The sequence below is a fragment of the Streptomyces sp. NPDC048484 genome, assembly GCF_040651415.1.
GTDB lineage: Bacteria > Actinomycetota > Actinomycetes > Streptomycetales > Streptomycetaceae > Streptomyces.
Genome location: NZ_JBEZJY010000019.1, coordinates 56,898 through 112,182 on the forward strand (window position 1 = coordinate 56,898; position 55,285 = coordinate 112,182).

Genomic DNA, 55,285 nt, shown 5'->3' on the forward strand with positions numbered 1-55,285 from the left:
TGCGGACCAGTGCCATTACTTCTCCTTCGACACCGAGGATGCCAGCGAGCCCGGCCCCGCTGTTTGCCTCAGTTTCCGTCTCATGCAGCACCGTTCACGGCCGTTCAGAGGCGGGACCGAAGGCGGTAGCCGCTCCCACACTGGCCGCACTCGGACGCTTCCTCAGCCTTGCCGTAGGACATGAGCAGGTACCCGATCGGGCCCGATGCCTCGTCGATGACCGGTGGCGAGGCCCACACGAGTTGGCGTGGTAGACCGTGGCGGTCTCTCCTCGTGCAGCGACGTACGCCAGACACGGCCCTGACGGCCTGAATCCTGAAAGGGCCGCACCCGTCCACCGAGCCCTACGTGCGGGAGTCGCGATCCCGTAGAGCACTGACGCCGCCGCCATCGTCGAAGTGATGAAAGGCATGAGCCTGGCGGCGTGCATCGCGGATGCCTCGCGTAGCCGCCGCTTCGATTCGCTGCGCTTCTGAACTGGAAGCCAGCCGGCGCCGATGGCGGCCCACCAGCACGAACACGGCGGCGGCCATGATGGACAAGACTGCTGTCGCAACCAGTACCAGGTAGACCATCGTTACCCCGTCTTCGCCTCAGACCGTTCCATACGGTCCGCACCTCAGCGCTGATCGCTGCAGGCTGCGCTGCTCAGGCAGAACCGTACTCAATGGGTGATCACAGGTGAACCGGCCCTTCCGGCACCAACAACTCGCAGAACCCTGCCGTCCTCCGGCAACTTCATGGGTATGGGGACAATCTTTGGCGTGAGTGGCGTGAGTGGCGTGAGTGGCGTGAGCGGCTGGCTGGAGCGCGAGATATTCGCTCAGCCTGATCAGGGTTATCCGGTGCCGGTGCCGGTGCCGGTGCCGGTGCCGGTGCCCGTGCCGGTCTTGTGCAGCATCTGGGCCAACAGGAGGGCGCCCCCGGCCGCTGCGCCTACCGCTCCCGCAGCCAGGAACCCGTGCGAGGAACGCCAGGACAGCACCGACCACCGCGACTGCGCGGAAAACAACGAGCCTGTGCTCAGCCACGACCCGGTCGAGATCAGAGACAGGGACGAACCGATAGAGCCGGCCGACAGGGCACTTCCGATCGAGCCGACCGACAGGGCCGAACCGATGGACCCCACGGACAGCACCGAACCCACCGAGCCGATCGACAACACGGAGTCCTGAGACCACAACGACAGCACCGAACCGGAAGAGGCGCGACGGACCGACCGTACGGACAGCTTTGTCATGAGGCCATCCTGCCCGCTGGTCGTCCTGCCTCGGAACGTTTCCGAAGGTTTCGGGTATCGCTGCTGGCCTCAGTGGGGCGATCGTCGTCGGCCAGACCCCACGGCGACACGATGGCGGCACGATGGCTCGGAGGGACGAAGGGAGGAGTAGAGCGCGGTCGTTCTGAAACTGTTCCATTCTGATCATGTGTGCCGCTAAAGTGGCGCAGCTGTCGTAGAGGGACGTGAGGTTTCCGTTCCGCGTCGGGGAGACGAACGGCAGCACTTCCAACACTCTTGTGGGGGCACATGAAGATTCACAGACGCCGCGTGCTCGCGGCACTGGGCACCGTTGTCGCCGTCGCCGCGGGCATGGTCACCGCCGCGCCCGGCGCGGTCGCGGCGGACCCCGTCACCTGGCAGGCCGCCGACGGCAAGCTGACGTTCGTCAACGGTGCACGCAACGTCATGCAGACGCAGGAACCCGGCAGCAGCACCTACACCGACTTCCTCGCCGACGCCCGTCAGCCGTCCTGGTCGCCCGACGGCAGCCGGGTCGCCTACGTGAAGAGCGGCCGGGTCGAGACCCGCCGCTACACCGGCTCCACCCTGGTGAAGATCCAGGAGCAGGGCTCCATGAGCAGCGTCGGCGACCCGACGTTCCTGCGGTCGGGCGAGACGGTCGTCTACTCCGGCGGCGGTCGCCTCCGTTACGCACTCTCGGACGGCTCCCGCTACGCCCAGCCGCTGTTCTCCACCGCGGAGGACGGCTGCGACCGCCAGCCCAGCGCGTCCGTCAACGGCCTGATCGCCTTCGTCCGCACCGGCGACACCTGCGGTTCGCCGACCGGGTCGGCCATCTGGCTCTGGGAGGACACCACCGGCGGCTTTACGAAGCTGACCGATGAAGGTGCCCACCCCGCGATCTCGCCCGACGGCACCCAGGTCGCCTTCGTGCGCGAGGTGGACGGCCAGAGCCGGCTCTTCGTCATCAACGTCGACGGCACAGGCGAGCGCCAACTCACCTCCACCGACGCCGCGTACACCCCGGCCTGGTCGCCCAGCGGCACCCGGATCGCCGTCACCAACGGCACCGACGAGGATGTGGCCATCCCGAGTGTCGTGGACGTCGCCACCGGTGACGTCACCAAGATGCCGCTGCCGCCGGGCACCTCCTCGGTCCTCGACATGGCCTGGCAGCCGCTTCGCAGTCAGAGCGTCGGCCGGGTCTGGGGCGCCGACGCGTACGCGACGAACGTGGCCGCGTCCCGGTGGACGTGGAACACGGCCGGCCAGATCCGGCCGGGCCTGATCGACGCGAAGACCGCCGTCGTCATCAGCAAGGACAGCCCGTCCTACGCCCTGACCGGGCAGACGCTCGCCGGCCAGAAGCAGGGCCCCCTGCTGATGACGTCGAAGACCTCGCTGTCGGCCGCCGTGCAGACCGAGTTGAAGCGCACGCTGAAGCCGGGTGCCAAGGTCTACCTGGTGGGCGGCACGGACATCCTGTCCAGCGCCGTGGCGAACAAGATCAGCTCGCTCGGCTTCACACCGAAGCGGCTGGCAGGCACCTCGCGCTACTCCACGTCCGTGGCGGTCGCCAAGGCCGTCACCAGCGCCCCGGAGTACGTGTTCGTCGCCACCGGCACCGACTACCACTCGGCGCTCGCGGCCTCCGCGGCGGCCGGAGCCCTCGGCGTCGGCGGAAAGGGCACGGTCGTCCTCAACGAGGGCAACAAGCTGACATCGTCGGTGAAGTCGTACCTCAACTCGCTCGACCCCGACCAGACCATGGTCGTCCCCGTCGGCGCCTCGGCGGAGTACGCGCTCACGCACACGTCCTTCTCCAACTGGCCCGGCACCTGGTCGTACTACCCGATCAGCGGCAGCGGCCATGACGGCACCTCCGCCGAGCTCGCCCGGTTCTGGTGGGGTTCCCCGTACCAGGTGGGTCTTGCCTGGACGGACAGCTGGCGCGGCGGTGTGTCCGCGAGCACCGGCATGCTCTACTACGGCCCGATCCTGTGGACCGACGAGATGACCCTGCCGGAGACGGACGCGACCTATCTGCGTCAGCAGGCGGCCGGGGTCAACTCCGTCATCGCCTTCGGCGGGACCGGATCGGTCTCCTCGGCCGAGCTGACCGCGGCGGGCTCCGCCATCAGCGCGGGCAGCTCGCTGGTTGAGTACCGCCCGTACTACAACGGTGCCGAACCGGCCCAGCGGTCCGCGCGCTCGGCGCCCGGCGAGACGAACGACACCGGCACGGCCGTCCCGAGGACCGAGACCCGGACCGGGTCTCTGGCCGGGCCCTCGACCGGGGCCCCGCAACCGGACCTGGACGCGGTGCGGACCACGAACCGCTAGCGGGCAAGCAAGCAACGCGGTTCACGAACGAATGAAGACGAACGAAAGGGTCCCGCACCTGAAGCGGGGCCCTTTCGCCGTCAAACGATTCGGCGTCAAACGATTCGCGGTCACACGTCACACGTCACACGTCGTGCGTCACGCGTCGGCGGCGTAGTCGACGCCCCCCATGCAGCGCGTCAGCCGCACTGATCAGCCGCACTGACAAGGGTTGCCGGACTGGCACCCGCAGCCGCAGCCCGAGCCGCAGCCGCAGGCGCCGAAGAGCGGCAGGGTCTTGATCTCGGCGGGCTGCTGCGTCTCGCGGTCCTGGGTCGGGTCGGGCGTGGTGGGGGGATCGGCCATGGGTTCCTCCTCGAAGGCTTGTGCCTACTCCCATTGCATTCCCAGAAGGTCGGGCGCATCAACGGCGCACAGAGGCTTTCAGTCCCCTACGCCCTGTCGACGCGCCCCCTCGCCCTCGCCCTCGCCCGCGGCCGACCGCCCGGCCACCTCTGCCAGGCCGCCGGAGGACTACGCCCCCTCCACCGGAGGCGTGCTCTGCAGTTCGTCTGCGTGTTCGCCCGTCACCAGGTACACCACCCGGTTCGCCACCGACACCGCGTGGTCCGCGAACCGCTCGTAGTAGCGGCCCAGCAGCGTCACGTCCACCGCCGTCTCGATGCCGTGCTTCCAGCGGTCGTCCAGGAGGTGCTGGAAGAGCGTGCGGTGGAGGAGGTCCATCTCGTCGTCGTCCTGCTCCAGCTGGAGGGCGAGGTCGACGTCCTTGGTGACGATGACCTCGGCCGCCTTCGCCATCAGCCGCTGCGCGAGCTGGCCCATCTCCAGGATCGTGGCGTGCAGATCCTGCGGAATCGCCCGCTCCGGGAAGCGGAGCCGCGCCAGCTTCGCCACGTGCTGGGCGAGGTCGCCGGAGCGCTCCAGGTCGGCGGACATACGGAGCGAGGTGACGACGATCCGCAGGTCCGTGGCCACGGGCTGCTGCCGGGCCAGCAGGGCTATCGCCTTCGCCTCCAGGTCGTGCTGGAGATCGTCGACCCTCTGGTCGGCCGCGATCACGCTCTCGGCCAGCTTCAGGTCGGAGTCGAGGATCGCCGTCGTGGCGCGACCGATCGCCGACCCGACGAGCCGGGCCATCTCGACCAGGCCCTCGCCGATCGAGTCAAGTTCCTCGTGGTACGCGTCCCGCATCAGGATGTCCCTTTCCTACGTCTTCTTCGGGGGGCTCACAGGGGCTCGTGAACCCCACGCTCCCACGGTCCGGCCCGAACGCGACGGTTTCCGTCCCCTCAAATGAACCACCACCGGCACCCAGGTGAACTCTGGGCGACGTCGCCTCTTCCCGCTGGTGGAAAGGCCCCCCGACCCGACCGTACGAAGTGAACCAGCATGGTCCCCAGGGTGAACTCTGGGCGACGAGTGTTCGAGTCCGGCCTCGTACCGCTGTGACCGGGGCGTACAGCGTGCCTAACCTGGAGCCATGGACGTGAACGCGGCGGTCGCCGCAGTGGCTGCGATCGCCGGTGTACTCACCGGTGTCATCGCCGTGCTGGCGTTCCGCTGGAGTGAGCGGGATCAGAAGCGCCCCACCCGCACCTCTCTGCACACGGACCCGGTCCTTCCACCGGGTGTCGACACGGTTCTTTCCGTGCTCCGCTCCTCCGCGGTCGTACTCGACGAGGCCGACGGCGTCGTCAAGGCCAGCTCGGCCGCGTACGCACTCGGCCTTGTGCGAGGCGGGAAACTGGCCGTCGAGCCGATGATCCAGATGGCCCGCGACACCCGCAGGGACGGTGAGATACGCCAAGCCGAGCTCGATCTGCCCCGGCGCGGTACCGGCCGGGGCGAGGCCCTCGCTGTGTCCGCCCGCGTGGCGCCGCTCGGCTCACGGCTCGTACTGCTTCTCGTCGAGGACCTCACCGAGGCCCGGCGGATCGAGGCCGTACGACGCGACTTCGTCGCCAACGTCAGCCATGAGCTCAAGACCCCGACCGGCGCGCTCGCCCTCCTCTCCGAGGCCGTGATGGGCGCTTCGGACGACCCCGAGGCCGTCGAGCGCTTCGCCGGGCGCATGCAGATCGAGGCGACCCGCCTCACCAACCTCGTTCAGGAACTCATCGACCTCTCCAGGGTCCAGAACGACGACCCCCTGGAGGACGCCGAGCCCGTACGCGTCGACGAGCTGGTCGCCGAGGCGATCGACCGCTGTCGCCACCAGGCCGGCACCAAACAGATCACCATGGCCGCCGGCGGCACCGCCGAACTGCGACTCTGGGGCAACCGGGGGCAGCTCGCCGCCGCACTCGGCAACCTCGTGGAGAACGCCGTCAACTACTCGCCCGCCCGCACCCGGGTCGGCATAGCCGCGCGCCGCGTCACCGCACCCGGCGGAGACCTTGTCGAGATCGCCGTGACCGACCAGGGCATAGGCATCTCCGACAAGGACAAGGAGCGCGTCTTCGAGCGCTTCTACCGCGTCGACCCGGCCCGTTCCCGCGCCACAGGCGGTACGGGGCTGGGGCTTGCGATCGTCAAGCACGTGGCCGCCTCGCACAGCGGGGAGGTCACGGTGTGGAGCTCCGAGGGTCAGGGCTCCACCTTCACCCTGCGGTTGCCGGAGGCGGGCGCGGCCCGTGCCCGTGCTCGAGCCCGCGACAACCAGACACCCGGTCTCGACGAAGACGACGAGACCGGTCAGACCGACGGGACGACCACCGTCTCATCCCCGTACGAACCCTTTTCTGCCCCGGAGGTCCATCCGTGACCCGAGTGCTCGTCGTCGAGGACGAGGAGTCCTTCAGCGACGCTCTGTCCTACATGCTCCGCAAAGAGGGCTTCGAGGTCGCCATCGCGGCCACCGGGCCCGACGGGCTTGACGAGTTCGAGCGCAATGGCGCCGACCTCGTCCTCCTCGACCTGATGCTGCCCGGCCTGCCCGGCACCGAGGTGTGCCGCCAGCTGCGCAGCCGTTCGAACGTCCCGGTGATCATGGTCACCGCCAAGGACAGTGAGATCGACAAGGTCGTGGGGCTCGAAATAGGAGCCGACGACTACGTCACCAAGCCCTTCTCCTCGCGTGAGCTGGTCGCCCGTATCCGGGCCGTCCTGCGCCGCCGCGGCGAGCCGGAGGAGGTCAGCCTGGCCGCCCTGGAGGCGGGCCCCGTCCGCATGGACGTCGACCGCCACGTGGTCACCGTCTCCGGCTCCAAGGTCGAGCTCCCGCTCAAGGAGTTCGACCTTCTGGAGATGCTGCTGCGCAACGCGGGACGCGTCCTGACGCGTATGCAGCTCATCGACCGGGTGTGGGGCGCCGACTACGTCGGTGACACCAAGACGCTGGACGTCCACGTGAAGCGCCTGCGGGCGAAGATCGAGCCGGACCCCGGCGCCCCCCGCTACCTGGTCACGGTCCGCGGCCTCGGTTACAAGTTCGAGCCGTAAACCGCGCAGGCGTAAACCGGGCACGGCGAGCAGGACGAAGGGCGGGACCCCTGGAAAAGGGGTCCCGCCCTTCGTCCTGCTCGCCGTACGTACAGGACCTGCCCGTACGGGAGAACGGTGGCTGTGAGCCGCTCAGTGGCCCGCTGCCGACTCCGAGGCATTGGCGCTGGCCGAGGCCGCGTCCGTGGCCTGGGTGCCCGCCTCGCCCGTTTCCTCGGTCCCGCCCGAAGCGGACGCGGAAGACGAACCCGAGGGAGACCCGGAGGCCGCGCCGGGCTCGGACTCCGACGCGCCGGGCTCGGTGCTCGGCGCCGCCGGGGCCTCGGTCGGACCCCAGCCGGAGAAGTAGCTCTCGGCCGGTACGACGAATGCTTCCAGCTTCACGTCACCGGTCTTGCTGAAGGTGAAGGTGACCGGCTGCGCGTCGCCGTCCTCGAAGGCCTCGCGGCTGCTCTCCAGTACGGCGGAGGCGTTGTCCTTGCCGCCGAGGACCAGCGAACCACCGGCCGGGATCGTCAGCTTCCCCTTCCCCGCGCCCTTGGCGGGCTTGAGCCGGGCGGGCCCGTTGATGCCCTCGACCTTGACGGACTCCAGGGTCTGGGCGGTTCGGCCGCCGTTGAACAGGGTCGCGGCGACCACGGCCGGGCCCGTCGACTCCAGCTCGGGCTGGGTGATGACGACGGCATTCTGGATCTTGATGTCGCCGACGCTGGTGGCGGCGTTGTCCGGCTTGATCTCCAGGGTCTGGGCCTTGTTGCCGGCGCCGCATGCGGCGAGCGAGGCGATCGAGAACGCGATGGCGGCGGCGGCGAGGGCGCCGCGTCGAAGGCTGCTGCTCACGGCGGCGGCAACTCCTAGAACGTGGGCGGAAAAAGAGCGGCTCCTCTGATAAAGCCGCTCCAAGGATCAGTCAGCGGCCTCAGGTTACCGAGCCGTTCCGGTGCCGCCGCACCCGACCCGCCTCTACGACTCCTCGGCCACAGCCGGATGCCGGTCCTCGGCCACAGCCGGACGCCGGCTCCTTGCCTCCCGGTCACTCACGTCACGCGGTGTACATGCATGCTCCACTGACCCATAGGCCACATGCTTGTCCCGCACTCGCCACACAGCTGTCCGTCTTTCACATAAGAACCCTCTGGTAAGCCGACGGTACGGGCGCCGGCAGCGGATTCTCCGTAAGGAATGCGTGGCGGTCAGGGAAATCGGTCTTCCGTCGTCTTCGGCTGATCTTCGGTTGATCCCGGTCGGTCTTCGGCTGATCTTCGGTTGGTCATCGGCTGATCTCCGGACGCGCTTCCGTCACTCTTCCGGCCGCTCTCCGGGCCGCTCTTCCGGCCGCGTGATCAATTCCGGATTCATCTCGTACACGGCTGCGATCACCGAACGGAGTAGCGGAAGATGAGCTCTCGGAACCCGACAAATATGGACGTTCAGGCACGTGAGCGAGCTTCAAGGGTGTTGTAACGTGCGCGTTTCTCCTCCCCGGAAGAGCCGCTCCGACCTGCGAATACCGTCGTCGGTGCCCCCTCCGCAGCACGTTCCTGTTGCGATTGTCAAGCCCCGAGATATGCCCTGACCTGCGAAAACGCCATTCAGAACACGCGGTTTCCGTGTTACCCTGGATAGCCACGGAAGGGGTACCTGTCACATGACGTTCAAGGTTGGCGACACCGTGGTCTATCCCCATCACGGGGCCGCGCTGATCGAGGCTATCGAAACTCGCCAGATCAAAGGCGTGGACAAGACCTACTTGGTGCTGAAGGTCGCCCAGGGTGACCTGACAGTGCGTGTGCCAGCGGACAATGCGGAGTTCGTCGGCGTACGTGATGTGGTTGGTCAGGACGGGCTGGACCGGGTCTTCGAGGTACTGCGCGCGCCGTACGCCGAGGAGCCCACGAACTGGTCCCGTCGTTACAAGGCAAATCTTGAGAAGCTCGCCTCCGGCGATGTCATCAAGGTGGCGGAGGTAGTCCGTGACCTGTGGCGTCGTGAGCGCGAGCGTGGACTCTCCGCCGGCGAGAAGCGCATGCTCGCCAAGGCCCGCCAGATCCTGGTGAGCGAGCTCGCCCTCGCGGAGAACACGAACGAGGACAAGGCCGAGGCCCTGCTCGACGAGGTCCTCGCGTCCTGACGCCCAGCATGCTCTGATCGCACAATCTGATCGCTTTGTGACCAGAAACGAAACGAGCGGTTCGGCGCAATGAAATGCCGCGGTGCCCGATGACATATCCACTGTCGCCGGGCGCTGCGGCATGTCCGTATCCGACGGCAAGCCCGTACCCGGAAACCGTGTACTCAACGCACTCCCTGACACTCCAGGGAATCCGATACTCCGATACTCCGTACTGATACTCCGATACTCCGTACTTGGAGTGCCGGGCCCGGACAGCTGGCTCGACCATCTTCACGGAAGGGTCCGGTCGAGGCGTCGCGCCCGGCACTCACCCAGCCCGTCGGCCGGGGTACGCCCAGGCCATACCCACGTCGGCCGAGCATACAAACCTGACAGGAACCGATGTCTGACGATTCGCGCCCCTCGCCTCCCGGGGCCCGTACGGCGGCTGTGATTCCGGCTGCCGGCCGAGGTGTACGCCTCGGCCCGGGCGCTCCCAAAGCGCTTCGCGCGCTGAACGGCACCCCCATGCTCATCCACGCGGTGCGGGCCATGGCCGCGTCGCGTGCCGTCTCCCTCGTCGTCGTCGTGGCTCCGCCCGGCGGGGCCGCGGAGGTCAGGACGCTGCTCGACTCGCACGCGCTCCCGGAGCGGACCGAGTTCCTCGTCGTGCCCGGCGGTGACAGCAGGCAGGAGTCCGTGCGGCTCGGGCTGGAGGCGTTGCCGGACGGCATCGACATCGTGCTCGTGCACGACGCGGCGCGTCCGCTCGTACCCGTCGAAACGGTCGACGGCGTCATCGAGGCGGTACGCGACGGCGCTCCCGCCGTCGTGCCCGCGCTGCCGCTCACGGACACCGTCAAGCAGGTCGAGCCTGCGGAGACGGCCGGGGAGCCCGAGCCCGTGGTCGCCACGCCTGAGCGGTCGCGGCTGCGTGCCGTTCAGACGCCCCAGGGCTTCGAGCGCGACTCCCTCGTACGGGCCCACGCGACGGTCACGGGCAACGTCACCGACGACGCGAGCATGGTCGAGCAGCTCGGGCTCCGGGTCGTGGTCGTGCCCGGGCACGAGGAGGCGTTCAAGGTGACGCGTCCGCTGGACCTGATTCTCGCGGAGGCGGTTCTGGCGCGGCGGAGGCTGACCGATGGGTTCTGAGGGTTCTGAGGGTTCTGAGGGTTCCGGGACACCCGCACCCCTGTTGCCGCAGGTCGGCATCGGCACCGACATCCACGCCTTCGAAGAGGGCCGTGAACTGTGGTGCGCCGGGTTGAAGTGGGAGGGCGAGGGCGCCGGGCTGGCAGGGCACTCCGACGCGGACGTCGTCGCGCACGCCGCGTGCAACGCGCTGTTCTCCGCGGCGGGCCTCGGTGACCTGGGGCAGCACTTCGGTACGGGGCGCGCCGAGTGGTCCGGGGCGTCCGGCGTGACGCTGCTGACGGAGGCGGCGCGCATCGTCCGTGCGGCGGGGTTCACGATCGGCAATGTCGCGGTGCAGGTCGTCGGCCCTCGCCCGAAGATCGGAAAGCGCCGGGACGAGGCGCAGAAGGTCCTCTCCGAGGCGGTGGGGGCGCCGGTGTCGGTGTCCGGGGCCACGAGCGACGGCCTCGGGTTTCCCGGGCGCGACGAGGGGTTGATGGCGGTCGCCACGGCGCTGGTGGCACGGGTGGGTTGACGGGAGGTTTCTCTCGCGGGGGCGAGGAAATACCGGTCGACGTCACCGCCGGGATACAGATGTCACGCATACGTGCCCCATGCGGTAGAAGGGGCACTGCCCACCGCCCACTACCCTGGTGTGGTGACTATTCGCCTGTACGACACCAGCGCCCGGCAGATTCGCGATTTCACCCCGATCACTCCGGGCTGTGTCTCGATCTACCTCTGTGGCGCCACGGTGCAGGCGGCCCCGCACATCGGGCACATCCGGTCCGGGCTCAACTTCGACATCATGCGCCGCTGGTTCGAGCACCGCGGCTACGACGTCACGTTCGTCCGCAACGTGACGGACATCGACGACAAGATCATCTGGAAGTCCGCGGAGCAGGACAGGCCGTGGTGGTCGATCGGCTACGAGAACGAGCGCGCGTTCAACGACGGCTACACGGCACTGGGCTGCCTGCCGCCGACGTACGAGCCGCGGGCCACCGGCCATGTGACCGAGATGGTCGAGATGATGCGCACGCTCATCGAACGCGGCCACGCGTACGAGGCCGACGGCAACGTCTACTTCGACGTACGGTCCCTGCCCGGCTACCTCTCCCTCTCCAACCAAAACCTGGACGAGCTGCGGCAGCCTGCGGGGGACGGCGAGACCGGCAAGCGGGATCCGCGGGACTTCGCCATGTGGAAGGCGGTCAAGCCCGGCGAGCCGTCCTGGGAGACGCCCTGGGGGCGCGGCCGGCCCGGCTGGCACCTGGAATGCAGTGCCATGGCGCACAAGTACCTGGGCTCCGCCTTCGACATCCACGGCGGCGGCATCGACCTGATCTTCCCGCACCACGAGAACGAGATCGCCCAGGCCGTGGGCTTCGGCGACGAGTTCGCGCACTACTGGGTGCACAACTCGTGGGTGACCATGAGCGGCGAGAAGATGTCGAAGTCGCTCGGCAACTCCGTGCTCGTGAGCGAGATGGTCAAGGCGTGGCGGCCCATCGTGCTGCGCTACTACCTGGGCACTCCGCACTACCGCTCCACCATCGAGTACAGCGAAGAAGCGCTGCGTGAGGCCGAGTCGGCGTTCGCGCGGATCGAGGGCTTCGTGCAGCGCGTGGTGGAGAAGGCCGGAGGCGCGGTCGCCCCCGCGGCCGAGGTCCCGCCGGCGTTCGCCGAGGCGATGGACGACGACTTCGGGGTCCCGCAGGCCCTCGCGATCGTGCACACCACGGTCCGGCAGGGCAATTCCGCGCTGGCCGCGGACGACAAGGAAGCGGCCGTCGCCCGGCTCGCCGAGGTCAGGGCCATGCTCGCGGTCCTCGGCCTCGACCCGCTCGACCCGCACTGGGCGGGCGAGAGCGACCGGGGCGAGGACCTTCACGGAGTCGTCGACACGCTCGTACGGCTGGTGCTGCAGCAGCGCGAGTCGGCCCGTGCCCGTAAGGACTGGGCCACCGCCGACGCCATCCGGGACCAGCTCAACCAGTCCGGGCTCGTCATCGAGGACGGCCCCCAGGGGCCGCGCTGGACCCTCGGCCCGCGCTGAGAGCCTGAGCGTTTTCTTGATCGATTGTGCCGTCCGGGTGTCCGGGCGGCACACTTCATAGACGTACGGCACAGACGTACGACATTTCGCAGCGGCGTACACGCGTGCGCCTTCACACAGACAGGTAGGTCATGGCCGCTAACAACCGCCGCATGTCCGGCAAGAAGGGCGCGCAGGTCGGCAGTGGCGGCCAGCGGCGCCGGGGCCTCGAAGGCAAGGGCCCCACCCCGCCCGCCGAGGCGCGCAAGGGGCACAAGAAGAACCGCATCGCGGGCGCCAAGGCCAAGCAGCTCGTGCGCAAGCCCTCGCCGCGCGGCGGCCGGGGCGGCAAGGGCACGTCCGAGATGGTCGTCGGGCGCAACTCCGTCGTCGAGGCGCTGCGCGAGGGCGTGCCCGCGTCGATGCTGTACGTCCAGCAGTTCATCGACAACGACGAGCGGGTGCGCGAGGCGCTCCAGCTCGCCGCGGACCGCGGCGGCATCCACCTCATGGAGGCCCCCCGCCCCGAGCTGGACCGCATGACGAACGGGCTCAACCACCAGGGGCTCGTCCTCCAGGTCCCGCCGTACGAGTACGCGCACCCGCAGGACCTCGCGGCCGCCGCGTACGACCAGGGTGCGGACCCGCTGATCGTCGCCCTGGACGGGGTGACGGACCCGCGCAATCTCGGTGCCGTCGTCCGGTCCGTCTCCGCCTTCGGCGGGCACGGCGTGGTCGTGCCCGAGCGTCGCGCGGCCGGCATGAGCGCCGGTGCCTGGAAGTCGTCCGCCGGTGCCGCGGCCCGTACGCCCGTCGCCCGTGCGTCCAACCTGACCCGGGCCCTGGAGGCCTACAAGAAGGCCGGTCTCGTCGTGGTCGGCCTCGCGGCGGACGGTGAGGCCGAGGTCGGTGACCTGGCGGCCCTCGGCGGTCCCGTCGTCATCGTCGTCGGCAGCGAGGGCAAGGGGCTCTCGCGACTCGTGGGCGAGACCTGTGACTTCCGGGTGCGGATTCCGATGCCGGGCGGCACGGAGTCGCTGAACGCCGGTGTGGCCGCGGGAGTTGTGCTGTACGAGGCGTCGCGGCGCCGGGTCTGAGACCTTGCTGCGGTAGCGATGGGTGCAGCGGCGGGGGCGGCGTCGGCGGTGTGAGAACGCCGTCCCCGCGGAGCATTCGCACGTGCTTGGTGATCTTGACGCGGTCCGGACAGATCGGGCCGGTCAAAGCAGTGTCCTAAACACACGTCACTCGGTTAGATGAGTGTGGACACCAGAACACCCCGCACACCCACGGGGGACCACTCGTTGGGATTCGACGACGCTCCCGCGCTGAGCATGGTGAAGGTGCCGAGCGATCCGGCGCAGGTCATCGTCAATCATGCGAGCTTCCGCGTGCAGCTGGGCGCCGCGTCCCGGGCCCGGTTCCCGCGCGGCGCGCGGAACTTGAGCTCGGGCGACGGCACCGCGCGCGTCCCCGTCGTCGGAACCGCCGCAGGCACCCGCCGCCGCGCACCGGTCGTCTGGAGCGGGAAGTCCGCCCCCGACGACACCGGCGCCACCCGGCTGTTGCAGGCCGTACGGAGCACGAGTCTTCAGCACGGCGCCGGGGATCCGGCGGGCGACGGCGGTTCGACCCAGGTCATCCCGCGCGTCGACGGTGGCGGCGGCTCCGGGTTCGACGTCGACGCCACCGTCGAGACCCCGACCGTCCGTGGCCCCGGGACCCGCCTCCTGCCGCAGCAACTGCGCGGCTCGGGCAGCGCGTACGAGGAGCTCGACGAAGGCCCGTACGCGGGAGGCGAGTTCGAGGGCGACTCCTACCAAGGCTCCTGCGACGACTCCTACGACGACGAATACGGGGACGACGACGACGGCGGGGCGCTCAAGCGCCACGGCGCCACCCCCGTCCGGCACGGGTACTACCCCGGCCGCCGGATGAACCTCGGCGTCGTCCTGCTCCCGCTGCGCGTCTTCCTCGGCTTCATCTCCATCTACGCCGGCATGGGCAAGCTCTGCGACCCCGTCTACTTCGACGGTGGCAAGCGCGGCTCCATGGTCAAGTGGCTGAACTCGCTGCACCCCTGGGAACTCGCCGAACCACTGCGCGAGTTCGCGCTCCAGCACCCCGTCGGTGCCGGACTCCTGATCGCCTTCTTCCAGGTGATCGTCGGCGTCCTCACCGTCCTCGGCCTGTGGCAGCGGCTCTCGGCGGTCGTCGGCGCCCTGCTGTCGGCGGCGCTGCTGCTCACCGTCAGCTGGAAGTCCGTCCCCGTCTACGACGCGCCCGACATCATCTACCTGGCCACCTGGTCGCCGCTGATCATCGCGGGTGCCCCCGTCTACTCCATCGACGGCCGCCTCGCGGGCGAGGCGTGGCGCAGGCTCGGGCCGCGTGCCGAGATCTGGGAGCTGCGCCGACGCGTACTGCGGCGCGGTGGGCTCGTCGCGGCCATCGTCGTCGGGCTCACGCTGCTCATCGGCTCGTTGCTCGGCGGCGCCGTCCGTGACTCCGACCGCGTGGTCGTCCCCGGCCCGGGCGAGGCCCCGCGCAACGAACTGCCCGGCTCCGCGCTTCCGGAGGAGCCCGGCGCGCGCCACGACAGGCAGAGCCCGTCGGCGTCCAACTCGCCCACCAAGGCCGCGACATCGGCGAGCCCCTCGGGCGCCGCGACCTCACCGGGTGCGACGGCGCGAGAGACGGCCGGCGCGGGTGCGGGCCGGCCCAGCCAGACGCAGGGGTCCGGTCAGGCACCGCCGCAGCAGTCGGCTCCGACGCAGGCGCCCGCCGCCCCCGCGGGACCGCCCTCCTCGGGCGGCACCACGGGCGGTGGAACCGGCTCGGGTGGCGGCGGCAGCAGCAGCGGCGGAGGCAGCGGCTCCGGCGGCAGCACGGGCGGCTCAGGCGGCGCCGGTAACTCCGGAGACGAATCCGGGCTCGTGGGCGGCCTGCTGGGCTGAGGAACCCGTACGACGCCGATGGGGCCCCGCACCAGAGTGGTGCGGGGCCCCATCGGCGTGTGTGCCGGTTCCGCGAGCGGAGAAGGGTGTGCTGGTCCGCGAGCGGAGGCGGGTGACGGGGAGGCCTCAACGGCCCAGCGCCGCCAGCTCCTTGGCCGCCTCGGTGAGGTCCTTCGCGGTGTCGATGGCGCGCCAGTAGGCGCCCTGCGGGATCGGGTAGCCGGCCAGGCGTCGTTCGCGGGCCAGGCGCGGGAACGTGGAGCGCTCGTGGTCACCGAGGGCGGGCAGCAGCTCGGCGAACTCGGGCGAGAAGACGTACACACCCGCGTTGATTCCGTACGCGGTCGGCGGGGACTCGATGAAGTCCGTGATGTGGCCGAAGTCGTCGGTCTCCACGGCGCCCCACGGGATGCGGGGGCGGGCCAGCGCGAGGGTCGCCACCGCGTCGCGCTCGGTGTGGAAGTCCGCCATCTCACGCAGCGAGAAACGGGTCCAGATGTCACCGTTCGTCGCGTACCAGGGGCGGTCGGGGTGAGGCAGGTGCTTGGCGGCGTACTTGAGGCCGCCACCACGGCCCAGGGGCTCCGACTCGACCACGGTGGTCACGGAGACGGGCAGATCCGCCGACTCCAGCCACTGCTGGAGAACCTCGGCGAGATGACCACAGGAGACGACGACGTCGGTGACGCCCTCCTCGGCGAGCCAGGACAGCTGGTGGCCGATGATCGGGGTCCCGGTGCCGGGGATCTCGACCATCGGCTTGGGTCGGTCGTCGGTGTAGGGACGCAGCCGGGACCCCTGGCCGCCGGCCAGGACGATGGCTTGAACGGGGCGCGACGCTGCGTTCGGATCGGTCATGCCCGAACTTTACGTGGCGCCCCGCGGGGTGGGCCGTCGGGGTTTGTGCGCCCCGCGGCCGGAACCGGGCTCAGGTGTGCTGGGCTGCTACGCCCGTTGCGAAGGACGTGTCGCACACCGGGCGGGCGAACGACTGGGCTCGGGTCGGGCCGTACGCACGCACCGCCGCGCGGCCCAGGGCACGGGCGATGGAGGCGCAGTGCCTGCCGAGGGACGGACGGCCGTTCACGGCCTCCTGGAGATGAGTGAGGGCGACCCCCGGGCTCTTCTCCTGGAGCTCCAGGAGGAGTTGGTCGCGCAGCACGTCCTGCGCGGCGCGGGACGGGGCGCGCCGGGAGACGTCCTCGGCGGAGGCGGCGAGTGCAGATGTCGAGGAGTCGCTCCCCGACCAGTTGACCCTGGTGACCGCGAGTGTCCCGGAGAGCACCAGGACGACGGGCAGAACGAGGGCGAGAGTACGGCCGATTCGGCGGGCCGGGCCGCGGCCGTGGCGGGTCGGTCGGTCGGCGGGGCCGCGGCCGTGTCGCGTCGAGTGGTTAGTGGAGTGCTTCACGCGAGTGAGGGTAGCGTGGAGTGATGATTTGGAGACATTTAGTAATCAGTTCGGGGGACGGGGAAGCGCCGATTTTCGAGTTTGATGTTGACGAACGGGTGTCGAAATGACCGGTCTGTCGGGTTATTTGTCGACAGCGAAGAAGGCCCCGCAGCAGTCTGCGGGGCCTTCTTCGTCAACCTGGGTGAATTCTCCGGGATCCGCCCGGCCGGTCGGGGCCGCACGGGACCAACCCGTATCGGCCCGGACCAACCCGGATCGGTCCGTATCGGCCCGGATCAGTCGGTGAGGCGCTCGCCGGTGGAGGTCGAGAACACGTGGGTCTCGCCCGGGCGCGGCACGACGTGCAGGGTGGCGCCCTTCTCCGGGACCGCGCGGCCGCTGACGCGGACGACCAGGTCCTGGAGGTCGTCGCCCATCTGGGCGCTGCCGTAGACGTAGCCGTCGGCGCCGAGCTCCTCGACGACGTTGACCGTGACGGCGAGGCCCGCCGGGGCGTCCTCGGTCTCCTTCGAGAGGACGGTCGCGGCGGTGCCGCCCTGCTCGACGATCTCGAAGTGCTCGGGACGGACGCCGACCGTGACCGTACGGTCACCCTTGTCGGAGGCGGCCTTGAGGGCCTCGCGGTTGACGGGCACCACGCTGTTGCCGAACTTCACGCCGCCGTCGGTGATCGGGACCTCGACCAGGTTCATGGCGGGGGAGCCGATGAACCCGGCGACGAAGAGGTTGTTCGGCCGGTCGTACATGTTGCGCGGCGAGTCGACCTGCTGGAGCAGCCCGTCCTTGAGGACCGCCACGCGGTCGCCCATGGTCATGGCCTCGACCTGGTCGTGGGTGACGTACACGGTGGTGATGCCGAGGCGGCGCTGCAGCGACGCGATCTGCGTACGGGTCGAGACGCGGAGCTTGGCGTCGAGGTTCGACAGCGGCTCGTCCATGAGGAACACCTGGGGCTCACGCACGATGGCGCGGCCCATGGCGACACGCTGGCGCTGACCGCCGGAGAGCGCCTTGGGCTTGCGGGCCAGGTAGTCGGTGAGGTCGAGGATCTTCGCCGCGTCCTCGACCTTCTGGCGGATCTCGGCCTTGTTGACGCCGGCGATCTTCAGGGCGAAGCCCATGTTGTCCGCGACCGTCATGTGCGGGTACAGCGCGTAGTTCTGGAACACCATGGCGATGTCCCGGTCCTTGGGCGGCAGGTGCGTGACGTCACGGTCACCGATGTGGATCGAACCGCCGTTGACGTCCTCAAGACCCGCGAGCATGCGCAGGGAGGTGGACTTTCCGCAGCCGGAGGGGCCGACGAGGACGAGGAACTCGCCGTCCGCGACGTCGAGTTCGAGCTGGTCGACGGCGGGCTTGTCGCCACCCGGGTAGGTGCGGGTCGCCTTGTTGAACGAGACAGTGGCCATGGTGAGGGCCCCCTTCACCGGCAGGAACGTGCCGGACGATCCGTTGTAAAGGTGGTGTACCGCCACGGAACGATCCGTAGTGGTGTAGTCCACATGGGCGGACTGGATCGTGACGCTACCCCGCGTTCATCGCCCTGTCAGTAGGCGAGAGGGTGTGAACTTCGATGAAATTTTCGATGGCGGGGCAGAGCACCGCACTTTTGGCCTTGCCGAGGCTTCCTGCTTCACAGCCCGCTGCCGACGGACGGCGGGCTACCCCGCCGCCACGCACGGTCTCACGCAAACTCCACAGGCATTCCGGCCGACGGCCCGTCGGTCCGTACCGCTCACTGGGCTCGTACTGCGCACCGGCCCGACTACGCGGCCAGCAGACACTCCTCCAGCTCCGAAGCCTTGATCACAGCCGGAGCCTGCCTGCCCGGAGGCAGCGCGGAGGCCACCAACCAGTACAGGCGCATTCCCTCGTCCCGCAGATTCACCGCCGCGTTCACGTCCCGGTCGTGCACCGCGCCGCACTCGGCGCATGCCCACTCCCGGACCGAGACATCCAGCTTCGGGCCCTTCACATGACACGCTGAGCACCGCCGGGTGGAGGGGAAGAAACGGTCCACGACCACCAGTGTCCGGCCGTACCACTCACACTTGTAACGCAGCTGCCGCAACAGCTCACCCCACCCGGCATCGAGGATCGCCCGACTCAGCCCCGCCTTGCGCCGACGGCCCTTCCCACGAGCCGGCCGCAACAGGGTCACGATGGACAGGTCCTCCACCACGAGCACTTGGTTCTCGCGCACGAGGCGGGTCGTGAACTGGTCCAGCATGTCCCTGCGTACATCACCGATGAGCGCGTAGAGACGCGCGATCCTCTGCCTGACCTTGTCCCGGTTCTGGGATCCCTTCACCTTCCTGTGCAACTCCCGCTGCAACCGCGCCAACTTCTCCGCGTACCGCTTCAACAACCGCGGATGATCCAGCTTCGTACCGTCATCGAGCGTCACCAAGGACGCCAGCCCCAAGTCCAGCCCGACCGCCTTCGGCTCCCGCGAACCCGACAGGAAGACAGCAGGCAGCGACGACACACGCTCCTCCACGAGCGCGGACACGAAATACCGACCCGCCCGATCCCGCATCACCGACAACCGCACCGGAACCGCCCCCGCGGGAAGCGCCCGGGACCAACGAACGTCCAACGGCTCGGACTGCTTGGCGAGCGTGATCAGACCCGTCCCCGGCCGCTCGGGATCCTCGACCCATCTGAACCCCGTACGCACATACGTCGCCGCATCCCGCGACCGCTGCTTTTTCCTCGGCTTCGGGTACTTCGCCACCTCCCTGAAGAACCGCGTGAACGCCTGATCGAGATGCCGCAGAGCCTGCTGCAACACCGTCGACGACACCTCCTTCAGCCAGGCCCTCTCCTCGGCCTGCTTCCAACCCGTCAGCGCTCGACACGTCTCCGCGAACCCCACCCTCACCCGGTGCTGCTCCCAGGCTCCCGACCGCAGGGCCAGCCCCTCGTTGTAGACCCACCGGCAAGCACCGAACGTCCTGACCAACTGCTCGGCCTGCGTCTCGGTCGGATAGAAGCGGAACCGGTAGACGCGATGCTGGGCGCCCGTCTCCTTGGCGTGACTCCTGAGCGGGGTCGCCTTGCGGCCCGCGTGCTTGCGGCGCTCTTCGATGCCGAGCTCCTCACGCTTGATGCGCTCGGCCTGGACACCCTTCACCGCCTTCGGCTTCTCCGCCGCCTCTTCCACGAGCCCCCCTCGCGATCCGATCTTCGGAACAGCACTTCAGTCCGTTCAACGAACAGGTGCGCGGGTGGTTACGCATGGCTTTCGGGGTCCGCTGCCAGGGCAACTACGTGGATCGGGAGGAGGGGGGCTGTGTACAGTGGAGCCGCCTTCGCGTACGGCGTTGTTGTGCGCGGTGCCCCCTTAGCTCAGCTGGAACGAGCAGGTCACTTGTAATGATCAGGTCATCGGTTCGAATCCGATAGGGGGCTCTTGATGTAGTGCCGTCAGGCCCAGGTCACTTCGTGGCCTGGGCCTTTTGGGTGGGGATGCCTGCCGCTCGGGCGATGACGCGGGCCGTGCGCAGGCCCTCGCGGTGCGCGGAGCCGGAGTGGGCGGGGCGGCAGCGGCCCAGTTGGGGGGCGTACTCGGCCATGACCGCGCCCGGGTGGTCCGTGGTGAGTTCCGTGAGCGGGGCTTCGCGGCCGCAGGCGGCCAGGACCGACTGGAACTCGCCCGCGTTGGCGAAGTCGCACACGGTGTCCTCCGTGCCGTGCACCAGGTGGATGGGCAGAGGTGGGGCGGAGGCGCAGACGTCCATCGGGGAGGGCAGACCGAGCAGCGGTTCGGGCTGGTTGTAGCGGGCGGAGATGCCGACCACGGCGGCCGGGCGCCAGCCCTCCGGCGGGTCGGGGCGCAGGGCCGTGGCCATCGCGGCGCGGCCGCCCAGGGACCAGCCGACGAGGACGACCTGTGCCGGGTCCCGTACGAAGTCCCAGGTGAAGCGGAGGGAATCGGAGAGCTGGGGGCGGCCGCCGTCGGGGGCGTCCGGGTGCCAGTCGGGGACTATGACGGTGGCGCCGAGACGGGCGACCTCTGCCGCCAGCGCGCCGAGGACGTCCCGCTCGGCGGGGCCGCGGCCGTGCCAGAGCAGGACCGTCGGGGCGTCCGGGGCGGCGGCGCGATGGATGTCGAGGAGCTGGCCGTCGGAGGAGTAACGGACGGTGTCCATGACTGTGGTGCTCATGGGGTTCCCCTGTCTCAGCGGCCCGTGACCCGGTCGGCGATTCGCGCGATCCGGGACGACTGTGCGGCATGGGTGGTGAGTTCGCGGCGGTCGGCGGCTCGATACGTCGCGTACATGCCCTGTACCCCGAGCCAGCGGAAAGGCTCGGGTTCCCACTTGCGGACCTTGTGTTCGACCCAGGGCAGGGCGGTGAGGTCGGTCGCGCCCGACTGGCCCGAGTCCCGCTGGATCAGGTCCCGGAGGGTGCGGGCGGCAAGGTTGGCCGTGGCGACACCCGAGCCGACGTAGCCGCCGGCCCAGCCGAGGCCGGTGGAGCGGTCGAGGGTGACCGAGGCGCACCAGTCGCGCGGTACACCGAGTACGCCCGACCAGGCGTGGGCCACCGCCACGTCCGCGAGCTGCGGGAAGAAGCGGCCCAGGATCTTCCGCAGGGCCTCGACCGTCGACGCCTGGGTGCGGCCGTCGTTGTCCGTGCGCGAGCCGAAGCGGTACGGGGCGCCCCGGCCGCCGAGCGCGATGCGGTCGTCGGCGGTGCGCTGGGCGTACATGTAGGCGTGGGCCATGTCGCCGAGGGTCTCCCGGCCTTCCCAGCCGACGGACTCCCACTGGGCGGGGGTCAGGGGCTCGGTGGCGATCATCGAGGAGTTCATGGGGAGCCAGGTGCGTTTGTGGCCCTTCAGGGAGGCCGTGAATCCCTCGGTGCAGCGCAGTACGTAAGGGGCGCGGACCGTTCCGTACGGGGTGACGGCGTGCTTCGGTCTGATCTCGGTGACGGGCGTCGACTCGTGGATCGTGACGCCGAGCGCCTCGACGGCCGTCGCGAGGCCCTTGAGCAGCTTGACCGGGTGCAGGCGGGCGCCGTGCGGGGTCCAGGTGGAGCCGAGGGCGTCCGCGACGCGGATCCGGTCCGCGGTCTCGCGCGCGCCGTAGAGCTCGCGGTCTTTCTCGCCGTACGAGAGCTCCGTCTCGTGGAAGGCCTTCAGGCGGGCCAGCTGGGCCGGGGTGTACGCGACTTCGAGGACGCCGCCCTGGTGGATGTCCGCCTCGATGCCTTCCTCCCCCGCGACCCTGACGACCTCGGCGACCGTGGCGTTCATGGCCTCCTGGAGGCGTACGGCGGCCTCGTGGCCGTGCAGGTGCGCATACCGGTCGCGGCCCGCGATGCCGTTGTAGAGCCAGCCGCCGTTGCGGCCGGAGGCGCCGTAGCCGCAGAACTTCTGCTCCAGGACGGTGATGCGCAGGAAGGGGGCGGCCTTCTTCAGGTAGTACGCGGTCCACAGGCCTGTGTAGCCCCCGCCGACGATCACCACGTCGGCGCTCGCGTCACCCGGGAGGGGCTCGCGGGGGGAGGGGAGTCCCTCCTGGGCGTACCAGAACGATATGCCGCCGTTGACGACGGTGCGGGGGGTGTGTGGCGCGTGTGACGTGGGGGGTGTGCGGGGCGCGGGGGGCGTGTGCTCCGTGCCGGACGCGTTGTCCGAGCCGGACGCGCTGCCCGCGTTCTCCGTGCTGCTCATGCTCGGGACGTTAGCTTCTCCGGGCAGTGGGTGTCTCCTTCAGGTCCCGTGGGTTCCGTGGGTTCCGTGGGTTTCATTGGTTTCCTGGGTTTCGTGCGGGTGGAGGGGAGAGTGAAGGTGTGCGGGAACGGCAGGGGGGGCGGAAGGGGGAGGGATGGTCGGGTGCGGGCGGCTGCTGGAGCGGGGCGGGCGGTTCCTGGAGCGGTGGGGGCTGCGGCAGGAGGGGGCGCCGATGAGCGGGCGGGTTTCGGTCGTGCTGCCGGTGGTGTGCGGCGACGGGACACGGGCCGCGCTGAAGCTGCAGGACGTCGACGAGGAGACGGCCGGTGAGGGGTCGGCGCTGCGGACCTGGGGCGGTGACGGGGTCGTACGGCTGCTGGCCGAGGACGCGGAGACCGGCACCCTGCTCCTGGAACGGCTCGACGAGGACCGGCCGTTGACCGCCCTACCGGATGTGATGAAGGCGACCGCGGTGCTGGCCGGGCTGCTGGCGCGGATCACAGCGGTGCCGGCGCCGGCGGGGCTGCGGCGGCTGGACGGCATCACGGCGGGCATGTTCGAGCGGCTGCCGCCCGTCCTCAAGTCCCTTGCGGCGGAAGAGGACCGGCGCCTGCTGGCGGACTGCGCGGCGGCCGTGCGGGAGGTCGCGGACGAGCCCGGGGACCGGCTGCTGCACTGGGATCTGCACTTCGGGAACGTCCTCGCGGCCGACCGCGAACCCTGGCTCGTCATCGACCCGAAGCCGCTCGCCGGGGACCCCTGCTTCGAACTGCTGCCCGCACTCTGGAACCGGTACGACGAGGGCGGGTTGACGCGCCGCTTCGACCTGATGACGGAGACGCTGGGCGTGGACCGGGGCCGGGCGCGTGCCTGGACGCTGGGGCGGGTGCTCCAGAACTCGCTGTGGCGGGTCGAGGAGGGCGAGGAGCTGGATGGCCGGCAGGTGGCCATCGCGCGGGTGTTGCTGGGGCGCTGAGGCTGGCGGGCGGGTGTTGCTGGGGCGCTGAGGCGGGCGGGTGCTGCGGGGTCGCTTAGGCGCCCGGGCGCTGAGTCCGGGTGACGGCGACGATGACGATGACCGGGTCGGGGCCTGGATGACGGTGTCGCTCGGAGTCGAGTCAGGGCTCCAGGACCACCTTGCCGATGGTCGCCCTGGTCTCCAGCGCGTGGTGTGCGGCGGCCGCGTCCGCCAGGGGGAAGCGGTGGAGGCGGATGGCGTGCATGGAGCGTGTGGAGTGCGTGGAGTGCGCGGCCGGCATGGGGCTCCCCCGGGGTGTGGTGTCGCGGCGTGGGCGAGTCCCAGCCTTCAACGTCAAGCATGCTTGAGGTCAAGGCCTGCCCTGCTGCGGATCCTGAGGGCCAGGGACACTGCTTCCAGCGCGCTGTTGAACGACACCTCGGAGAGCACTCCCGGGGCCGCCACCTGGTCCCCCGCCAGGTAGATGTCGTCGCCACGGGCCACGCGCGGGCGGTCGCGCCAGCTCGTGCCGGGGAGGTCGACCGCGCCGGTGCGGCCGTTCGCGAGCGCCTCGCGGCGGTACGTGACCCGGCCGCGCCAGTGCGGGAGGGCGAGGTCGAGCAGGTCCTCGGCGCGGGTGATCCCGTCCGCTCGGGACTCGCGGGGTGCGATCGGGATCTGGCCCTGGAGAAGCTGTTCGCCGGGTGGGGCGAGGGTTCGGTCCTGGGCCGTGAACCGCTCGATCCAGCCGGGGGTGTCGAGGTCGGAGACGGCGAACGCGTCGCCCCGGCGGGTGCGGACGGCCAGGTCGATCAGGGCGGTGCGGCCGCTCGGCCAGGTCAGGGACTTGTCCCGGAGGAGGGCGCGGGCCGCGTCGAGTGAGGTGGCGACGATGACCGGGCCGTGGTCGGCGGGGACGGCGTCGACGCGGGCGAGGGTCTCCACCCGTACGCCCAGGTTCCAGGCCCGGGCCGCCATCCTGTCGACGACGCTCGCCCAGCCGCCGCGCGGGTAGTGCGCCTCCGGGGGGAGTTTCGTGGCGCGGCGCAGGCGTTCCTGGACGAAGGCCGCTGAGAGGGAGCCCGGGTCGTGGTGGAAGAGCGCGACCGCGGAGTAGTGGGCTGCGGCGGTGGCGCCCTCCTCGCCTGCGATGTGCGTGGCCCAGGTGCTGAAATCCTGGTCCACGGGGGCCTGTTCGGGCGTACGGCGGAGGAGCCTGAGCATGGAGAGGGGTGGGGTACGGCGCAGGGAGCCCTTGTGGCGGAGGCGGAGACGGGCGGCTTCCAGAGGCGGGAGCGGGGCCAGTTCGCCGAGCAGGCCGCGCTGCTTCAGCCAGGTCCAGTGGGGGCCGCCCTTGTAGAGGGCGTGCGGGCCCTCGTTCGTCTTGTACGGGCCCTCGGCGGTGCGGGCCCGGCCGCCGAGGGTGTGGTGGGCCTCGAACACGGTGACCTTGGCGCCTGCCTCTGCGGCGGTGATGGCGGCGGTGAGGCCGGCGAAGCCGCCGCCGATGATGGTGATGCGGTGCATGGGGTGGTGTCTCCCTCTCCGCGGGGCGTTCTTCCTGGTGGCTTCTCTTCTGTTTCCTTGTTTCCTTTCCTCCTTATGACTGTTCGGAGGGCTCGGAATGTGACATCCGGGGGTCTTGGCTGGTCAGAAGGGATGTCAGTGGTCGGGTGCAGGATGGGGTCATGGCGAGCAGAGCGGTGAAGGCGGGCGCAGGGGTGAAGGGGGCGCGGAGGCCGGAGGTGCGGCTGCCGCCGCTGGAGCCGTACGGGGGTGGTGAGCTGGAGCCGGACGGGGATTACGACGGGCTGCGGTTCAGCGACGTGGACTTCGTGGGGCAGGACGGCGGGGGCGCGCGGTTCATGGACTGCGCGTTGACGGGGTGCGCGGTCGACGAGACGCGGCTGCATCATGCGCGCGTGCTGGATTCCGTGCTCACCGGGCTGCGGGGAGTGGGTACGGATCTCGGGTCGGCGACCTTGAGGGATGTCGAGGTGGTCGATGCCCGGCTGGGCGGGGTGCAGTTGCACGGCGCCGTGCTGGAGCGGGTGGTCTTCCGTGGGGGGAAGATCGACTATCTGAATCTGCGCGAGGCCCGGATCCGGGATGTGGTGTTCGAGGGGTGCGTGCTGGTCGAGCCGGACTTCGGGGGTGCTCGGCTGGAGCGGGTGGAGTTCGTGGACTGCGTACTGAAGCAGGCGGACTTCAGCGGGGTGTCGTTGACGGACGTGGATCTGCGGCGGGCCGCGGAGGTGGACTTCGCGCGCGGGGTCGACCGGCTGGCGGGGGCTGTGATCAGTCCGGCTCAGTTGTTGGATCTGGCGGGGGTGTTCGCCGCGGAGGTGGGGGTTCGGGTGGTGGGGGTGGACGTGTGACGTCTGACGTCACACGTGTGACGTCAGAGATGTGGGATGTGACGTGTGAGATGTGACGTGTGCTGTGGCGTGCGGGTTGCCGTGGCCGCCGGGAGGTGGGGTCAGGGCAGTCGGGGGAAGCGGGCCTCTAGGTTCCAGATCGCCGGGTTGTCGCGGAGCGCCTCGTGGAGGTCGGTCAGGTCGGCCAGGACGTCGTGGAGGAAGTCGCGGGCCTCGCGGCGGAGTTCGGCGTGGGAGAAGGTGAGCGGGGGCTCGTCGCCGGGCATCCAGTCGGACTCGATGTCGACCCAGCCGAAGCGGCGCTCGAAGAGCATGCGGTCGGTGGACTCGGTGAAGTCCAGTTCGGCGCGCTGGGGGCGGGAGGCCCGGCTGCCCAGGGGGTCCTTGTCGAGCTGTTCGACGATGTCGCACAGCGCCCACGCGAAGTCGAGTACCGGCACCCATCCCCAGCCTGTGGACAGCTCCCGGTCCGCCTTGGTGTCGGCGAGATAGACGTCCCCGCAGAACAGGTCGTGGCGCAGAGCGTGGACGTCCGCGCGGCGGTAGTCGGTCTGCGGGGGGTCCGGGAAGCGCGAGGAGAGGGCGTAGCCGATGTCGAGCACGTGGGTGATGGTGTCACGCCGCCCTAGGATCGCCGTCATGCCCCGGTTTGCTGTTCTTGTTCCTGTTGCCGCGTTGCTGGTGTGTGCCCTCGGAGCCTGCGACGGAGGAGTGCGCGGTGTCGCGGGGGGCTCCGGGGTGCGGGACCCGTACTTTCCCAAGTCGGGCAACGGCGGGTACGACGTCACGCGGTACGGGCTCTCGCTCGACTACGAGCCCGGGGCGCGTCGGCTGGTGGGGAAGGCGCGGATCGAGGCGCGGGCGGAGAAGGACCTCAGCGCGTTCAATCTCGACCTCAAGGGGATGAAGGTCCGGTCGGTCGAGGTGGAGGGGAAGACCGCACGGTTCAACCGCAGTGGTGATCACGAGCTGACCGTCCGGCCTCGTGACGATCTGGAGAAGGGGGGTGCCTTCACCGTGGTCGTTCGCTACTCCGGGTCGCCGGAGACCGTGACCGATCCGGACGGCTCGGAGGAGGGCTGGCTGCCCACCGAGGACGGGGCTCTCGCGCTCGGTGAGCCCACCGGGGCGATGGCGTGGTTTCCCGGGAACCATCATCCGAGCGACAAGGCGGCGTACGACATCAAGATCTCCGTGCCCGAAGGGCTGGAGGCCGTCTCCAACGGGGAGTTGCGCAGGAAGACGACGAAGGGCGGGCGTTCCGTCTTCGACTGGCATGTCGGGGAGCCGATGGCTTCGTATGTGGCGACGGTGGCTGTCGGTGAGTTCGTGCTGCGCCGCTCGGAGATGGGGGACGGGCTGCCTGTTCAGGTGGCCGTGGATCCGGATCAGGTGGCGGCGAGTGATGAGGTGCTCGGTCGCATCCCCGAGATCATGGAGTGGGCCGGGCGCACCTTCGGTCCGTATCCCTTCTCGTCGACGGGCGCGATCGTGGAGCGGAAGGACGACGCGGGGTATGCCCTGGAGACCCAGAACCGGCCCGTGTTCCCCGGCGCCCCCGGTATCGGCCTCCTCGTCCACGAGCTGGTCCACCAGTGGTACGGGAACTCCGTCACCTCTGAGTCGTGGCGCGACATGTGGCTCAACGAGGGCTTCGCGACGTACGCCGAGTGGCTGTGGGCCGAGGACCACGGCGGAGACTCGGCCGAGGAAGTCTTTGATCTCCTGTACGCGGGGGACTACTACGACAAGAAGGCGGACAGCGACGCCGTCTGGGCTTTTCCGCCCGGCAGGCCGCCGAGCGCGGCGCGCATCTCCGACAGCCCCGTGTACGAGCGGGGCGCCATGGTTCTGCACAAGATCCGCGAGACGGTCGGCGACAAGGTGTTCCACGACATCCTTCGGGGCTGGGCCGCCACCCACCGGCACGGCAACGCGGACACCGACGACTTCACCGCCTACGTGGAGAAGAAGGCGCCCGACCAGGACTTCTCGGAGATCTGGAAGGACTGGCTGTACGGGGACGGCCGGCCCGACTCGCCTTAGGGGTTTCTTAGGCGGCTTCTCAAGGATCTCCGCCGCCGTCCCCCGCGTCCCCCGCGTCCCCAACCTCACGGGTCAGTGCACTTGGCGCACCGCGCACCGCGCCCCGGGGCCTGTCCGGCGGCGCGGGCCCGGGCCCGGGCGCGGGTATGGGTGTGGGTGTGGAGACAGGACGAGGGGCCTCGGTCCGGCTGCAGCCGGACCGAGGCCCCTCGAATGTCGTGCGGGTCCGGGATCAGACGCTGACGCCGAAGTCCTTGGCGATACCGACGAGGCCGGACGCGTAGCCCTGGCCGACCGCGCGGAACTTCCACTCCGCGCCGTTGCGGTACAGCTCACCGAAGACCATGGCCGTCTCGGTGGCCGCGTCCTCCGAGAGGTCGTAACGGGCGATCTCGACGCCGCCGGCCTGGTTCACAATGCGGATGTACGCGTTGCGGACCTGGCCGAAGTTCTGCGAGCGGGTCTCCGCGTCGTAGATGGAGACCGGGAAGACGATCTTGTCGACGTCGGCCGGGAGGCCCGCGAGGTTGACGTTGATCGCCTCGTCGTCGCCGGCACCCTCACCCGTCCGGTTGTCGCCCGTGTGGACGATCGTCTGGTCCGGGGTCTGCTTGTTGTTGAAGAAGATGAAGTGGGCGTCCGAGTAGACCTTGCCCTCGGGGTTGACCGCGATGGCCGAGGCGTCCAGGTCGAAGTCGGTTCCCGTGGTGGAGCGGACGTCCCAGCCGAGGCCCACGGTGACGGCGGTCAGGCCCGGAGCCTCCTTGGTCAGCGAGACGTTGCCACCCTTGGACAGGCTTACAGCCATTGTTGGGAGTCCTTCCCTCGTTTTTGTACGTACGGGTCGTGCGGTGCTGCGCGTCGGGCTTCGTACGTGACGAAGCTACCGCCAACCCTAAGAACGCCGATGGGGGTCCCCAGGGTTCCGCTCCCCTTTACTTTCTTTACCTGCGGGTCGGAGACGGACCGCGGGCGGGGCGGGAGCGCCGGTCCGCGCACGGTCGTGCACGGGGTCGTAACCGAAAAGCGGGTGACGTGGACCGGACAGACAAGGGACCATGGGGACATGTCCGGTCCCCACGTCATCCGCGGCTCCGTCTCGCTTCCCGAGGCCGAGCTCATGTGGCGTTTCTCGCGCTCCTCCGGTCCGGGCGGCCAGCACGTCAACACCACCGACTCGCAGGTGGAGCTGCGCTTCGACCTCGCGAAGACGGAGTCGCTGCCGCCGGTGTGGAAGGAGCGGGCGCTCGCCAGACTGGCCGACCGGCTGGTCGACGGCGTCGTGGCCGTGCGGGCCTCCGAGCACCGGTCCCAGTGGCGCAACCGGGAGACGGCGGCCGTCCGGCTCGCCTCCCTGCTCGCCGAGGCCAGCGCCCCGCCGCCCAGGCCCCGCCGGGCCACCCGTATTCCGCGGGGGATCAACGAGCGCCGGCTCCGCGAGAAGAAGCAGCGGGGCGACACGAAGCGCGGCCGTTCCGGGCGCGACTGGGGCTGAGAGCCTGTGTCACATCCGCTGAGAGCCCGGGGGCGGAGCGGCCGGCTTCACGGTCGTACACGGTCGGATCGCCGTCGCGGCGCCCCGAAGGACCGGGCGGGCGGCTGTCCCGAAGCACCGGGCGGGCGGCTGTCCCGCAGGACCCGGCGGGCGGCTATCCCAACTGTCGGTAGCGGCCCTGGAAGTACGTGAGCGGTTTGCTGTCCGCGCTCGGTAGCGAGGACGTCAGCACCCGGCCGATCACCAGGGTGTGGTCGCCCGCGGTGACCCGCTGTTCGGTGCGGCACTCCAGGGTCGCCAGAGCGCCGTCCAGCAGCGGCGCACCGGACGCCTCCCCGCTGACGTACGGCACGTCCGCGAAGAGCAGGCGGTCCGAGATGCGGTTCTTCATGGCGAAGCGGCTCGCGACGGAACTCTGGCTCTCGGAGAGGAAGGAGACCGCCCACAGGGGCTGCTCGTCGAGCAGGTCGTCCATGCGGGAGCCCTCGCGCAGGCCGATGAGCACGAGAGGCGGGTCCAGGGACACGGACATGAAGGAGGTCGCCGTCATGCCGATGTCCTCGCCGCTCGGGCCGTCCGGGTCGGACTGCGGCTCGTGCGCGGTCATCAGGACCACACCTGCGGTCAGCCGGGACATGGCGGCGCGGAACTCGTCGTTGCTCACCCCCTCAGCATGCACGGGTGGGGCGGGAGGAGCGGCAGGGGAAGTGTTCAGCACAGGAAGACGCTAATCTCCGCCGGCGTTCGTCACATCCGACCAATGCCCGAACCGGGTCCTAGGACCGAAGACGGAGTGTGACTTGTTGTCTCTCATTTGTCTCTCGTCTGTCTCTCATCAGGCGCGCGCACATGTTCCACAAATTTGCGTTCAGTAAACGCACCGCGAAAACACAGAAACTCTACTCAATTGTTCATCTTCACCTGTGACTTGAGTCACAGGTGCCATAATTTGTTGACCCTGTGTACCGAGTGAGCAGCGCGCTGTGATTCAGTGTCGGAGAAGCTGGCAGGGAGTAGGCGGGGAGAGAGCCCTGGAGTTGCTGTCGAGGTCTCGAGGGGAGGGTGAATGGAGACCGAGTCGGAGCCGTACGTCCGCCTTGCGACCCTGCGGCAGCTGCATACCGTCATGGCGGACATGAACACGGCCCGCAGTCTGGCCGACACGCTGCAGACCGTCGCCGACGGAGTGGTCAACGGACTCGGCTACGAACTGGCCGCCGTCAACCTCGTCCAGCCCGACGGTGACCTCGTGGTCGCCGCCCTCGCCGGGAACTCCGCAGCCGAGGCGCTCATCACCGGCCGCACCGGCTCCCGCGAGTCCTGGGAGCGCCGGCTGAACATGGGGGAGGCGTGGGGCGACCTGCGCTTCATACCGCACACCGAAGGCTGGGTCCTCGACGACGACGACGTCCCGCAGTGGTACACCGACGGGCCCGAACCGCGCTTCGAGGACGAGTGGCACCCCGCCGACCGTCTCTTCGCCCCCATGTACACCCCGGGTGTCCCGGGCGTCTCCTGCGGCGAACTGATCGGCGTCCTGTCCGTGGACCGCCCCCGCAACGGGCGGCACCCCGGCGCGTGGGGCCGCGAGGCCCTGCAGATGTACGCGTTCCAGGGCGCCATCGCCATCAGCAACGCGCGCCTGCGAGCCAACATGCAGCGCGCGCTCGTCCGCCTGGAGCGCGAGCAGCAGGCGCTGCGCGCCAGTGAAGAGAGCTTTCGGCAGGCCTTCGAGTACGCCCCCTCCGGCATGGCCGTCGCCGAGATGGGCGGCGACCAGCACGGCCGGATCCTGCGGACGAACGACGCGCTGTGCCGGCTCCTCGGCCGCCCCGCCTCCTCGATGCGCCGCTACTCCTTCTCCGACCTCGTCCACCCCGAGGACATCGGCACCCTGCTCAGGACCTCCGCCGAGGGCGGCCGCGCCGAACTCAGGCTCTGTCGCCGCGACAGCACGTACGTGTGGGTGTCGCTGCGCAACAGCGTGGTCGCGGACGCCGCCGACGGGCCGCGCTTCCTGCTCACCCACGTCGAGGACATCGAGGAGCGCAAGCGCCGGGAGCTGCAGCTCGCCCACCGGGCCTCGCACGACTCGCTCACCGGGCTGCCGAACTCCGCGGAGCTGCGCTCCCGGCTCGCCGCCCGGCTGTGCGCGCGCCCCACGGCGACGGAACCCGGCGTGGTCGACACCATCGACACGATCGACGCGGCGTACGGGCAGGTGGTCGCCGCGCGCAACGCGAGTGGCGGGAACGGCGGGTTCGACGCGAACGGCGCCTACGACGTGAACGGTCACGGCTTCGACTACCGGCCGGGCCCGGACGCGTTCGACGCGTACGACCACCATGTGCACACCGTCACGCCCGAGGGGGAGCGGGACGACGGCACGAAGGGGCTCGCGGTTCTCTTCTGCGACCTCGACGGCTTCAAGTCGATCAACGACCGCTTCGGGCACAACGCCGGGGACTCCGTGCTGATCGAGGTGGCCCGCCGGCTGGGCGGCGCCGTGCGCGACGGGGACACGGTCGCCCGGCTCGGCGGTGACGAGTTCGTGGTGCTCGCCGACGGGCTCGGGCGGGCCGACGCGCAGGACCTCGCGGTGCGGCTGCGCAACGAGATAATCCAGCCGATCAGGGTCGACGGCCGTGCCATGCGGGTGGGCGCCAGCTTCGGTATCGGATGGGCCCACTGCGGTATGACGGCGGACGAGGTCTTGCAGTCGGCCGACGAGCGGATGTACATAGAGAAACGGTCTCGTCCCAAAGCGCACAGGCGTGCGGGCTGATCCGCAGGTCAGCGATGCCATGCGATCTGTGTCACCCGTTTGGGGCAGCCGGACCGGGTAGGCTCGCCTTTCGATCCCCCGTACCGCAGCTGAACCGCACCCGCTAGGAGACCAAGGGATGACGCCCGGCAACAACGGCGCGAGCACGCCCGAGGATGACGACCCGTTCGGCTATCTGTACGAGGACGGGAAGGCCGCCGGCGCCCAGCCGCCGAGTGGTGGGGGTGGCTACGGCTACCCCGGCTCGGTCAACCGGGTGCGTCCGGTCGGTGAGCGTCAGTACGGCCAGTCCGCCGCACAGAACGCGGCCACCGCGCAGTACGGGCAGGTGCCCCAGCAGCAGGGCACGTACGGGCAGCCGAACGCGAACCACTCCGCGCCCGAGGCCTTCGGCGGCGCCCCCGCCGCGCACCAGCAGTCGCCCGACAGCAGGCACGGCGGCCGGGGCCGCGGACCCAACACCAAGGTTCTGCTGATCGGCGCCGTCGCCGTGGTCGCCGCCGTGGTGATCGGCATCGGTATCGCGATGACGGGCGGCGACTCGGACGACGACAAGGGCGGCGACGACACCGCGGGTCCGGCCGCGTCGGCCGGCGAGAGCGCCGAGCCGAGCCAGTCGTCCACCAAGCAGGCCGCGGACCCGGCCGAGCTTCCCGAGATCGACGCGAAGGCCCTCAAGCTGGGCCCCGGGGTGTCGACCGCGTCGGACATCAAGGGCGCGAGCGCGGGCGGCGGCATATACGTGACGGGTCTCAACCAGGTCGGCGCCGAGGTCACCTGGACCGTCAACGACATCCCCAAGGCCGGCACCTACACCATCTTCACGAGGTACAGCGTCGCGGGCGGGGACGCCAAGATGACGCTCACCGTGAACGGCAAGAAGTTCGGCAGCAAGCTGAACATGAGCAACTTCACGGGTGCCAAGGAGAACGAGTGGGAGAAGGGCTGGACGGAGACCTACTCCTATCCCGCCCTCACCAAGGGCACGAACACGATCTCCATCTCCTGCCAGCAGGGCGACGACTGCAACGTCCTCCTGGACCAACTCCGCCTGAAGGCCGGCCAGGTCAAGGACTGACCGCGGGGTACTGACCGCGGGGTACCGACCACGGGGTACTGACCACGGGGTACCGACCGCTGACCGCAGGGTTTTCAGGGGCGCGGGGTGCTACGCCGCGGCGGTCTCGCCGGTCACCAGCACCCGGCCCAGCAACTCCTCGTACGCCGAGTGGTCGAACTCCCCGGCGACCGGCGCCAGCACGGTCGCCGCGGACAGCGCAACCGCCCGAGCCAACCGCTCCGGCCACGGCAACCGCTCCGCCAGCCCCGACAGCAGCCCCGCCACCACGGAATCCCCCGCACCCGTCGGATTGCCCCGCACCGGTCGCGGCGGAGTGGCACGCCAGTCCCCGTCGGGCGTACGGGCGAGCAGCCCCTGCGCACCCAGTGACGCCACGACCGCGTGAGCGCCACGCCGGCGCGCGTCGCGGGTGGCCTGCGAGGGATCGTGGGCGCCGGTGAGCTCGGCCAGCTCGTCCGCGTTCGGCTTGACGATGTCGGGGCGCGCCGCGACGCCCCGCCGGAGCGGCTCGCCGCTCGTGTCGAGCAGCACCGGGACCGCCAACGCCCGGGCGGTGCGGACAAGTTGCGCATACGCCCCGACCGGCACCCCGGGTGGCAGGCTGCCGCACAGGGCCACCGCCGAGGAGGACCGCAGCAGCACCTCGTACGCCTCCTGGAAGGCGGACCACTCGCGGGGGGTGATCGCGGGGCCGGGTTCGTTGAGCTGAGTCGTGTCACCGGTCGTGGTGTCGACCACTCCGATCGTGCGGCGGCTGGAGCCGCTCACCGGGACCAGCGCGTCGACGACACCCGGCGTGTGCGCGAGCTGGTCCCGCAGGACCTGCCCGGTGGCGCCGCCCACGAAGCCCGTCACCGTCACCTCATGACCGAGGACCGCGAGCACCCGGGCCACGTTCAGCCCCTTGCCGCCGGGCCGCTCGGTCATTTCGGTGACCCGGTGGGACGTGTGCGGGCGCAGCGCCCGTACGTGGTACGTGATGTCGAGAGCGGTGTTCAGCGTGACCGTGAGGATCACCTGGGCCGACCTCCCCCGATGGGCACACGCTCGCCGAGCGCGCTTGACTGTCCGAAGGCCCGATCATGTCAAAGACAACGCTGGTCGGCCCAGTCCCAGTGTCGGCCACCGCGAGGCAACAAGGGGGCGAACCGGCACAGTTGGGATGTAATCGGCCGGCCTTTTCCCCCGGCTGGGCCTCAGCCGGTCGGGCTGGTCGGGGGCTCGACCAGCCATTCGCCCCGGCGCATCACGCCCTTGACCTCGAAGTCCGGGTCCAGGACCACCAGGTCGGCGTCCTTGCCCGGCTCCAGCGAGCCTACCCGGTCGTACAGGCCCAGCTGCCGGGCCGGATTGGCGGAGATGGCTGCGACGACGTCCTCGACGGGCAGCCGGTCCACGGTCACCGCCCGCCTGAAGGCCCGGTCCAGCGTGAGCGTCGAGCCCGCGATCGAACCGCCCTCCACCAGGCGTGCCACGCCGTCCGCCACCTCGACCTCCAGTGGGCCGAGCATGTACCGGCCGTCGCCGAAGCCCGCCGCGTCCATCGCGTCCGTGATGAACGCGACCCGCCCGCCGCCCGCGTGATGGAAGGCCAGCTGGAGGGAGGCCGGGTGGAGGTGGACGCCGTCGTTGATCAGCTCGACGGTGATCCGCTCGTCCTCCAGCAGAGCCGCGATCGGTCCGGGAGCGCGGTGGCCGAGTGTGGGCATCGCGTTGAACAGGTGCGTCGCCACGGTCGCGCCCGCGTCGATGGCCTCCACCGTCTGCTCGTACGTCGCGTCCGTGTGCCCGATCGCCGCGATGACGCCGTTCTCGACGAGGAGGCGTACGGAGTCGAGGCCGCCAGGCAGTTCGGTGGCGAGGGTGACCATGCGGGCCCGGCCGCGTGCCGCGTCGATCAGTTTGCGGACCTCGGCCGGGTCGGGGTCGCGCAGCAGCTCTTCGGAGTGCGCTCCCTTGCGGCACGGGGAGATGAACGGGCCCTCGAAGTGGATGCCCGCGATATCGCCCTGCTCGGCCAGCTCGGAGAGCAGTCCGGCGCGCTGGGCCAGGCCGTCCATGTCGCCGGTGACGGTGGAGGCGACGAGGGTCGTCGTGCCGTGCGAGCGGTGGGTGCGGATGCCCTTGAGGATCTCCTCGACCGTGCCCGAGGTGAAGGAGGCCCCGCCGCCGCCGTGGTTGTGCATGTCCACGAAGCCGGGCACCACCCAGTGGTTGCGCAGGTCCACCGCGGGGGCGCCCTCGGGAGCGCTCCCGGCGATGCGGCCGTCCGCGACGATCAGCCGTCCGCCGTGCACGGTTCCGGTGGGGAGTACGACGTTCGCTCCGGCGAGGACCACGGCGTGCGGAGAAGTGCGCTCAGTGGTCATCAGGCGGTTACCTCCGAAGCGGGGACAGCGGGGACAGCGGGGACAGCGGGGACAGCGGGGACAGCGGGGACGGAAGGGGTGCCCAGCAGGTCCCAGGCGAGGAGGCCCGCGCCCAGACATCCGGCTGTGTCCCCCAGTGCCGCGGGGACGATGGACGGCAGTTTCTGGAAGGTGACGCGCCGTTCGACGGCGGCCCGCAGCGGTGTGAACAAGGTTTCCCCCGCCTCGGCGAGACCGCCACCGATGATCAGGGTGCCCGGGTCCAGCAGGGTGAGCGCGGTGACGAGCCCGTCGGCGAGCGCGTCCACGGCCTCCTGCCAGACCGCCAGGGCCCGGGTGTCCCCGGACTCGACGGCCTTCGCGCAGTGCGCCGCGTCCCGGTCGCCCGACGCCTTCGCCCATGCCTCGCTGACCGCGGCCGCCGACGCGTACCGCTCCAGGCAGCCGCGCTGCCCGCAGGGGCAGGGGGCGCCCCCGGGGCGTACGACGATGTGGCCGATCTCGCCCGCGAAGCCGTGCGCGCCCGCCTCCACCCGGCCGTCGATACCGATCGCGCCCGCGATGCCCGTGCCCAGCGGTACGAACAGGAAGCGGTCCGCGCCCCGGCCCGCGCCGATCCGGCCCTCGGCGAGGCCGCCGGAGCGTACGTCGTGGCCGAGGGCGACCGGCACTCCGTGCAGCCGTTCGCTGAGCAGGTCCCGCAGCGGTACGTCCCGCCAGCCGAGGTTGGCCGAGTAGGCGGCGATGCCGCGGTCGGCGTCCACGATGCCGGGGACCGCGACACCGGCGGCGCTCGCGGGCTCGCCGAAGTGGCGCTCGCCGTACGCACACAGGTCGGCCGCGAAGCCGAGGATCGACTCGATCACGGCGTCCGGGCCGCGCTCCCGGCCCGTCGTGCGGCGGGCCCGGTGCAGCAGTTCGCCGTCCGCCCCCATGAGGGCGGCCTTCATCCCGGTGCCGCCCACATCCAGGGCGATGACGTGTCTCACACGTACAGTGTCGCCCCTTACCCCGTGAGAGGTCTAGTCCACTCACGTGGTGTAGACCTTAGAGCGAAAATTGCTAATCGAAAGATGCGATCGCATGAGCGAATCCGTGGGTGCGCGGACGAGCGGTACGCGGATGCGGCGACAGGGTTGGGGACGGCAGCAGTGCAGCGGCGAGTGACAGGTCTGATCGCGGTGGTGTCCGTACTGGGTGTGACGGCGGCTCTCGGGGGCTGCGGCAGCTCCACCGGGTCCGGGGACGTCACCTTGAGACTCGTGGCGGCCGACTACGGCGACTCCCAGGCGAACAGCTCCCAGAAGTACTGGGACAAACTGACCAAGGCGTACGAGGTGAAGCACCCTGGTGTCGACGTCGAGGTGAGCGTCTACTCGTGGAACGACGTGGACGCCAAGGTCAAGGCGATGGTCGACGACGGCAACCCGCCCGACCTGGCACAGATCGGCGCGTACGCCGACTACGCCGCCGCGGGGCAGCTCTACCGGGCCGATGACGTGCTCTCCATAAACACCCAGTCCGATTTCGTCACGCAGCTCTCCGCCGCCGGGCAGGTGAACCGGACGCAGTACGGCATGCCCTTCGCCTCCTCCACGCGGCTGCTCTTCTACAACAAGAAGCTCTTCGCCGACGCCGGGCTCACCCCGCCGGAGAACTGGAGCGAGCTCGCGTCCGATGCCGAGGCCCTCAAGGCCAAGGGCGTGAAGTACCCGTACGCGCTGCCCCTCGGGCCGGAGGAGGCGCAGGCCGAGACCATGATGTGGCTGCTCAGCGGCGGCGACGGGTACACCGACTCGGTCGGCTCCTACAGCCTCGACTCGAAGCCGAACGTCGAGACCCTCACCTGGCTCAAGGACAAGCTGGTCGACAAGGGCCTCACCGGGCCCGTCGAGCCCGCGAAGCTCAACCGCGCGCAGGCCTTCGCGGCGTTCACGCGCGGCGAGGTCGGCATGCTGAACGGCCACCCCACGCTGATGAAGTCCGCCGCCGCGAACGGCGTGAAGGTCGGCATGGTGCCGATGCCCGGCGCCGAGGGGCGGGCCAAGGCCACGATGGGTGTCGCCGACTGGATGATGGCGTTCAAGAAGAACGGGCACGGCGAGCAGATCGGGGACTTCCTCGACTACGTGTACAGCGACAAGAACGTGCTCGCGTTCTCCCGCGAGTACGACCTGCTGCCCGTGACGTCGTCCGCCTCCGAGGTGATGGCCGCCGACAAGGACGACGCGGACCTCGTCGACTTCCTCGGCGAACTGCCCAACGCCGAGCTGTATCCCGTGGGCCAGACGTCCTGGGCGGCGGTCAGCGCGGACATCAAGCAGCAGATCGGCAAGGCCGTGGGCCCGAACGGGAACCCGGCGGCGACCCTGGAGAATCTGCAGCGGGCCGCCACGGCGGCGCAGGCTGCGGAGTAGCTCCGACGGCGCCCTGAGAGCCTGTGTCGGTGGCAGCGGTTAGCGTGTCGGGTATGGAGGACGAGGGGTTGAGCCCGCAGGAGTGTGCCGTCCTCGCGCTGGAGCGGCGGGGGTGGAGTACGCCGGGGGCCAAGGAGCGGGCGATCCGGGAGGAGCTGGGGCTCGCCCCGGTCCGCTACTACCAGTTGCTGAACGCCCTCCTGGACGCGCCGCGGGCCCTGGCCCACGACCCGGTGACGGTCAACCGGCTGCGGCGGGTGAGAGAGGTGCGCCGGACCGGGCGGGAGGTGTGATTCAGCCGCCACGGCCTGTGCGGGGTGCGGGGTGTGACCACCGCGGAGTGCGGGCCGGCAACGCGGAGGCGGCGGGGCAGCAATGCGGAGGCGGCGGGGCCGGAACGCGGAGGCGGCGGGGCCGGAACGCGGAGGCGTAGGACCGCACCCCGGCGGATAAGGTCGCAGCATGGCCAGTCACCCCGACTCATCGTCCTCATCGTCGCTTCCGAGGCCCGTGACAGCGGCGGGCCGGGACGGTCTCGACGCCATCCTCGCGCGGCCCCACAGGGCCGTACTCGCCTTCGACTTCGACGGCACACTCGCTCCGATCGTCCCGGACCCCGAACAGGCCCGCGCCCACCCGGACGCCGTACCCGCCCTTGCGGCACTGGCCCCGAAGGTGGCGTCGGTGGCCGTCGTCACCGGCAGGCCGGCGAGTGTAGCCGTGCGGTACGGAGGCTTCGCCGGAGTCCCGGGCCTCGACCACCTCGTGGTGCTCGGTCACTACGGGGCGGAGCGCTGGGACGCCGTCACCGGCACCGTCCGGGCCCCCGCCCCGCACCCCGGCGTGGCCGCCGTCCGCGCCGAACTGCCCGGCTTCCTCGACGGGATCGGCGCCTGGCAGGGCAGCTGGATCGAGGAGAAGGGCAGGGCCGTCGCGGTCCACACCCGCCGCGCCCAGGACCCCCAGGCCGCCTTCGAGGCCCTGCGTGAACCCCTGGCCCAGCTCGCCCAGAAGCACGGCCTGATCGTCGAACCGGGGAGGATGGTCCTGGAGTTGCGCCCCGCGGGCATGGACAAGGGCGTCGCCCTCGGCGAGTACGTACGCGACGTCGGCGCCGGGTCGGTCATGTACTGCGGCGACGACCTGGGCGACCTGCCGGCCTTCGCCGCCGTCGAGAAACTCCGCTCCGACGGCATCCCGGGCCTCCTGGTGTGCAGCGGCAGCACAGAGGTCACCGAACTCACCGACCGCTCCGACCTGGTGGTGAACGGCCCGGAGGGAGTAGTCGGGCTGCTCACGTCCCTGGCCACCCACTTGGCGCCCCGTTAGGGGCGCCCTCCAGGGGCGCCCCTCAGGGGGCCCCTGGAGGGCGCGGGGAACTGCGCGCCCAGCCCCCACCGGCCCGGCGGCTGTCGATCGACCGGACCCGCGGAGCGTTACGCGTCCAGCGCCCGCAGCTGGTCGAGGAACCACTGCGCGGGAGGCAGAGCGGTCGCCGCCGCGGCCAACCGCTTCGTCCTCTCGGCCCGCTCACCCACCGGCACCGACAGCGCCTCGTGCAACGCGTCCGCGGTGCCCGACACGTCGTACGGGTTCACGACGATCGCGTCCTCGCCCAACTCCTCGTACGCCCCCGCCTCCCGGGACAGCACCAGCACGCAGCCGTCGTCCGACACGACCGGAACCTCCTTCGCGACGAGGTTCATGCCGTCGCGGATGGGGTTCACCAGGGCCACGTCGGCCAGCCGGTACGCCGCGAGTGAGCGCGCGAAGTCATCCTTCACGTGCAGCACCACCGGGGTCCAGCCGGCCGTCCCGTACTGGGAGTTGATCTCGTCGGCGACCCGCTGCACCTCGGCCGTGTAGTCGCGGTAGACCGCCAGGTCCTGGCGCGACGGGTAGGCGAACGCCACGTGCACGACCCGCTCGCGCCACTCGGGCCGCTCGTCCAGCAACTGCCGGTACGCCAGCAGTCCGCGCACGATGTTCTTGGACAGCTCGGTCCGGTCCACCCGCACGATCGTCTTCCGGGCGCCGCCGTCCGGGGCGGTGCCGATCTGCTCCCGCAGCGCGGCCGTCCGCTCGTCGACGTCCGGCCGGTGCGAGCGCTCGCGCAGGAAGTCCGCGTCCGCCCCGAGGCCGTGCACCCCGATCCGCGTGTCGGAGGAGAAGTCCGGCCCCAGTACGGCCTCGCAGCACTGCGTGAACGCGTCCGCCCACCGCTGGGTGAGGAACGCGGCCCGGTCGGCGCCGAGGATCCCGTCGAGCACCTTCGCCGCGATGTCGTCCGGCAGCAGCCGGAAGTAGTCCGGCGGAGCCCACGGCGTGTGCGAGAAATGGCCGATGCGCAGGTCGGGACGGAGCTCGCGGAGCATCCGTGGCACCAGCGTCAGGTGGTAGTCCTGTACGAGGACGGCGGCACCGTGCGCCGCCTCCTCGGCCAGCGCCTCGGCGAAGGCGTGGTTGTACGTCTCGTAGGCCGCCCACTGGCGCCGGAACTCCGCGTCGAAGACCGGCTCCAGGGGCGTCTGGTACAGCATGTGGTGGACGAACCACAGCGCGGAGTTCGCGATGCCGTTGTACGCGGCGGCGTGGGTGTCGGCGTCGATGTCGAGCATCCGTACGCCCTCTTCGCCGACCCCGCGCCGTACCGCCTCGCGGTCGCCGTCGCCGAGGGCCGAGCAGACCCACAGGGCGCCCGCGTCCGGGCCGATGGCGGACAGGCCCGACACGAGTCCGCCTCCGCCGCGCTTGGCCGTGAGCTCGCCGGACTCGTCCTTCGTGTACGAGACCGGGCCGCGGTTGGACGCGACGAGGACGGAGTGGGTGGCGCGGTCACCGCGGGTGGAAGCCATGACTCGAAATCTAGCCCCAGGTGTATCCGCTCAAACGTTCCACTCGCCGCGTACGGGAGGTTGCGCCCCCGCCCGGCGCCCGGCGGGGGCGTGCGGCGGACCACAACGGCGCTCCCCGCGGCGCTTCCCGCACGGCGCTCCCCGCGGCGCGCCGCGCGCCGCGGGGAGCGCCGCGAGGTGAGCTACGCCGCGCGTCGCTTCACGTACTCCGTGATGTCGATCATCGGCGGCCGTTCCTCCATGTCCACCGAGTACGTACGCGGCTCGAAGCCGTTCTCGCCCCGCTCGAACTGGGTGAGCGACGGCCGGATCAGGTGGCCGCGGGCCAGCCGCAGCTGGGCCGTGCGGTAGATCGCCGCGGACATGCGGCCGAGCGCCTGGCCGTCCTGGTGGCGGTGCTTGCGCACACCCACGTCGACCTGCGCCAACGCGTCCAGGCCCACCAGGTGCAGGGAGTCGACCAGCATGCCCAGCTCCACGCCGTAGCCGACGGGGAACGGGAGCTGTTCGAGGAGCGAGCGGCGGGCCGCGTACTCCCCGCCGAGCGGCTGGACGAAGCCGGCCAGCCGCGGCCAGTGCATGTTGAGGAGGGGCCGGGCCATGAGTTCCGTCACCCGGCCGCCCTGGCCTGCCACCTGGCCGAGCGGGCGGTCGTACATCGCCTTGACGAGGTCGACACCGGGGTCCGTGAGCAGCGGGCCCACGATCCCGGAGACGAAGTCCGACGAGAACTCCTTCAGGTCCGCGTCGATGAAACAGACGATGTCCCCGCTGGTGACCAGGAGCGAGCGCCACAGCACCTCGCCCTTGCCCGGCACGGCCGGGATGCGCGGCAGTATGTCGTCGCGGTGGACGACCCGGGCGCCCGCCGCGGCGGCCACCTCGGAGGTGCGGTCGGTCGACCCCGAGTCGATGACGACGATCTCGTCGACGAGCGGCACCTTCGCGGTCATCAGCTCACGGCGGATCACGGCGACGATCTCGCCGACGGTCTCCTCCTCGTTGAGCGCGGGCAGTACGACGCTCACCGTGGAGCCGGCGGACCGTTTCGCGGCGACGATCTTCTGGAGCGGGCGGTCCTCGACGGACCAGGAGCGCGTGCTCAGCCAGCGCTCGACGTCTTCCAGCACGTGCGGCTCTCCCTTGCGTTCATCGGGATGCTTGTGCCCGCCGCGACAGTGGCCGGCTGTGACGGTCATCTCGCGGTTCGGACGGCTCTCTCCACCATCCAGGCCTTCGGTTACAGTTTTCAGCAGCGTTGATGACCATCGCATGTCGGGGGTTGTTGCGTGTACAACTAAAATCACGACTCCGCACTCACAACTGAATACCGCTCATCCAGAGGGGCAGAGGGATACGGCCCGTTGAAGCCCCGGCAACCCTCCAGCCGGTCTCGTCCTGATCATCGCCGATCAGCGCAGCGAGGCTCCCGGCTCGGGAAGGTGCCAAATCCGTCTCACGGCGAAGTGCGTCGTGAGGAAGATGAGGAGAAAGGGCCTCGCCTCCATGGCTGCGCAGACAGTTGCAAGCACCACGAATTCCCCCTCCACCTCCGCCGCGAGCTCCGCGAACACCGTCGATCTCGGCCCCGCCGCCGCGCTTTCCTGCCGCGAATGCGGCCACCGCGTGCCGCTCGGTCCGGTCTTCGCCTGCGAGGAGTGTTTCGGCCCGCTGGAGATCGCGTACGACTTCTCGGGCTACGACACGGAGGAACTCCGTAAGCGGATCGAGGCGGGGCCGGCGAACATCTGGCGCTACGCGCCCCTGCTGCCCGTCCCCGCGGACGTGGCCGACAAGCCGAACATCAACCCCGGCTGGACCAAGCTCGTCAAGGCCGACAACCTGGCGCGTGAGCTGGGTGTCGACGCCGGCAAGCTCTTCGTCAAGGACGACTCCGGCAACCCGACGCACTCCTTCAAGGACCGTGTCGTCGCCCAGGCCATCGAAGCGGCCCGCGTCTTCGGTTTCACCACGCTCTCCTGCTCCTCCACCGGCAACCTCGCCGGCGCGGTGGGCGCCGCCGCCGCGCGGGCCGGCTTCCGTTCCTGTGTGTTCATCCCGCACGACCTGGAGCAGGGCAAGGTCGTCATGGCCGCGGTCTACGGCGGCGAGCTCGTCGGCATCGAGGGCAACTACGACGACGTGAACCGCTTCTGCTCCGAGCTGATCGGCGACCCGGCCGGCGAGGGCTGGGGCTTCGTCAACGTCAACCTGCGGCCGTACTACGCGGAGGGGTCCAAGACCCTGGCGTACGAGATCTGTGAGCAGCTCGGCTGGCGGCTGCCGGACCAGCTGGTCGTGCCGATCGCCTCCGGTTCCCAGCTCACGAAGATCGACAAGGGCCTGAAGGAGCTGATCGAGCTCGGCCTCGTCGAGGACAAGCCGTACAAGATCTTCGGTGCCCAGGCCGAGGGCTGCTCGCCGGTGTCCGTCGCCTACAAGGCCGGTCACGACGTCGTACGGCCGCAGAAGCCGAACACGATCGCCAAGTCGCTCGCCATCGGCAACCCGGCCGACGGTCCGTACGTGCTCGACATCGCACGCCGTACCGGGGGTGCCGTGGAGGACGTGAACGACGAGCAGGTCGTGGACGCGATCAAGCTGCTGGCGCGGACCGAGGGGATCTTCGCGGAGACCGCCGGCGGTGTGACGGTGGGGGTCGCGAAGAAGCTGATCGAGAGCGGTCTGCTCGACCCGACTCTGACGACTGTCGTCCTCAACACCGGGGACGGTCTGAAGACCCTGGACGCGGTGGCCTCCGACACGGGGCTCACCGCCACCATTCGCCCGAACCTGGACTCCTTCCACGAGGCCGGGCTCGGTTCCTAGTCGTCTCCTAGGTTCCTGGCCGTCTCCCGGTCGTCTCCTGGCCGTCTCGTAGTCGTTGTTCTCACGCTGCGGGCCGGTGGGGGCCGGTCGCGCAGCGGTTCCCCGCGCCCCTTACGGGGGCGCTGTACGCCAGCCACACCCGACGGAGGTCCTGCCCCATGAGTGTCAACGTCCGTATCCCCACCATTCTGCGCACCTACACGGGCGGTAAGGCCGAAGTGGCCGCCGAGGGTGCGAACCTCGCCGAGGTCATCGCCGACTTGGAGAACAACCACACCGGTATCGCGGCCCGGGTCCTGGACGACCAGGGGAAGCTGCGGCGGTTCGTCAACGTGTACGTGAACGACGACGACGTCCGGTTCGAGCAGGGGCTGGAGACGGCGACGCCGGACGGCGCCGGCGTCTCGATCATCCCGGCGGTCGCCGGGGGCTGAGCGCCTTCGCGTGATGGCTGAAAATTACCCTGGGTAATGCCGAACACGCAGAGTTCATCGAATTGCCCTCTCCGTGAGAGAAACGGAGGGGGCAATTCTATATGGTTGAGCGCGGTACAGTTGGGGAAGCTGCTTCGTTCCGCCCGTCCGGCGCATTGAGTTCACGCCCGGGGCCCGACAAGAAGCAGCCAAAGTGCCCGGCCTTTTTGAGCCGTTTATAGCATTCGCGGGGCCCGACTTGCCCTGAAACTTCTCGAATCCTTCACATATTCCCGATCGGCCGCGCCCGGAATTCTCGTCGGATTGACCTGTTGCAGAGGGCAGTTGGACGGATACATTCGGCCGCGGTCGACGCGTTCCGGCGCACACCCCCAACCGTTGGGGGGTGAGGTCTGACCCGGGTCCGCGAAGTGCGGGTCCGTGCAAGGGCCAGTAATAGGGGAGTTAGGCATGGCTCAGGGCACCGTCAAATGGTTCAACGCGGAGAAGGGGTACGGCTTCATCGCGGTCGACGGTGGTGCGGATGTATTCGTCCACTACAGCGCGATTCAGATGGACGGCTACCGCACCCTGGAAGAGGGTCAGCGGGTCGATTTTGAGATCTCGCAAGGCCAGAAGGGGCCGCAGGCGGACATGGTCCGACTGGCGACCGGCTGAAGCACGCGCCGACTTACTGCAGCGACGTTCTTCTTCCGAAGGGCTCGTACCCCATGGGTGCGGGCCCTTCGGCATGCCGGGGCGCTGCCCCCGTCACCTGATGTCGCCTCCTCCTCCCTCCTGCTCTCGCCTCGCTCTCACCTGCTCCCACCTGCGGATCATCGAGAGGCGCTTGCACTCGCATGGGTCGAGTGCTAATCATTGGCGTTAGCACTCTGAAGGTGAGAGTGACAACGAGGACCGGGTCAGTGAGGTCCGCGGGCCGGGTGGGGCAAGGAACCACCCAGGTCGGCAGGCCGTCCGTCGCGGGCGCAGGCGCGGTCCTGGAGATTCCACCCCAGTCCGGGAGGACCACTTCACATGGCCAAGATCATCGCGTTCGACGAGGAGGCACGGCGCGGTCTCGAGCGCGGGATGAACCAGCTCGCCGACGCCGTCAAGGTCACCCTTGGTCCCAAGGGTCGCAACGTCGTCCTCGAGAAGAAGTGGGGCGCCCCCACGATCACCAACGATGGTGTTTCCATCGCCAAGGAGATCGAGCTCGAGGACCCGTACGAGAAGATCGGCGCTGAGCTGGTCAAGGAAGTCGCCAAGAAGACGGACGACGTCGCCGGCGACGGAACGACCACGGCGACCGTGCTCGCCCAGGCGCTGGTCCGTGAGGGCCTGCGCAACGTAGCCGCCGGCGCCAACCCGATGGCTCTCAAGCGCGGTATCGAGAAGGCCGTCGAGGCCGTCTCCGGTGCCCTGCTGGAGCAGGCGAAGGATGTCGAGACCAAGGAGCAGATCGCTTCTACGGCCTCCATCTCCGCCGCCGACACCCAGATCGGCGAGCTCATCGCCGAGGCGATGGACAAGGTCGGCAAGGAAGGCGTCATCACCGTCGAGGAGTCCCAGACCTTCGGTCTGGAGCTTGAGCTCACCGAGGGTATGCGCTTCGACAAGGGCTACATCTCGGCGTACTTCGCCACCGACATGGAGCGTATGGAGGCCGTCCTCGACGACCCCTACATCCTGATCGCCAACTCGAAGATCGCCAACGTCAAGGACCTGCTCCCGCTCCTGGAGAAGGTCATGCAGGGCGGCAAGCCGCTGCTGATCATCGCCGAGGACGTCGAGGGCGAGGCGCTGTCGACGCTGGTCGTCAACAAGATCCGTGGCACCTTCAAGTCCGTCGCCGTCAAGGCTCCGGGCTTCGGTGACCGCCGCAAGGCCATGCTCGGCGACATCGCCATCCTCACGGGTGGCGAGGTCATCTCCGAGGAGGTCGGCCTGAAGCTGGAGAACGCGGGTCTGGACCTGCTGGGCCGTGCCCGCAAGGTCGTCATCACCAAGGACGAGACCACGATCGTGGACGGCTCCGGCTCTGCCGACCAGGTCCAGGGCCGGGTCAACCAGATCCGTGCCGAGATCGAGAACTCGGACTCGGACTACGACCGCGAGAAGCTCCAGGAGCGCCTGGCGAAGCTGGCCGGCGGCGTGGCCGTCATCAAGGCCGGTGCCGCCACCGAGGTCGAGCTCAAGGAGCGCAAGCACCGCATCGAGGACGCCGTTCGCAACGCGAAGGCGGCCGTCGAGGAGGGCATCGTCGCCGGTGGTGGCGTGGCTCTGCTCCAGGCTTCCTCGGTCTTCGAGAAGCTCGAGCTCACGGGTGACGAGGCGACCGGCGCGAACGCCGTGAAGCTCGCCCTGGAGGCCCCGCTCAAGCAGATCGCCGTCAACGGTGGTCTTGAGGGTGGCGTCATCGTCGAGAAGGTGCGCAACCTGCCCGTCGGTCACGGCCTGAACGCCGCGACCGGTGAGTACGTCGACATGATCGCCGAAGGCATCATCGACCCGGCGAAGGTGACGCGCTCTGCCCTGCAGAACGCCGCCTCCATCGCCGCGCTGTTCCTCACCACCGAGGCCGTCATCGCCGACAAGCCGGAGAAGGCTTCGGCCGGCGCCGGCGCCGGCGGTGGCATGCCGGGCGGTGACATGGACTTCTGAGCCCCGGCTCGGTAGTTCATCGCAGTACGCATTTCAGTACGCGAACGAGGGCGGTACCCCACTCCAGGGGTGCCGCCCTCGGGCATGTCCGGGGTCACAGAGGTATATGGCGGGCCGGCGGAATGTGCGGAGGGCCGGGGTGGTTGTCGCGAGGAGTGATTCATGCGTATGCACATACCAATCGGGATGCGTATACGTACACATGGATCCCCCGCCCGACCGCCCACCCGACCACTCCATCCCCACGAGGAGCCTCTACGTGACTGTCACCGCCTCCGCCTCCCGCGCGGCCGAGATCCTTTCCCGGCCCGTCTCCCTCAACGGCCTGACCGTTCCGAACCGGATCGTGATGGCGCCGATGACCCGGCAGTTCTCGCCGGGCGGTGTCCCGGGGGAGGACGTGGCGGCGTACTACGCGCGCCGTGCCGCCGCGGGTGTCGGCCTGATCATCACCGAGGGCACGTACGTGGGCCACGAGTCGGCCGGGAACAGCGACCGGGTCCCGCGGTTCCACAGGGAGGAGCAGCTCGCCGGGTGGGCGAAGGTCGCCGAGGCCGTGCACGCGGCGGGCGGGACGATCATGCCGCAGCTGTGGCACATCGGGAGCGTGCGCAAGGCCGGCGAGCCGCCGTTCGCGGACGCCCCGTCCGTCAGCCCGTCCGGCATCCACACGGAAGGCGCCGAAGCCGCCGGCAAGGCCATGACCCAGCAGGACCTGGACGACGTCATCCGTGCCTTCGCCGAGGGCGCGGCCGCCGCCGAGCGCATCGGCTTCGACGGGGTCGAACTGCATGGCGCGCACGGTTACCTGCTCGACCAGTTCCTGTGGGCGGGTACGAACCGCCGCACGGACGCGTACGGCGGCGACCTGGTAGCCCGGACGCAGTTCGCCGCGGAGATCGTGGCCGCGGTGCGCGCCGCCGTCTCGCCGTCCTTCCCGATCCTCTTCCGCTTCTCGCAGTGGAAGCAGCAGGCCTACGACGCGCGCCTCGCCGAGACGCCGGAGGAGCTGGAAGCGCTGCTGGCCCCGCTCGCCGCGGCCGGTGTGGACGCCTTCCACGCCTCCACCCGCCGCTACTGGCGCCCGGAGTTCGACGGCTCGGACCTGAACCTGGCCGGCTGGACGAAGAAGCTGACGGGCAAGCCGGTCATCAGCGTCGGCTCGGTCGGCCTCGACGGCGACTTCCTGAAGGGTTTCCAGGGCGAGGGCGCCCCGGCCAGGGGCATCGACGACCTGCTGGACCGCCTGGAGAGCGACGAGTTCGACATGGTGGCCGTGGGCCGCGCGCTGCTCCAGGACCCGCAGTGGGCGGCGAAGGTACTCGACGGCCGCTTCGACGAGCTGGGGGCGTACGACGCGAAGGCGCTGGGCTCACTGAGCTGAGCACCGCTGACAAATGTCACGGCGGAGTGGTGACACCACGCTCTGAGAGACGGGTGCGCAGGCGGCTGAGATGGATACATGCCCTCGATACCCGTCACCGACACCGACACCGTCACCGACGTTGAACGTCTGAACATCACCGCCGCAGAAGAACACCAGAGGCACAGGAACAGGCACGGGACCGGGACCGGGAACAGAACCCGGTCCCGGTTCCGGCCCCTCGCCCTCGTCATCGCGCTCTCCGCCACCGCGGTGGGGGCGTCGGCGATACCGGGAGTGTCGGTGGCGGCGACGCCGGACACCGTGCAGGCCGTGCGGTGGGGCGCGTGTCCGGAGAAGGCGGCCGCACCCCGACTTGAGTGCTCGACGCTCGAAGTCCCGCTGGACTACCGGGATCCGGAAGGCCGGCAGATCGAGATCGCGATCTCCCGGCTGGCGAGCAAGGAACCCTCGAAGCGCCGCGGCGTGCTGCTGACCAATCCGGGCGGCCCCGGCGGCGAAGGGCTCGGCTACCCGGCCCTTCTCGCTGGCGCAAAGCTGCCGCAGAAGGTGCTGGACTCCTACGACGTGATCGGCTTCGACCCACGTGGTGTCGGCCGCAGCGCGCCGGTGACCTGCGATCTGACGACGGAACAGCAGTACCGCGGCAACTTCGCGCCGTACGCGCACACCGCGGCCGATGTCGCGCGGGAGGCGGGGAACGCGCGGACCGTCGCCGAGCAGTGCGCCACCTCGCGGACGGCGTGGACGCTGCCGCACACCACGACCGCGAACACCGCGCGCGACATGGACCGGATCCGGGCGGCGCTGGGCGAGCCGAAGCTCTCGTACCTCGGTCACTCCTACGGCACCTACCTCGGTGCGGTGTACACGACGATGTTCCCCAAGCGCAGCGACCGGGTCGTGCTCGACAGCAACATGGGCCCCGGCGGTTACGACGTCACGGCCATGCGGATGTTCGCTCGTGGACTGGAGGACCGTTTCCCGGACTTCGCGAAGTTCGCCGCCGCGCACCCCGAATACGGTCTGGGCAGCACACCGGAGCAGGTGACCGCGAAGTTCTTCGACCTCGCGGAGCGGCTGGACGAGAAGCCGGTCGCGGACATCGACGGAACCGCGTTCCGCGGGTTCACGTTCGACCGCCTCTACTCCGATGCGCTCATGCCCGAGCTGGCCAAGTTCTGGCAGGCACTCGACACGGGCCGGCCGGTGCCGGACGTTCCGCTGCTGCCGAACGCGGAGAACCTCATGGCCGCGCGCTTCTATGTGATATGCGGTGATTCGCGCTGGCCGGAGACGGTCCGGGAGTATCAGCGCAACGTCGCGGTCGACCGGCTGAAGTACCCGATGCTGGGCGGGTCCACGGCCGGTATCGGACCGTGCGCGTTCTGGCCGGACAAGCGGGCCGAGCCGCCGGTGCGCATCGGTGACCGAGGCCCGTCGAACGTGCTCATGCTGCAGAACGAGCGCGACCCCGGGACGCCGCTGGCCGGTGCCCGGGAGCTGCGGCGGGCGTTCGGGAAGCGGGCCACGATGGTGACGGCCGACCAGGGCGGGCACGGCGTCTATCCGTTCGGCCCCAACACGTGCGCGAACGACGCGGCGACGGCGTTCCTGACCACGGGGCAGCGCCCGTCGCAGGACCTCGCCTGCGCGGCGCAGCCGAGCAGGTAAAGGGATCGGGATCAGGATCGGAAGCCGGAACGGGATCGGGAGCGGAGCCATGTTCGAGGAGCGGCGGCGGCGTCGGGTCGCGCGGCGGGTCAAGCCAGGGGACGGGCGAGCGCTGAAGCGTTTTCGCTGGTGGCAGTTGCCTTCCCGCGCACTGTTCTATCTTCGGCTGACGAACAATGACGGCCGGCGGATGGTCTACGCCGTCGACGTCAGGCATCAGAACACGTCGGAGGGCCACGTCAAGGCCCACCTGTACCTTGATGGCAGGCATCACGCCGAGTCCAGAGTCCCTGCCGCCTTCCCCGTCCAGGGCGGCACCGTCGAAGTAAGGGCGAGCGGCTTCGGGCTCAAGCGCTGCCACTACGTCACCGCCGACGGCGCCGAGTACCAACTCGTCCCGGACCCCGCCTCCGGCGAGGGGCGCCGCGCGCGCCTCGACCACCGCCACCCCGCCCTGAGCCGCTGTATCGGTTTCCTCTCGGTGATCGTGCTCCTCGTCGGCCTGGTTCTCCTGATCCTCCAGCTCGCCGAACAGATCACCCGGGAGCCGGAGGGCCTCGCCCAGTACGTCGGGACCTTCACCTCGCCCGTTGATCTGTCGGCAGTGGGCAACACCGTGGTCGGGCTCGTCACTGTGGCGGCCAGCACGGAGCGGGCGCTGCGGCTGCGTTACAGCTGGCTGCTCGACGGCGGGGCGGGCTGAGCTTGACGCCTCAGCTCATGAGCTGAGGCGTCGGCTGTCAGTCCGCGTAGTCCTTGAGTTTCTCGGTTTTCAGGGTGATGCCGTCATGGTGTTGCCTCCTCCCTCCCATCGTGCCCCGGCAGCGTGCCTTCGGACGGTTGGAGCGGTCACAGGCGTGGCCTTTCCCGGCGGTCGACCATCGCCGAGCGGGCTGCGGCGGCGTGGGCGTGGACTGCGGTGGACGTCAGTGGAACGGATGGCCCGGGTGGCGCTGTCTCGCCCCGGCACGGGCCGCAGATGCCGCCGGGCAGGGCCTCCGGGCGCCCCGGGATGCCGCACTTCGCGCACTCCAGTACGCGGAGGGGCGGGCGTGGGGCGGGCTCCGGGTGCGGGTCCGGTGGGAGCTTGGTCGTCAGGCGGGTGCGGACGATGGCCGACGCGCTGTGCACCGGGACGGGGAGGCCTGCTGTGAGGACCTGGAGTACGTACTCGTCGCTGACGCCCCTCACGAACCACTCCGAGAGGAGCGGGGCGAGCTCCTCGCACGCCCTTGCCGACAGGGAGAGGGCAGGGGCCGTACGGCCGAGGGCCGCGAGCAGGATGTACGCGCGGGAGCGGGTCGGACCCTGTCTGCGCGACGGCTGCGGTGACTGCTCCGGTGATTCCTTCGACGACTCCTCCGATGACTCTTTCGGTACGTCACCCCGTGCGAACGCCGCCCACCAGCCGTCGTCTCGTGCCGTTCGTGAGAACCACGTTCGGGTGATCCAGCGTGGGCTTCCCGAGTCGGTCAGGTGTTCGCGGCCTCGGCGCAAGTGGCCGGTCTGCCGGAGGTTGTTGAGGGCCGTGCGGACGGCGCACTGGCCGTACGGGAGTGTCTTGGCCAGCGTCTTTACGGAGATGTCGGCGCCACCGGGGAGGGTGTCGATGTACGCGGCGATGGCCGCTTCGCGGGGCGGGAGGTGCGCGAAGTCATGGGCCGTTCGGGGGAGTTGGTCCGGGGCGTCACGTTTCCCGTAACCCGGATTGGCCATCGGGTGGGATTGGGGCGGCGGGGTCGCGTGCGCGGCCGGGAGTGCAGCACTAAGCTTGGCTTCAGCCATGGGATCGCTGTTTCCGATCTTGTAGGTCAGACCCCCGCAGGTGTTCCAGCACCTGGCGGGGGTTGTTCGTTATTCGGGCACGCTAAGCCCATGTGACTGTCCGTGGCAAGTCGGTCGCGTCGAGTTAACTCGCGGGGAGGGTGGGTGGGTTGAGACCCACCTCCCAATCCGTACAAACAGGGCTCGGAGCTCGGCGCCTGAGCTTCGGGGCGGCTGCGCCCTAGTCCTGCTTGAGGTTCTCGACGAACGCCGTCCACGCCTCGTCCCGGAACGCGAGCTTCGGGCCGAGGGGGTTCTTGGAGTCGCGGACGGGGGTGTGGGTGGGGTGGCCGGGGGCGACCTCCAGGCAGTCACCGCCGTCACCGGCGCTGTACGTCGACTTGCGCCAGCGGGCGACTTCCAGGCAGTTGCCCCCACTGCCGTCGCTGTAGCTGGACTTGAGCCAGGTGGTGGAGAGCGGGTCGAACTCACGAGTGCTGGTCTTCATGCTCGTAATCCTGCGCCACTGACTCCACCAGGGCCAGTGAGTCCTGAGGTGGAAGTGCTGCCGCTTGGAGGAGGCTGAACGTGAGGGTATGGCGGGCAATCGCGGCGGGGTCGTCGAGCAGTTTGCCCATGTCCAGCCCCTCGACGAAGCAGAGCGGCGGGGCGTCTGCGAACGCCATGAGTTTCAAGGAGCCGCCCATTCCGGCATGTGCTCCGGCGTCAAACGGCAGCACCTGCATGATGATCCGGTGCCGACGCGCCAGGTCTGCCACGTGGTGTAGGGACTCTGCCATCGCTGCCGCTCCGCCGACCGGTCGCCGGAGCGCGGCCTCGTCGAGGACCACCCACAACAACGGGGTTGTTGGATCGCTGAGGAGGCGGGCGCGTTCCATCCGGATCGTCGTCAGCTCTTCGATCTTGGCGTCCGAGACTGTCGGCCGGTAGGAGCGGAACAGTGCCGTGGCGTAGGCCGGGGTCTGCAACAGGCCGGGGATCAGCAGCGGGAGGTAGTGCCTGATCTCCGTAGCGACTGCCTCGGCCTCTGCCGCCTCCTCGAAGTGGTCCGGGTATTTGGACTTGGCCAGAGCTGAGCAATTGCGCTCGAAGAAGCCGTTCGTGTTGAGGATCTCGTCAATCTGGACGGCGTACTCAAGGTGCAGGCGTCGTGTCCCTGCCTCCAGTTGGCCGATGAATGAGCCGCTGACGAACAGTGGTTCGCCTAGTTCGTTCTGGCTGAGCCCCTTCCTCTCGCGGGCATGACGCAACTCGGCGCCGATCAGGGCGCGAGGTGAGGAGGACGGGTCTAGGTCCTTCGGGCCTGGCATGGGCAACTCCCTGTCACACAGGCGGGGTTGTTGGGGCGCCGTCTATGGCCAGGTTAGAGAGGTGATGGCCACTCTGTGTGGTGAACACGAACACTCAGAGTGGAGGCTGTGGCGCGATGGAGATGACGTCGAGTGAGCGGGTGTGGTTGACGGAGGAGGCGGTGGAGTGCCTGCGGTCGGCTCTGGGGAAGGTGGGAGTCGCGCTGCCGTCGCTCGGTGTCGACCCGGTGACGGCGGCGACCGGGGAGCCGTTCGCGCTGGTGGAGCTGGGCCGGTGCAACGTACGGACGGCGGTCCGGCTGGCCGGCGCGCTGCGCGGGGCGGGTGGGCAGGCGTGAGCGGGGAGTTCGGGGTGCGCGGGGCGTACGTGATCGACGTGCGCGACGGGCGGGTCGGGCAGGTCATGGGGCGCGAGGGAGGTTACGTACAGCTGCGGCCTGTGGGTGGCGGGCGGGAGTGGGACTGTCCACCGGAGGCACTGGGCGAGGCGCCGGTGGGTGAGGTGCTGCGGGCACGGGTGCGGCTGATCAACCGGGAGGGGCGGCTGCCGTGACGTACGGAGCCGGGTCCGTATGCCCGGACGGGCACCGCCTGAGCCCCGGCTCGGAGCGATGTCCGGCTCCGGGGCGGCCGGGTTGGTCGCGGATCAAGCGCGCTGAACTGGTTCTGCCGCGGCGTGGGTGAGGATCGCCTCGGTCAGGGCGGGGAGGACTTGCGGCGGGAGTGCGTGGCCCATGCCCGGGATCTCGGTGAGGCGGGCACCCCGGACCGCCTGGGTCAGGTGCTGTGCGTGCGGCGGTGGGAACACGGGTTCGGCCGGGGCGAGGATGACCTGTACGGGAACCCCGGTCGTCGCGAGCGCCTCCGTGCGCAGCATGCCGGAGTGGTCGGCGAGGCCGTGTGCGGGTGATGTGGTGTAGCGGCCGGCGTGCTCGATGATGCGCCGTTCGAGATTGCGGAAGTATGCGGCGTCGAAGGGGAGTTGACCCCCGGAGAGTGTTCGCCAGTGCGTCACGCGCCGGGCCAGTTCGGACTCCAGGCCATGATCCTCGACCGGTTGCGACCACAGTTCCAGTACCTCGGGGGAGATGCCGGGGAGTTCCTCGGCCGGGAGGACTGTTCCGTCGGGGCGGGTGTAGGGGGCTGTGCTGAGCGCCGCCGTTCCGATCAGGGTGGCGCTCAGTACGCGGTCGGGGTGGTCCGCGATGAGCAACTGGGCCAGCATGCCGCCGAGCGACAGCCCCACGACATGGGCTCGCTCCACACCGAGGCCGTCCAGGACCGCTATGGCGTCGGCGGCCAGGTCGGTGATGCGGTACGGCTGTTGCTCGTACGACCAGGTGGAGCGGCCGGTGTCGCGATGGTCGTACCGGATCACTCGGTGGTGGGCGGCGAGGGCTTTGACGAGCGGCTCGGGCCAGCCGAGGCCGGAGGCGCCCGCGCCCATGATCAGGAGGAGGGGCGGCGCGTCGGCGCTGCCGCGCTGCTCGGTCCAGAGGTGTACGTCGGGGGCGACGGTGAGGAACTGTTCCATGAGGCGTAACGATACGTATCGTCTCGCCATCTCGCAACGGGGCGAACTGGGGTAATGGACCTGTCACCGATCTCGAACACGCCGACATGGCGTACGAGTGGTGCCGGGGCGGCACCCCGCTGGGCAGCGGCGCACAGGTCGACCAGACCCTTTGTAGGGGACTGCGGGCCGCGTACGCCGACCACGGAAGCAGACCCAGAAGCAGCGCTAAAGGTTTCCCATCGGCTCGATGTCGACCTTCACCGGCGTGCCCCAGATGCGCAGTACCTCGTAGTCGGTGAACTCGTGGACCAGGCGGTAGGCCATGCTCGGGCGCGGGTTGCGGCGCTGCGCGGAGAGATAAAGCTCGGCCTCCTGTTTGTCGCGGCGCGGCGTGCCGCAGAGCTGCCAGGCCTGGCCGGTCCACATTTCCGGGAGCCAGCGCTGCTGGGGCTGGGGCCGGTCGCCGCGGATGCCGTACCGGGATTTCGTACGCTCCCCGTTCTCGTCCGGGGCGGCCGGCCGCCCCTGCGGGAAGGACTCGTGGAACGAGTCGTTCACCTTCGAGCGGCGCGCGAGGCGGCGACGGGTCTCGCAGAGCAGGCACAGGTCGGGGGCGTCCTCGTCCACCGGTCCCGTGGGGTGTTCCGCGCAGCGGGTGGTGGGCGCCGCCGTGGTGACGGTCTCCTCCAGGAGGTCCAGGGCGCGCTTCAGGTCGGCCTTCACCTCGTGCAGTTTGGTGTCCGGCATCTCGGTGGACAACGCGTCCCCGTGCTCCCCGAGCACGCGGAGGGCCCGCCCCAGAGCCGTCAATTGCGCATGGTTCACGACGCTCTACCCCTTCCTCTCGACCCCCCCACCATCCCACGCGCCACTGACAGCCGGTTCCGCCCGCATGCGGTCGCACACCTCCGCCACCGATGCCTCGTCCGGGACGGTCCCGTCCTGGAA

54 protein-coding genes, 1 tRNA gene, 1 pseudogene and 1 riboswitch (2 of these 57 only partly in view) are annotated in these 55,285 nt (G+C 69.8%); of the genes and pseudogenes, 28 read left to right on the forward strand and 28 right to left on the reverse strand.

Annotated elements, in window-relative coordinates; all coding sequences use genetic code 11:
* The 3 genes from AB0D14_RS20325 to AB0D14_RS20335 all read right to left on the reverse strand — a co-directional run.
* On the reverse strand, positions 1 to 16 hold the start of the coding sequence (locus AB0D14_RS20325) for a hypothetical protein (protein ID WP_362780883.1). It extends 314 nt beyond the left edge of the window; 16 of the gene's 330 nt are visible here — the first part of the coding sequence; it begins with the start codon at positions 14 to 16; the stop codon falls past the left edge of the window.
* Between the two features lie 328 nt (positions 17 to 344).
* Positions 345 to 575: a hypothetical protein gene (locus AB0D14_RS20330; protein ID WP_362780886.1), complete on the reverse strand. Its 231-nt coding sequence runs from the start codon at positions 573 to 575 to the stop codon at positions 345 to 347.
* A 263-nt stretch (positions 576 to 838) separates the two neighbouring features.
* Positions 839 to 1,240 carry a hypothetical protein gene (locus AB0D14_RS20335; RefSeq protein WP_362780888.1) on the reverse strand — a complete coding sequence of 134 codons (402 nt, stop codon included), beginning with the start codon at positions 1,238 to 1,240 and terminating at the stop codon, positions 839 to 841.
* Positions 1,241 to 1,528: 288 nt separating this feature from the next.
* Here AB0D14_RS20335 and AB0D14_RS20340 point away from each other — a divergent pair, with 288 nt between their 5' ends.
* Positions 1,529 to 3,586 carry a cell wall-binding repeat-containing protein gene (locus tag AB0D14_RS20340; protein ID WP_362780890.1) on the forward strand — a complete coding sequence of 686 codons (2,058 nt, stop codon included), beginning with the start codon at positions 1,529 to 1,531 and terminating at the stop codon, positions 3,584 to 3,586.
* 192 nt (positions 3,587 to 3,778) lie between these two features.
* Here the strand turns inward: AB0D14_RS20340 and AB0D14_RS20345 are convergent, their stop codons facing one another.
* Complete coding sequence (locus tag AB0D14_RS20345) at positions 3,779 to 3,931, reverse strand: hypothetical protein (protein ID WP_362780891.1); 153 nt, start codon at positions 3,929 to 3,931, stop codon at positions 3,779 to 3,781.
* A 168-nt stretch (positions 3,932 to 4,099) separates the two neighbouring features.
* Positions 4,100 to 4,777: a phosphate signaling complex protein PhoU gene (gene phoU, locus AB0D14_RS20350; RefSeq protein ID WP_362780894.1), complete on the reverse strand. Its 678-nt coding sequence runs from the start codon at positions 4,775 to 4,777 to the stop codon at positions 4,100 to 4,102.
* A 289-nt stretch (positions 4,778 to 5,066) separates the two neighbouring features.
* On the opposite strand from phoU, the gene AB0D14_RS20355 reads away from it, so the two are divergent.
* Complete coding sequence (locus AB0D14_RS20355; protein ID WP_362780896.1) at positions 5,067 to 6,350, forward strand: ATP-binding protein; 1,284 nt, start codon at positions 5,067 to 5,069, stop codon at positions 6,348 to 6,350.
* Positions 6,347 to 7,027 carry a response regulator transcription factor gene (locus tag AB0D14_RS20360; RefSeq protein ID WP_362780898.1) on the forward strand — a complete coding sequence of 227 codons (681 nt, stop codon included), beginning with the start codon at positions 6,347 to 6,349 and terminating at the stop codon, positions 7,025 to 7,027. Before AB0D14_RS20355 ends, AB0D14_RS20360 begins: the two co-directional genes overlap by 4 nt.
* Positions 7,028 to 7,159: 132 nt before the next feature.
* On the opposite strand, the gene AB0D14_RS20365 is transcribed toward AB0D14_RS20360, so the two are convergent.
* Complete coding sequence (locus AB0D14_RS20365) at positions 7,160 to 7,867, reverse strand: DUF461 domain-containing protein (protein ID WP_362780900.1); 708 nt, start codon at positions 7,865 to 7,867, stop codon at positions 7,160 to 7,162.
* Between the two features lie 808 nt (positions 7,868 to 8,675).
* On the opposite strand from AB0D14_RS20365, the gene AB0D14_RS20370 reads away from it, so the two are divergent.
* The 6 genes from AB0D14_RS20370 (at position 8,676) to AB0D14_RS20395 (ending at position 15,272) form a co-directional block, all read left to right on the forward strand.
* Positions 8,676 to 9,158, forward strand: a complete 483-nt coding sequence (locus AB0D14_RS20370) for a CarD family transcriptional regulator (RefSeq protein ID WP_003953493.1) — start codon at positions 8,676 to 8,678, stop codon at positions 9,156 to 9,158.
* A 384-nt stretch (positions 9,159 to 9,542) separates the two neighbouring features.
* Positions 9,543 to 10,295 carry a 2-C-methyl-D-erythritol 4-phosphate cytidylyltransferase gene (gene ispD / locus AB0D14_RS20375; RefSeq protein WP_362780903.1) on the forward strand — a complete coding sequence of 251 codons (753 nt, stop codon included), beginning with the start codon at positions 9,543 to 9,545 and terminating at the stop codon, positions 10,293 to 10,295.
* Positions 10,285 to 10,812, forward strand: a complete 528-nt coding sequence (gene ispF / locus AB0D14_RS20380) for a 2-C-methyl-D-erythritol 2,4-cyclodiphosphate synthase (protein ID WP_362780905.1) — start codon at positions 10,285 to 10,287, stop codon at positions 10,810 to 10,812. Before ispD ends, ispF begins: the two co-directional genes overlap by 11 nt.
* 123 nt (positions 10,813 to 10,935) lie before the next feature.
* Positions 10,936 to 12,336, forward strand: coding sequence for a cysteine--tRNA ligase (gene cysS, locus AB0D14_RS20385; protein WP_362780907.1), 1,401 nt, complete (start codon positions 10,936 to 10,938; stop codon positions 12,334 to 12,336).
* Positions 12,337 to 12,467: 131 nt separating this feature from the next.
* Complete coding sequence (gene rlmB, locus AB0D14_RS20390) at positions 12,468 to 13,412, forward strand: 23S rRNA (guanosine(2251)-2'-O)-methyltransferase RlmB (RefSeq protein WP_362780909.1); 945 nt, start codon at positions 12,468 to 12,470, stop codon at positions 13,410 to 13,412.
* A gap of 165 nt (positions 13,413 to 13,577) precedes the next feature.
* Complete coding sequence (locus AB0D14_RS20395; protein ID WP_362781137.1) at positions 13,578 to 15,272, forward strand: DoxX family protein; 1,695 nt, start codon at positions 13,578 to 13,580, stop codon at positions 15,270 to 15,272.
* A 126-nt stretch (positions 15,273 to 15,398) separates the two neighbouring features.
* Here the strand turns inward: AB0D14_RS20395 and AB0D14_RS20400 are convergent, their stop codons facing one another.
* The 4 genes from AB0D14_RS20400 to AB0D14_RS20415 all read right to left on the reverse strand — a co-directional run bounded on the left by AB0D14_RS20400 (position 15,399) and on the right by AB0D14_RS20415 (position 19,855).
* Positions 15,399 to 16,130, reverse strand: a complete 732-nt coding sequence (locus tag AB0D14_RS20400) for a nucleotidyltransferase family protein (RefSeq protein ID WP_362780911.1) — start codon at positions 16,128 to 16,130, stop codon at positions 15,399 to 15,401.
* Between the two features lie 70 nt (positions 16,131 to 16,200).
* Positions 16,201 to 16,683 carry a hypothetical protein gene (locus AB0D14_RS20405; RefSeq protein WP_362780913.1) on the reverse strand — a complete coding sequence of 161 codons (483 nt, stop codon included), beginning with the start codon at positions 16,681 to 16,683 and terminating at the stop codon, positions 16,201 to 16,203.
* A 278-nt stretch (positions 16,684 to 16,961) separates the two neighbouring features.
* A complete protein-coding gene (ugpC, locus tag AB0D14_RS20410; RefSeq protein WP_362781139.1) occupies positions 16,962 to 18,098 on the reverse strand; it encodes a sn-glycerol-3-phosphate ABC transporter ATP-binding protein UgpC in 1,137 nt (378 codons plus the stop codon).
* A 356-nt stretch (positions 18,099 to 18,454) separates the two neighbouring features.
* On the reverse strand, positions 18,455 to 19,855 hold the full coding sequence (locus AB0D14_RS20415; RefSeq protein ID WP_362780915.1) for an RNA-guided endonuclease TnpB family protein: 1,401 nt from the start codon (positions 19,853 to 19,855) through the stop codon (positions 18,455 to 18,457).
* A 174-nt stretch (positions 19,856 to 20,029) separates the two neighbouring features.
* On the opposite strand from AB0D14_RS20415, the gene AB0D14_RS20420 reads away from it, so the two are divergent.
* Positions 20,030 to 20,103: transfer RNA gene (locus AB0D14_RS20420), tRNA-Thr, on the forward strand.
* Positions 20,104 to 20,129: 26 nt separating this feature from the next.
* On the opposite strand, the gene AB0D14_RS20425 is transcribed toward AB0D14_RS20420, so the two are convergent.
* Both AB0D14_RS20425 and AB0D14_RS20430 read right to left on the reverse strand, forming a co-directional pair.
* On the reverse strand, positions 20,130 to 20,858 hold the full coding sequence (locus AB0D14_RS20425; protein ID WP_362780916.1) for an alpha/beta fold hydrolase: 729 nt from the start codon (positions 20,856 to 20,858) through the stop codon (positions 20,130 to 20,132).
* A gap of 14 nt (positions 20,859 to 20,872) precedes the next feature.
* Positions 20,873 to 22,375: an FAD-dependent oxidoreductase gene (locus AB0D14_RS20430; RefSeq protein WP_362780917.1), complete on the reverse strand. Its 1,503-nt coding sequence runs from the start codon at positions 22,373 to 22,375 to the stop codon at positions 20,873 to 20,875.
* Positions 22,376 to 22,529: 154 nt separating this feature from the next.
* On the opposite strand from AB0D14_RS20430, the gene AB0D14_RS20435 reads away from it, so the two are divergent.
* On the forward strand, positions 22,530 to 23,351 hold the full coding sequence (locus AB0D14_RS20435; RefSeq protein WP_362780919.1) for an aminoglycoside phosphotransferase family protein: 822 nt from the start codon (positions 22,530 to 22,532) through the stop codon (positions 23,349 to 23,351).
* Positions 23,352 to 23,493: 142 nt separating this feature from the next.
* Here AB0D14_RS20435 and AB0D14_RS20440 read toward each other — a convergent pair.
* Together AB0D14_RS20440 and AB0D14_RS20445 are read right to left on the reverse strand one after the other, a co-directional pair.
* A pseudogene (locus AB0D14_RS20440) lies at positions 23,494 to 23,580 on the reverse strand (zinc-binding dehydrogenase); the annotation flags it as partial.
* A 107-nt stretch (positions 23,581 to 23,687) separates the two neighbouring features.
* On the reverse strand, positions 23,688 to 24,860 hold the full coding sequence (locus tag AB0D14_RS20445; protein ID WP_362780921.1) for an FAD-dependent oxidoreductase: 1,173 nt from the start codon (positions 24,858 to 24,860) through the stop codon (positions 23,688 to 23,690).
* Between the two features lie 161 nt (positions 24,861 to 25,021).
* Here AB0D14_RS20445 and AB0D14_RS20450 point away from each other — a divergent pair, with 161 nt between their 5' ends.
* Positions 25,022 to 25,711 (forward strand): pentapeptide repeat-containing protein, encoded by a 690-nt coding sequence (locus AB0D14_RS20450; protein WP_362780924.1) that lies wholly within the window; start codon positions 25,022 to 25,024, stop codon positions 25,709 to 25,711.
* Between the two features lie 101 nt (positions 25,712 to 25,812).
* Here AB0D14_RS20450 and AB0D14_RS20455 read toward each other — a convergent pair whose 3' ends face one another.
* A complete protein-coding gene (locus AB0D14_RS20455; protein WP_362781141.1) occupies positions 25,813 to 26,313 on the reverse strand; it encodes a hypothetical protein in 501 nt (166 codons plus the stop codon).
* A gap of 37 nt (positions 26,314 to 26,350) precedes the next feature.
* On the opposite strand from AB0D14_RS20455, the gene AB0D14_RS20460 reads away from it, so the two are divergent.
* Positions 26,351 to 27,757, forward strand: a complete 1,407-nt coding sequence (locus AB0D14_RS20460) for a M1 family metallopeptidase (RefSeq protein WP_362780926.1) — start codon at positions 26,351 to 26,353, stop codon at positions 27,755 to 27,757.
* Positions 27,758 to 27,989: 232 nt separating this feature from the next.
* On the opposite strand, the gene AB0D14_RS20465 is transcribed toward AB0D14_RS20460, so the two are convergent.
* A complete protein-coding gene (locus tag AB0D14_RS20465; RefSeq protein WP_362780929.1) occupies positions 27,990 to 28,565 on the reverse strand; it encodes a TerD family protein in 576 nt (191 codons plus the stop codon).
* Positions 28,566 to 28,823: 258 nt separating this feature from the next.
* Here AB0D14_RS20465 and arfB point away from each other — a divergent pair, with 258 nt between their 5' ends.
* Positions 28,824 to 29,252, forward strand: coding sequence for an alternative ribosome rescue aminoacyl-tRNA hydrolase ArfB (arfB, locus tag AB0D14_RS20470; protein ID WP_362780931.1), 429 nt, complete (start codon positions 28,824 to 28,826; stop codon positions 29,250 to 29,252).
* Between the two features lie 154 nt (positions 29,253 to 29,406).
* Here the strand turns inward: arfB and AB0D14_RS20475 are convergent, their stop codons facing one another.
* Complete coding sequence (locus AB0D14_RS20475; protein ID WP_362780933.1) at positions 29,407 to 29,970, reverse strand: flavin reductase family protein; 564 nt, start codon at positions 29,968 to 29,970, stop codon at positions 29,407 to 29,409.
* Positions 29,971 to 30,318: 348 nt separating this feature from the next.
* On the opposite strand from AB0D14_RS20475, the gene cdgB reads away from it, so the two are divergent.
* The gene (gene cdgB, locus AB0D14_RS20480) at positions 30,319 to 32,037 is read left to right on the forward strand and encodes a diguanylate cyclase CdgB (RefSeq protein WP_362780935.1); all 1,719 of its coding nucleotides are present in this window, start codon (positions 30,319 to 30,321) and stop codon (positions 32,035 to 32,037) included.
* A 118-nt stretch (positions 32,038 to 32,155) separates the two neighbouring features.
* Positions 32,156 to 33,115 (forward strand): carbohydrate-binding protein, encoded by a 960-nt coding sequence (locus tag AB0D14_RS20485; protein WP_362780937.1) that lies wholly within the window; start codon positions 32,156 to 32,158, stop codon positions 33,113 to 33,115.
* A 90-nt stretch (positions 33,116 to 33,205) separates the two neighbouring features.
* On the opposite strand, the gene AB0D14_RS20490 is transcribed toward AB0D14_RS20485, so the two are convergent.
* The 3 genes from AB0D14_RS20490 to AB0D14_RS20500 all read right to left on the reverse strand — a co-directional run bounded on the left by AB0D14_RS20490 (position 33,206) and on the right by AB0D14_RS20500 (position 36,476).
* On the reverse strand, positions 33,206 to 34,135 hold the full coding sequence (locus AB0D14_RS20490) for a 1-phosphofructokinase family hexose kinase (RefSeq protein WP_362780939.1): 930 nt from the start codon (positions 34,133 to 34,135) through the stop codon (positions 33,206 to 33,208).
* 179 nt (positions 34,136 to 34,314) lie between these two features.
* Positions 34,315 to 35,487: an N-acetylglucosamine-6-phosphate deacetylase gene (gene nagA / locus AB0D14_RS20495; protein ID WP_362780941.1), complete on the reverse strand. Its 1,173-nt coding sequence runs from the start codon at positions 35,485 to 35,487 to the stop codon at positions 34,315 to 34,317.
* Positions 35,487 to 36,476 (reverse strand): ROK family protein, encoded by a 990-nt coding sequence (locus tag AB0D14_RS20500; protein ID WP_362780943.1) that lies wholly within the window; start codon positions 36,474 to 36,476, stop codon positions 35,487 to 35,489. Before AB0D14_RS20500 ends, nagA begins: the two co-directional genes overlap by 1 nt.
* 183 nt (positions 36,477 to 36,659) lie before the next feature.
* Here AB0D14_RS20500 and AB0D14_RS20505 point away from each other — a divergent pair, with 183 nt between their 5' ends.
* From AB0D14_RS20505 to otsB, 3 genes are all read left to right on the forward strand, one after another.
* On the forward strand, positions 36,660 to 37,904 hold the full coding sequence (locus AB0D14_RS20505) for an extracellular solute-binding protein (protein ID WP_362781143.1): 1,245 nt from the start codon (positions 36,660 to 36,662) through the stop codon (positions 37,902 to 37,904).
* Positions 37,905 to 37,957: 53 nt separating this feature from the next.
* Positions 37,958 to 38,197, forward strand: coding sequence for a DUF3263 domain-containing protein (locus tag AB0D14_RS20510; protein ID WP_362780945.1), 240 nt, complete (start codon positions 37,958 to 37,960; stop codon positions 38,195 to 38,197).
* Positions 38,198 to 38,366: 169 nt separating this feature from the next.
* The gene (gene otsB / locus AB0D14_RS20515; protein WP_362780947.1) at positions 38,367 to 39,233 is read left to right on the forward strand and encodes a trehalose-phosphatase; all 867 of its coding nucleotides are present in this window, start codon (positions 38,367 to 38,369) and stop codon (positions 39,231 to 39,233) included.
* Positions 39,234 to 39,340: 107 nt separating this feature from the next.
* Here otsB and AB0D14_RS20520 read toward each other — a convergent pair whose 3' ends face one another.
* Positions 39,341 to 40,759: a trehalose-6-phosphate synthase gene (locus AB0D14_RS20520; protein WP_362780949.1), complete on the reverse strand. Its 1,419-nt coding sequence runs from the start codon at positions 40,757 to 40,759 to the stop codon at positions 39,341 to 39,343.
* 182 nt (positions 40,760 to 40,941) lie between these two features.
* Positions 40,942 to 41,889, reverse strand: a complete 948-nt coding sequence (locus AB0D14_RS20525) for a glucosyl-3-phosphoglycerate synthase (RefSeq protein WP_362780952.1) — start codon at positions 41,887 to 41,889, stop codon at positions 40,942 to 40,944.
* A gap of 201 nt (positions 41,890 to 42,090) precedes the next feature.
* A riboswitch (SAM riboswitch) is annotated at positions 42,091 to 42,248 on the forward strand.
* Positions 42,249 to 42,265: 17 nt separating this feature from the next.
* On the opposite strand from AB0D14_RS20525, the gene thrC reads away from it, so the two are divergent.
* The 7 genes from thrC (at position 42,266) to AB0D14_RS20560 (ending at position 50,429) form a co-directional block, all read left to right on the forward strand.
* Positions 42,266 to 43,588 (forward strand): threonine synthase, encoded by a 1,323-nt coding sequence (thrC, locus tag AB0D14_RS20530; RefSeq protein WP_362780954.1) that lies wholly within the window; start codon positions 42,266 to 42,268, stop codon positions 43,586 to 43,588.
* 158 nt (positions 43,589 to 43,746) lie between these two features.
* Positions 43,747 to 44,022 (forward strand): MoaD/ThiS family protein, encoded by a 276-nt coding sequence (locus AB0D14_RS20535; RefSeq protein WP_362780956.1) that lies wholly within the window; start codon positions 43,747 to 43,749, stop codon positions 44,020 to 44,022.
* A gap of 450 nt (positions 44,023 to 44,472) precedes the next feature.
* Entirely contained in the window at positions 44,473 to 44,679 is a 207-nt protein-coding gene (locus tag AB0D14_RS20540) for a cold-shock protein (protein ID WP_007493268.1), read from the forward strand.
* Positions 44,680 to 45,039: 360 nt separating this feature from the next.
* Positions 45,040 to 46,668, forward strand: a complete 1,629-nt coding sequence (gene groL, locus AB0D14_RS20545) for a chaperonin GroEL (RefSeq protein WP_107015329.1) — start codon at positions 45,040 to 45,042, stop codon at positions 46,666 to 46,668.
* Between the two features lie 259 nt (positions 46,669 to 46,927).
* Positions 46,928 to 48,052: an NADH:flavin oxidoreductase gene (locus AB0D14_RS20550; protein ID WP_362780960.1), complete on the forward strand. Its 1,125-nt coding sequence runs from the start codon at positions 46,928 to 46,930 to the stop codon at positions 48,050 to 48,052.
* 78 nt (positions 48,053 to 48,130) lie between these two features.
* The gene (locus tag AB0D14_RS20555) at positions 48,131 to 49,726 is read left to right on the forward strand and encodes an alpha/beta hydrolase (protein ID WP_362780963.1); all 1,596 of its coding nucleotides are present in this window, start codon (positions 48,131 to 48,133) and stop codon (positions 49,724 to 49,726) included.
* 49 nt (positions 49,727 to 49,775) lie between these two features.
* The gene (locus tag AB0D14_RS20560; RefSeq protein WP_362780965.1) at positions 49,776 to 50,429 is read left to right on the forward strand and encodes a hypothetical protein; all 654 of its coding nucleotides are present in this window, start codon (positions 49,776 to 49,778) and stop codon (positions 50,427 to 50,429) included.
* Between the two features lie 146 nt (positions 50,430 to 50,575).
* On the opposite strand, the gene AB0D14_RS20565 is transcribed toward AB0D14_RS20560, so the two are convergent.
* From AB0D14_RS20565 to AB0D14_RS20575, 3 genes are all read right to left on the reverse strand, one after another.
* Positions 50,576 to 51,442, reverse strand: coding sequence for a hypothetical protein (locus AB0D14_RS20565; RefSeq protein WP_362780967.1), 867 nt, complete (start codon positions 51,440 to 51,442; stop codon positions 50,576 to 50,578).
* Between the two features lie 289 nt (positions 51,443 to 51,731).
* Entirely contained in the window at positions 51,732 to 51,998 is a 267-nt protein-coding gene (locus AB0D14_RS20570; RefSeq protein ID WP_362780970.1) for a DUF397 domain-containing protein, read from the reverse strand.
* Positions 51,979 to 52,821 (reverse strand): helix-turn-helix transcriptional regulator, encoded by an 843-nt coding sequence (locus AB0D14_RS20575; RefSeq protein WP_362780972.1) that lies wholly within the window; start codon positions 52,819 to 52,821, stop codon positions 51,979 to 51,981. The genes AB0D14_RS20570 and AB0D14_RS20575 overlap by 20 nt, the downstream gene beginning before the upstream one ends.
* Before the next feature lie 116 nt (positions 52,822 to 52,937).
* Here AB0D14_RS20575 and AB0D14_RS20580 point away from each other — a divergent pair, with 116 nt between their 5' ends.
* The gene (locus AB0D14_RS20580; protein WP_362780973.1) at positions 52,938 to 53,159 is read left to right on the forward strand and encodes a hypothetical protein; all 222 of its coding nucleotides are present in this window, start codon (positions 52,938 to 52,940) and stop codon (positions 53,157 to 53,159) included.
* On the forward strand, positions 53,156 to 53,374 hold the full coding sequence (locus tag AB0D14_RS20585; protein ID WP_362780976.1) for a hypothetical protein: 219 nt from the start codon (positions 53,156 to 53,158) through the stop codon (positions 53,372 to 53,374). The genes AB0D14_RS20580 and AB0D14_RS20585 overlap by 4 nt, the downstream gene beginning before the upstream one ends.
* Before the next feature lie 93 nt (positions 53,375 to 53,467).
* Here the strand turns inward: AB0D14_RS20585 and AB0D14_RS20590 are convergent, their stop codons facing one another.
* The 3 genes from AB0D14_RS20590 to AB0D14_RS20600 all read right to left on the reverse strand — a co-directional run.
* Positions 53,468 to 54,355 carry an alpha/beta hydrolase gene (locus tag AB0D14_RS20590; RefSeq protein ID WP_362780979.1) on the reverse strand — a complete coding sequence of 296 codons (888 nt, stop codon included), beginning with the start codon at positions 54,353 to 54,355 and terminating at the stop codon, positions 53,468 to 53,470.
* Positions 54,356 to 54,562: 207 nt separating this feature from the next.
* On the reverse strand, positions 54,563 to 55,162 hold the full coding sequence (locus tag AB0D14_RS20595) for a hypothetical protein (RefSeq protein ID WP_362780982.1): 600 nt from the start codon (positions 55,160 to 55,162) through the stop codon (positions 54,563 to 54,565).
* Between the two features lie 6 nt (positions 55,163 to 55,168).
* Positions 55,169 to 55,285, reverse strand: partial view of a hypothetical protein gene (locus AB0D14_RS20600; RefSeq protein WP_362780984.1) — the 3' portion only. 414 nt of this gene lie beyond the right edge of the window; the window shows 117 of its 531 coding nt (coding positions 415-531); the start codon falls outside the window, past its right edge; it ends in the stop codon at positions 55,169 to 55,171.

Bases quoted from the DNA above. Each gene is read 5' to 3' on its own strand.
- AB0D14_RS20330 (WP_362780886.1), bottom strand. From the start codon at position 575: ATGGTCTACCTGGTACTGGTTGCGACAGCAGTCTTGTCCATCATGGCC.
- AB0D14_RS20335 (WP_362780888.1), bottom strand. From the start codon at position 1,240: ATGACAAAGCTGTCCGTACGGTCGGTCCGTCGCGCCTCTTCCGGTTCG.
- AB0D14_RS20340 (WP_362780890.1), top strand. From the start codon at position 1,529: ATGAAGATTCACAGACGCCGCGTGCTCGCGGCACTGGGCACCGTTGTC.
- AB0D14_RS20345 (WP_362780891.1), bottom strand. From the start codon at position 3,931: ATGGCCGATCCCCCCACCACGCCCGACCCGACCCAGGACCGCGAGACG.
- phoU (WP_362780894.1), bottom strand. From the start codon at position 4,777: ATGCGGGACGCGTACCACGAGGAACTTGACTCGATCGGCGAGGGCCTG.
- AB0D14_RS20355 (WP_362780896.1), top strand. From the start codon at position 5,067: ATGGACGTGAACGCGGCGGTCGCCGCAGTGGCTGCGATCGCCGGTGTA.
- AB0D14_RS20370 (WP_003953493.1), top strand. From the start codon at position 8,676: ATGACGTTCAAGGTTGGCGACACCGTGGTCTATCCCCATCACGGGGCC.
- ispD (WP_362780903.1), top strand. From the start codon at position 9,543: ATGTCTGACGATTCGCGCCCCTCGCCTCCCGGGGCCCGTACGGCGGCT.
- ispF (WP_362780905.1), top strand. From the start codon at position 10,285: ATGGGTTCTGAGGGTTCTGAGGGTTCTGAGGGTTCCGGGACACCCGCA.
- rlmB (WP_362780909.1), top strand. From the start codon at position 12,468: ATGGCCGCTAACAACCGCCGCATGTCCGGCAAGAAGGGCGCGCAGGTC.
- AB0D14_RS20400 (WP_362780911.1), bottom strand. From the start codon at position 16,130: ATGACCGATCCGAACGCAGCGTCGCGCCCCGTTCAAGCCATCGTCCTG.
- ugpC (WP_362781139.1), bottom strand. From the start codon at position 18,098: ATGGCCACTGTCTCGTTCAACAAGGCGACCCGCACCTACCCGGGTGGC.
- AB0D14_RS20425 (WP_362780916.1), bottom strand. From the start codon at position 20,858: ATGAGCACCACAGTCATGGACACCGTCCGTTACTCCTCCGACGGCCAG.
- AB0D14_RS20430 (WP_362780917.1), bottom strand. From the start codon at position 22,375: ATGAGCAGCACGGAGAACGCGGGCAGCGCGTCCGGCTCGGACAACGCG.
- AB0D14_RS20435 (WP_362780919.1), top strand. From the start codon at position 22,530: ATGGTCGGGTGCGGGCGGCTGCTGGAGCGGGGCGGGCGGTTCCTGGAG.
- AB0D14_RS20445 (WP_362780921.1), bottom strand. From the start codon at position 24,860: ATGCACCGCATCACCATCATCGGCGGCGGCTTCGCCGGCCTCACCGCC.
- AB0D14_RS20450 (WP_362780924.1), top strand. From the start codon at position 25,022: ATGGCGAGCAGAGCGGTGAAGGCGGGCGCAGGGGTGAAGGGGGCGCGG.
- AB0D14_RS20460 (WP_362780926.1), top strand. From the start codon at position 26,351: ATGCCCCGGTTTGCTGTTCTTGTTCCTGTTGCCGCGTTGCTGGTGTGT.
- AB0D14_RS20465 (WP_362780929.1), bottom strand. From the start codon at position 28,565: ATGGCTGTAAGCCTGTCCAAGGGTGGCAACGTCTCGCTGACCAAGGAG.
- arfB (WP_362780931.1), top strand. From the start codon at position 28,824: ATGTCCGGTCCCCACGTCATCCGCGGCTCCGTCTCGCTTCCCGAGGCC.
- cdgB (WP_362780935.1), top strand. From the start codon at position 30,319: ATGGAGACCGAGTCGGAGCCGTACGTCCGCCTTGCGACCCTGCGGCAG.
- AB0D14_RS20485 (WP_362780937.1), top strand. From the start codon at position 32,156: ATGACGCCCGGCAACAACGGCGCGAGCACGCCCGAGGATGACGACCCG.
- nagA (WP_362780941.1), bottom strand. From the start codon at position 35,487: ATGACCACTGAGCGCACTTCTCCGCACGCCGTGGTCCTCGCCGGAGCG.
- AB0D14_RS20510 (WP_362780945.1), top strand. From the start codon at position 37,958: ATGGAGGACGAGGGGTTGAGCCCGCAGGAGTGTGCCGTCCTCGCGCTG.
- otsB (WP_362780947.1), top strand. From the start codon at position 38,367: ATGGCCAGTCACCCCGACTCATCGTCCTCATCGTCGCTTCCGAGGCCC.
- AB0D14_RS20520 (WP_362780949.1), bottom strand. From the start codon at position 40,759: ATGGCTTCCACCCGCGGTGACCGCGCCACCCACTCCGTCCTCGTCGCG.
- thrC (WP_362780954.1), top strand. From the start codon at position 42,266: ATGGCTGCGCAGACAGTTGCAAGCACCACGAATTCCCCCTCCACCTCC.
- AB0D14_RS20535 (WP_362780956.1), top strand. From the start codon at position 43,747: ATGAGTGTCAACGTCCGTATCCCCACCATTCTGCGCACCTACACGGGC.
- AB0D14_RS20540 (WP_007493268.1), top strand. From the start codon at position 44,473: ATGGCTCAGGGCACCGTCAAATGGTTCAACGCGGAGAAGGGGTACGGC.
- groL (WP_107015329.1), top strand. From the start codon at position 45,040: ATGGCCAAGATCATCGCGTTCGACGAGGAGGCACGGCGCGGTCTCGAG.
- AB0D14_RS20555 (WP_362780963.1), top strand. From the start codon at position 48,131: ATGCCCTCGATACCCGTCACCGACACCGACACCGTCACCGACGTTGAA.
- AB0D14_RS20560 (WP_362780965.1), top strand. From the start codon at position 49,776: ATGTTCGAGGAGCGGCGGCGGCGTCGGGTCGCGCGGCGGGTCAAGCCA.
- AB0D14_RS20565 (WP_362780967.1), bottom strand. From the start codon at position 51,442: ATGGCCAATCCGGGTTACGGGAAACGTGACGCCCCGGACCAACTCCCC.
- AB0D14_RS20570 (WP_362780970.1), bottom strand. From the start codon at position 51,998: ATGAAGACCAGCACTCGTGAGTTCGACCCGCTCTCCACCACCTGGCTC.
- AB0D14_RS20575 (WP_362780972.1), bottom strand. From the start codon at position 52,821: ATGCCAGGCCCGAAGGACCTAGACCCGTCCTCCTCACCTCGCGCCCTG.
- AB0D14_RS20580 (WP_362780973.1), top strand. From the start codon at position 52,938: ATGGAGATGACGTCGAGTGAGCGGGTGTGGTTGACGGAGGAGGCGGTG.
- AB0D14_RS20590 (WP_362780979.1), bottom strand. From the start codon at position 54,355: ATGGAACAGTTCCTCACCGTCGCCCCCGACGTACACCTCTGGACCGAG.